Source organism: Kitasatospora sp. Xyl93, from assembly GCF_055383135.1.
The window spans coordinates 4808280-4865950 of the sequence record NZ_AP029185.1; the positions used below are offsets into that span (position 1 = coordinate 4808280).

Annotated in this window: 45 protein-coding genes, 1 tRNA gene, 1 pseudogene and 1 riboswitch; of the genes and pseudogenes, 32 read left to right on the plus strand and 15 right to left on the minus strand. The window is 73.8% G+C overall.

Features of this window, described 5'->3' with window-relative positions:
- Nucleotides 1-148 precede the first annotated feature (148 nt).
- From ACZ5GH_RS21585 to ACZ5GH_RS21600, 4 genes are all read left to right on the plus strand, one after another.
- The gene (locus ACZ5GH_RS21585; protein ID WP_387749547.1) at nt 149-1126 is read left to right on the plus strand and encodes a ribose-phosphate diphosphokinase; all 978 of its coding nucleotides are present in this window, start codon (nt 149-151) and stop codon (nt 1124-1126) included.
- A gap of 279 nt (nt 1127-1405) precedes the next feature.
- On the plus strand, nt 1406-1996 hold the full coding sequence (locus tag ACZ5GH_RS21590) for a 50S ribosomal protein L25/general stress protein Ctc (protein ID WP_387749549.1): 591 nt from the start codon (nt 1406-1408) through the stop codon (nt 1994-1996).
- Between the two features lie 109 nt (nt 1997-2105).
- Nucleotides 2106-2684: an aminoacyl-tRNA hydrolase gene (pth, locus tag ACZ5GH_RS21595; protein WP_387749552.1), complete on the plus strand. Its 579-nt coding sequence runs from the start codon at nt 2106-2108 to the stop codon at nt 2682-2684.
- Nucleotides 2685-2869: 185 nt separating this feature from the next.
- On the plus strand, nt 2870-3151 hold the full coding sequence (locus ACZ5GH_RS21600) for a hypothetical protein (protein WP_464335052.1): 282 nt from the start codon (nt 2870-2872) through the stop codon (nt 3149-3151).
- A gap of 88 nt (nt 3152-3239) precedes the next feature.
- Here the strand turns inward: ACZ5GH_RS21600 and ppc are convergent, their stop codons facing one another.
- Nucleotides 3240-6038 carry a phosphoenolpyruvate carboxylase gene (ppc, locus tag ACZ5GH_RS21605; RefSeq protein WP_387749558.1) on the minus strand — a complete coding sequence of 933 codons (2799 nt, stop codon included), beginning with the start codon at nt 6036-6038 and terminating at the stop codon, nt 3240-3242.
- Between the two features lie 259 nt (nt 6039-6297).
- Here ppc and ACZ5GH_RS21610 point away from each other — a divergent pair, with 259 nt between their 5' ends.
- Nucleotides 6298-7566, plus strand: coding sequence for a sensor histidine kinase (locus ACZ5GH_RS21610; protein ID WP_464335053.1), 1269 nt, complete (start codon nt 6298-6300; stop codon nt 7564-7566).
- A gap of 33 nt (nt 7567-7599) precedes the next feature.
- Here ACZ5GH_RS21610 and ACZ5GH_RS21615 read toward each other — a convergent pair whose 3' ends face one another.
- Together ACZ5GH_RS21615 and ACZ5GH_RS21620 are read right to left on the minus strand one after the other, a co-directional pair.
- Nucleotides 7600-8178 (minus strand): SUKH-3 domain-containing protein, encoded by a 579-nt coding sequence (locus ACZ5GH_RS21615; RefSeq protein WP_464335054.1) that lies wholly within the window; start codon nt 8176-8178, stop codon nt 7600-7602.
- A gap of 8 nt (nt 8179-8186) precedes the next feature.
- The gene (locus ACZ5GH_RS21620) at nt 8187-8648 is read right to left on the minus strand and encodes a YwqJ-related putative deaminase (protein ID WP_387749567.1); all 462 of its coding nucleotides are present in this window, start codon (nt 8646-8648) and stop codon (nt 8187-8189) included.
- Between the two features lie 376 nt (nt 8649-9024).
- Between ACZ5GH_RS21620 and ACZ5GH_RS21625 the strand changes: the two genes are divergently transcribed.
- The 4 genes from ACZ5GH_RS21625 to mfd all read left to right on the plus strand — a co-directional run bounded on the left by ACZ5GH_RS21625 (nt 9025) and on the right by mfd (nt 18999).
- Nucleotides 9025-10026 (plus strand): SMI1/KNR4 family protein, encoded by a 1002-nt coding sequence (locus ACZ5GH_RS21625; protein ID WP_387749569.1) that lies wholly within the window; start codon nt 9025-9027, stop codon nt 10024-10026.
- 76 nt (nt 10027-10102) lie between these two features.
- A complete protein-coding gene (locus ACZ5GH_RS21630; protein ID WP_464335055.1) occupies nt 10103-12868 on the plus strand; it encodes an SUKH-4 family immunity protein in 2766 nt (921 codons plus the stop codon).
- 265 nt (nt 12869-13133) lie between these two features.
- A complete protein-coding gene (locus tag ACZ5GH_RS21635) occupies nt 13134-14561 on the plus strand; it encodes a coiled-coil domain-containing protein (protein WP_387749573.1) in 1428 nt (475 codons plus the stop codon).
- 808 nt (nt 14562-15369) lie between these two features.
- Nucleotides 15370-18999 (plus strand): transcription-repair coupling factor, encoded by a 3630-nt coding sequence (gene mfd, locus ACZ5GH_RS21640; RefSeq protein WP_464335056.1) that lies wholly within the window; start codon nt 15370-15372, stop codon nt 18997-18999.
- A 132-nt stretch (nt 19000-19131) separates the two neighbouring features.
- On the opposite strand, the gene ACZ5GH_RS21645 is transcribed toward mfd, so the two are convergent.
- The gene (locus tag ACZ5GH_RS21645; protein WP_464335057.1) at nt 19132-19806 is read right to left on the minus strand and encodes a DUF4352 domain-containing protein; all 675 of its coding nucleotides are present in this window, start codon (nt 19804-19806) and stop codon (nt 19132-19134) included.
- A gap of 214 nt (nt 19807-20020) precedes the next feature.
- Between ACZ5GH_RS21645 and ACZ5GH_RS21650 the strand changes: the two genes are divergently transcribed.
- From ACZ5GH_RS21650 to ACZ5GH_RS21665, 4 genes are all read left to right on the plus strand, one after another.
- The gene (locus ACZ5GH_RS21650) at nt 20021-22222 is read left to right on the plus strand and encodes an N-6 DNA methylase (RefSeq protein ID WP_464335058.1); all 2202 of its coding nucleotides are present in this window, start codon (nt 20021-20023) and stop codon (nt 22220-22222) included.
- Nucleotides 22223-22379: 157 nt separating this feature from the next.
- On the plus strand, nt 22380-23090 hold the full coding sequence (locus ACZ5GH_RS21655; protein ID WP_464335059.1) for a hypothetical protein: 711 nt from the start codon (nt 22380-22382) through the stop codon (nt 23088-23090).
- On the plus strand, nt 23087-24715 hold the full coding sequence (locus ACZ5GH_RS21660) for a serine/threonine-protein kinase (RefSeq protein ID WP_387749586.1): 1629 nt from the start codon (nt 23087-23089) through the stop codon (nt 24713-24715). The genes ACZ5GH_RS21655 and ACZ5GH_RS21660 overlap by 4 nt, the downstream gene beginning before the upstream one ends.
- Before the next feature lie 109 nt (nt 24716-24824).
- Nucleotides 24825-25880, plus strand: coding sequence for a nucleoside triphosphate pyrophosphohydrolase (locus ACZ5GH_RS21665; protein WP_464335060.1), 1056 nt, complete (start codon nt 24825-24827; stop codon nt 25878-25880).
- Between the two features lie 4 nt (nt 25881-25884).
- Here the strand turns inward: ACZ5GH_RS21665 and ACZ5GH_RS21670 are convergent, their stop codons facing one another.
- The gene (locus tag ACZ5GH_RS21670) at nt 25885-26307 is read right to left on the minus strand and encodes an SDR family NAD(P)-dependent oxidoreductase (protein WP_387749591.1); all 423 of its coding nucleotides are present in this window, start codon (nt 26305-26307) and stop codon (nt 25885-25887) included.
- Between the two features lie 322 nt (nt 26308-26629).
- Between ACZ5GH_RS21670 and ACZ5GH_RS21675 the strand changes: the two genes are divergently transcribed.
- From ACZ5GH_RS21675 to ACZ5GH_RS21705, 7 genes and pseudogenes are all read left to right on the plus strand, one after another.
- Nucleotides 26630-27982, plus strand: coding sequence for a cytochrome P450 family protein (locus ACZ5GH_RS21675; RefSeq protein WP_464335061.1), 1353 nt, complete (start codon nt 26630-26632; stop codon nt 27980-27982).
- Nucleotides 27983-28201: 219 nt separating this feature from the next.
- A riboswitch (cyclic di-AMP (ydaO/yuaA leader) is annotated at nt 28202-28368 on the plus strand.
- Nucleotides 28369-28373: 5 nt separating this feature from the next.
- Nucleotides 28374-29285 carry a transglycosylase family protein gene (locus tag ACZ5GH_RS21680; protein ID WP_464335062.1) on the plus strand — a complete coding sequence of 304 codons (912 nt, stop codon included), beginning with the start codon at nt 28374-28376 and terminating at the stop codon, nt 29283-29285.
- Between the two features lie 297 nt (nt 29286-29582).
- The gene (gene eno / locus ACZ5GH_RS21685; RefSeq protein WP_387749599.1) at nt 29583-30869 is read left to right on the plus strand and encodes a phosphopyruvate hydratase; all 1287 of its coding nucleotides are present in this window, start codon (nt 29583-29585) and stop codon (nt 30867-30869) included.
- Between the two features lie 119 nt (nt 30870-30988).
- On the plus strand, nt 30989-31480 hold the full coding sequence (locus tag ACZ5GH_RS21690; protein WP_464335063.1) for an FtsB family cell division protein: 492 nt from the start codon (nt 30989-30991) through the stop codon (nt 31478-31480).
- Nucleotides 31452-31991: pseudogene (locus ACZ5GH_RS21695) on the plus strand (DUF501 domain-containing protein); the annotation flags it as partial. The gene ACZ5GH_RS21690 and the pseudogene ACZ5GH_RS21695, both read left to right, overlap by 29 nt.
- A gap of 128 nt (nt 31992-32119) precedes the next feature.
- A complete protein-coding gene (locus ACZ5GH_RS21700) occupies nt 32120-33061 on the plus strand; it encodes a Ppx/GppA phosphatase family protein (protein WP_464335064.1) in 942 nt (313 codons plus the stop codon).
- A gap of 428 nt (nt 33062-33489) precedes the next feature.
- Nucleotides 33490-34857, plus strand: a complete 1368-nt coding sequence (locus ACZ5GH_RS21705) for an NAD(P)/FAD-dependent oxidoreductase (RefSeq protein WP_387749608.1) — start codon at nt 33490-33492, stop codon at nt 34855-34857.
- Nucleotides 34858-35035: 178 nt separating this feature from the next.
- Here ACZ5GH_RS21705 and ACZ5GH_RS21710 read toward each other — a convergent pair whose 3' ends face one another.
- The gene (locus ACZ5GH_RS21710) at nt 35036-37594 is read right to left on the minus strand and encodes an ABC transporter permease (protein WP_387749611.1); all 2559 of its coding nucleotides are present in this window, start codon (nt 37592-37594) and stop codon (nt 35036-35038) included.
- Nucleotides 37595-37643: 49 nt separating this feature from the next.
- Nucleotides 37644-38417, minus strand: a complete 774-nt coding sequence (locus ACZ5GH_RS21715; RefSeq protein WP_387749613.1) for an ABC transporter ATP-binding protein — start codon at nt 38415-38417, stop codon at nt 37644-37646.
- A 291-nt stretch (nt 38418-38708) separates the two neighbouring features.
- Here ACZ5GH_RS21715 and ACZ5GH_RS21720 point away from each other — a divergent pair.
- The 3 genes from ACZ5GH_RS21720 (at nt 38709) to ACZ5GH_RS21730 (ending at nt 40258) form a co-directional block, all read left to right on the plus strand.
- Nucleotides 38709-38790 (plus strand) — tRNA-Leu (locus ACZ5GH_RS21720).
- 143 nt (nt 38791-38933) lie between these two features.
- Nucleotides 38934-39803 carry a Bax inhibitor-1/YccA family protein gene (locus tag ACZ5GH_RS21725; RefSeq protein WP_387749616.1) on the plus strand — a complete coding sequence of 290 codons (870 nt, stop codon included), beginning with the start codon at nt 38934-38936 and terminating at the stop codon, nt 39801-39803.
- Nucleotides 39804-39889: 86 nt separating this feature from the next.
- Nucleotides 39890-40258, plus strand: a complete 369-nt coding sequence (locus ACZ5GH_RS21730) for a hypothetical protein (RefSeq protein WP_464335065.1) — start codon at nt 39890-39892, stop codon at nt 40256-40258.
- 116 nt (nt 40259-40374) lie between these two features.
- Here ACZ5GH_RS21730 and ACZ5GH_RS21735 read toward each other — a convergent pair whose 3' ends face one another.
- From ACZ5GH_RS21735 to ACZ5GH_RS21745, 3 genes are all read right to left on the minus strand, one after another.
- Nucleotides 40375-41313 (minus strand): hypothetical protein, encoded by a 939-nt coding sequence (locus ACZ5GH_RS21735; RefSeq protein ID WP_387749621.1) that lies wholly within the window; start codon nt 41311-41313, stop codon nt 40375-40377.
- Between the two features lie 290 nt (nt 41314-41603).
- A complete protein-coding gene (locus tag ACZ5GH_RS21740; protein ID WP_387749624.1) occupies nt 41604-42824 on the minus strand; it encodes an acetyl-CoA C-acetyltransferase in 1221 nt (406 codons plus the stop codon).
- A 63-nt stretch (nt 42825-42887) separates the two neighbouring features.
- On the minus strand, nt 42888-43958 hold the full coding sequence (locus ACZ5GH_RS21745) for an SGNH/GDSL hydrolase family protein (protein ID WP_464335066.1): 1071 nt from the start codon (nt 43956-43958) through the stop codon (nt 42888-42890).
- 216 nt (nt 43959-44174) lie between these two features.
- Here ACZ5GH_RS21745 and ACZ5GH_RS21750 point away from each other — a divergent pair, with 216 nt between their 5' ends.
- From ACZ5GH_RS21750 to ACZ5GH_RS21770, 5 genes are all read left to right on the plus strand, one after another.
- A complete protein-coding gene (locus ACZ5GH_RS21750) occupies nt 44175-45575 on the plus strand; it encodes a cystathionine beta-synthase (protein WP_387749629.1) in 1401 nt (466 codons plus the stop codon).
- A gap of 642 nt (nt 45576-46217) precedes the next feature.
- The gene (locus ACZ5GH_RS21755; RefSeq protein ID WP_387749632.1) at nt 46218-46556 is read left to right on the plus strand and encodes a hypothetical protein; all 339 of its coding nucleotides are present in this window, start codon (nt 46218-46220) and stop codon (nt 46554-46556) included.
- Nucleotides 46557-46756: 200 nt separating this feature from the next.
- The gene (locus ACZ5GH_RS21760; protein WP_387749634.1) at nt 46757-48040 is read left to right on the plus strand and encodes a L,D-transpeptidase; all 1284 of its coding nucleotides are present in this window, start codon (nt 46757-46759) and stop codon (nt 48038-48040) included.
- Between the two features lie 76 nt (nt 48041-48116).
- Nucleotides 48117-48668 (plus strand): SigE family RNA polymerase sigma factor, encoded by a 552-nt coding sequence (locus ACZ5GH_RS21765; protein WP_387749637.1) that lies wholly within the window; start codon nt 48117-48119, stop codon nt 48666-48668.
- Complete coding sequence (locus tag ACZ5GH_RS21770) at nt 48665-49471, plus strand: hypothetical protein (protein WP_464335067.1); 807 nt, start codon at nt 48665-48667, stop codon at nt 49469-49471. Before ACZ5GH_RS21765 ends, ACZ5GH_RS21770 begins: the two co-directional genes overlap by 4 nt.
- Before the next feature lie 55 nt (nt 49472-49526).
- On the opposite strand, the gene ACZ5GH_RS21775 is transcribed toward ACZ5GH_RS21770, so the two are convergent.
- Both ACZ5GH_RS21775 and msrA read right to left on the minus strand, forming a co-directional pair.
- Entirely contained in the window at nt 49527-49889 is a 363-nt protein-coding gene (locus ACZ5GH_RS21775) for a cupin domain-containing protein (RefSeq protein WP_387749643.1), read from the minus strand.
- A gap of 137 nt (nt 49890-50026) precedes the next feature.
- Nucleotides 50027-50692: a peptide-methionine (S)-S-oxide reductase MsrA gene (gene msrA / locus ACZ5GH_RS21780; RefSeq protein WP_464335068.1), complete on the minus strand. Its 666-nt coding sequence runs from the start codon at nt 50690-50692 to the stop codon at nt 50027-50029.
- A gap of 189 nt (nt 50693-50881) precedes the next feature.
- On the opposite strand from msrA, the gene ACZ5GH_RS21785 reads away from it, so the two are divergent.
- Nucleotides 50882-52036, plus strand: coding sequence for a cystathionine gamma-synthase (locus tag ACZ5GH_RS21785; protein ID WP_387749648.1), 1155 nt, complete (start codon nt 50882-50884; stop codon nt 52034-52036).
- On the opposite strand, the gene ACZ5GH_RS21790 is transcribed toward ACZ5GH_RS21785, so the two are convergent.
- On the minus strand, nt 52033-52542 hold the full coding sequence (locus ACZ5GH_RS21790; protein ID WP_464335069.1) for a MarR family winged helix-turn-helix transcriptional regulator: 510 nt from the start codon (nt 52540-52542) through the stop codon (nt 52033-52035). The two genes, ACZ5GH_RS21785 and ACZ5GH_RS21790, sit on opposite strands and share 4 nt — an antisense overlap.
- 121 nt (nt 52543-52663) lie before the next feature.
- Here ACZ5GH_RS21790 and ilvA point away from each other — a divergent pair, with 121 nt between their 5' ends.
- From ilvA to ACZ5GH_RS21805, 3 genes are all read left to right on the plus strand, one after another.
- A complete protein-coding gene (gene ilvA / locus ACZ5GH_RS21795; RefSeq protein WP_464335070.1) occupies nt 52664-53875 on the plus strand; it encodes a threonine ammonia-lyase in 1212 nt (403 codons plus the stop codon).
- 216 nt (nt 53876-54091) lie between these two features.
- Nucleotides 54092-55147 carry an ATP-binding cassette domain-containing protein gene (locus tag ACZ5GH_RS21800; RefSeq protein WP_464335071.1) on the plus strand — a complete coding sequence of 352 codons (1056 nt, stop codon included), beginning with the start codon at nt 54092-54094 and terminating at the stop codon, nt 55145-55147.
- Nucleotide 55148: 1 nt separating this feature from the next.
- Nucleotides 55149-56006 (plus strand): ABC transporter permease, encoded by an 858-nt coding sequence (locus ACZ5GH_RS21805; protein WP_387749659.1) that lies wholly within the window; start codon nt 55149-55151, stop codon nt 56004-56006.
- Between the two features lie 103 nt (nt 56007-56109).
- Here ACZ5GH_RS21805 and greA read toward each other — a convergent pair whose 3' ends face one another.
- Both greA and ACZ5GH_RS21815 read right to left on the minus strand, forming a co-directional pair.
- On the minus strand, nt 56110-56610 hold the full coding sequence (gene greA, locus ACZ5GH_RS21810; protein ID WP_387749662.1) for a transcription elongation factor GreA: 501 nt from the start codon (nt 56608-56610) through the stop codon (nt 56110-56112).
- Between the two features lie 433 nt (nt 56611-57043).
- Nucleotides 57044-57457, minus strand: coding sequence for a DUF4307 domain-containing protein (locus tag ACZ5GH_RS21815; protein WP_387749665.1), 414 nt, complete (start codon nt 57455-57457; stop codon nt 57044-57046).
- Nucleotides 57458-57671: the final 214 nt, after the last annotated feature.

Below are 57671 nucleotides of genomic sequence, written 5' to 3' on the forward strand. Positions count from 1 at the left end.
CGCGTAACCTTGGGGACATACGTGCGCCACTGGGCTTACCGCCCGTGTCCAGGCGTACCGACATTCCCCCGACCCCGTACCGCGCGTGGGCCTCGCCTGCCCGCACCGGGTCGAGGGTTCAGCGTCCGCAACGCGAGGAGACGGTGCAGTGAGCGGGATCACGACGTCGGGTGAGAAGAAGCTGAAGCTCTTCTCCGGCCGTGCCCACCCGGAGCTGGCGAAGGAGGTGGCCGAGGCGCTCGGGACCGAGCTGGTCCCCACCAAGGCCCTGGACTTCGCCAACGGCGAGATCTACGTCCGCTTCCTGGAGTCCGCGCGCGGTGCGGACTGCTTCGTGATGCAGAGCCACACGGCTCCCATCAACCAGTGGATCATGGAGCAGCTGATCATGATCGATGCTCTGAAGCGGGCCTCCGCCAAGAGCATCACCGCGATCCTGCCGTTCTACGGCTACGCCCGTCAGGACAAGAAGCACCTCGGCCGCGAGCCCATCTCGGCCCGCCTGATCGCCGACCTGCTGCGCCAGGCCGGTGCCGACCGCCTGATGGCCGTGGACCTGCACACCGCGCAGATCCAGGGCTTCTTCGACGGCCCGGTGGACCACCTGTTCGCGCTGCCGCTGCTGGCCGACTACATCGGCGGGAAGGTCGACCGCTCGAAGCTGACCGTCGTCTCGCCGGACGCCGGCCGCGTGAAGGTCGCCGACCAGTGGTGCGACCGGCTGGACGCCCCGCTGGCGATCATCCACAAGCGCCGCGACATCACCCAGGCCAACACCATCCTGTCGGCCGACGTCGTCGGTGACGTCAAGGGCCGGGTCTGCGTGCTGGTCGACGACATGATCGACACCGCCGGCACGATCTGCGCCGCGGCCGACGCGCTGTTCGACAACGGCGCCGCGGACGTCGTGGTGGCGGCCACCCACGGTGTGCTCTCCGGCCCGGCCGCGGACCGGCTGAAGAACTCGCGGGTCAGCGAGTTCGTGTTCACCAACACGCTGCCCACCCCGGCCTCGCTCCAGCTGGACAAGATCACCACGCTGTCCATCGCCCCGTCGATCGCCGCCGCGATCCGCGAGGTCTTCGAGGAGGGCTCGGTGACCAGCCTCTTCGAGGGCGTGCACTGACGAAGCCCGCGCAGGCGGCCCCGGTCCGGACGGACCGGGGCCGCCGCCGATTTCGCGAGAGGCCGCCCGTGCGGTTAGACTCGTGAAACTGCTCGGCGAGGGATGCCGTGCGCCCGCTCGCCGGGTGCCCGCTCCGTGATCGACGCGCTGCCGGTGCCGGATCAACGTCCGCCCGGCAGGCCGTTGCCGCCGAGTGACCCCCGAACGTACTGAGGGTGTGGTCCCGGCGGTTTTTCGCGTTGCCTGCACCCCCGCGCCATTTCCACGAGGAGTGCAGTCGTGTCCGAGATCCGTCTTGCCGCTGAGACCCGTACCGAGTTCGGCAAGGGTGCCGCCCGTCGCGCCCGCCGCGCCGGCTTCGTCCCCGGTGTCGTCTACGGCCACGGCCACGCCCCGGTTCACCTGAACCTGCCCGGCCACGACCTGATGATGGCCCTGAAGACCCCGAACGCCCTGCTGGTCGTTCCGATCGAGGGCAAGGACGAGTACGTCCTGCCGAAGGCCGTCCAGCGCGAGGCCATCAAGCGCACCATCGAGCACGTCGACCTGCTGCTGGTCAAGCGCGGCGAGACCGTCACCGTCGAGATCCCGGTCCACACCGAGGGCGAGCTCGCCCCGGGCGGCAACCTGCTGGAGCACGTCCTGCAGGCCCTGCCGGTCGAGGCCGAGGCCACCCACCTGCCCGAGGCCGTCACCGTCTCGGTCGAGGGCCTGGAGGCCGGTGCCTCGATCACCGCCGGCGACATCGAGCTGCCCAAGGGCACCTCGCTGGCCGTCACGGCCGACACCGTCGTGCTGCAGGTCATCGGCGCCCAGGCCTCGCAGGCCGACGCCGACGCCGAGGCCGCCGAGGCCGCCGCCGAGGCCTGAGCCTCGCACCGCTAGTTGAGGCCGCTGCCCCGGTCGCTCCCGTCGGAGCGCCCGGGGCAGCGGTGTGTCCGGGATGATGACGACAAGCGCGAAGGCGAGGAGCTGAGGAATGGCTGAGGACTACGACGGCCCCTGGCTGGTGGTGGGCCTGGGCAACCCGGGGGAGCAGTACGCCCGGAACCGGCACAACATCGGCTTCATGGTGGTGGACCTGCTGGCGCAGCGGATGGGCGCCAGGTTCAAGGCGCACAAGAGCCGGGCGCAGGTGGCCGAGGGGCGGCTGGCGGGCAGGCGGGTGGTGCTGGCCAAGCCGATGTCCTTCATGAACCTCTCCGGCGGGCCGGTGACGGCGCTGCGGGACTTCTACAAGGCGCCGACCTCGGCGCTGGTCGCGGTCCACGACGAGCTGGACATCGACTACGCGGCGCTGCGGCTGAAGCTGGGCGGCGGGGACAACGGCCACAACGGGCTGAAGTCGATCACCAAGTCGCTCGGCCCGGACTACTACCGGGTGCGCTGCGGGATCGGCCGTCCGCCGGGCCGGATGGAGGTCGCGGACTTCGTGCTGAAGGACTTCTCCTCGGCCGAGCGCAAGGAGCTGGAGTGGTTCGTGGACCGCTCGGCGGACGCGGTGGAGGCGCTGCTGTCCGAGGGGCTGGAGCGGGCTCAGGGGACGTACAACTCCTGACCGGCTGACCGCTCGTCAGGACCGGGCACGGGTACGCAACGGTCGTACAACGCTTGCCCGTCCGCACCTGAATCGGTGTGAGAACCCCGTGCCGGATCGGATAGCGTCGGCCTGGTACGCGAACCAGTCCTGGGGAGTTCTCGATGCGGGGATTGCGTCCGGTCCGCCGAGTGCGGCGGAGCCGGGTGGTCGAGCTGAAGCGGCTCGGACGGCGGGTCGGTACGGCCGGTGCGCTGGGAGCGGCCGGGGTGCTGCTGTCGAGCGGTGCGATGGCGCACGCGGAGCCGGTCGCCGAGTCGGACCCGGCGGTCGCCCCGGAGCCGGCGGCGGCGCAGTTCGGGCCGGTGCTCGGCGACTCGATGGGCCCCGACGCGGGGCTGCTGGCGGTCGGCGGCGGCCTGGTGGTGGCGGCCGGCGGAGCGGCGCTGTGGCTGAAGCGCAGGCGCGCGGGCGACGGCGCGGAGTAGGAACCCGACGGCGAGGGGCCGGTGTCCCGGACACCGGCCCCTCGGTCGTTCCCGGGCCCCGGCCGAGGAGTTCGGCCGGGGGCGGGCGTCAGCCGGTGTTGCGCAGGCCGGCGGCGATGCCGTTGACGGTCAGCAGCAGTGCGCGGGCGCGCAGCGGGTCGTCCTGGCGCCCGGCCGAGAGCTCCTCGCGCTGGCGGCGCAGCAGCGCGACCTGGAGGTAGGAGATCGGGTCGAGGTAGGCGTCGCGGACGGCGAAGGTCTGCTTCAACACCGGGTTGTGCTCCAGCAGTTCGCTCTCGCCGGTGAGCCGGAGCACCTCGCGCAGGGTGAGCGCGTGCTCGGCCTTGATCTGGTCGAAGACGTGGTGCAGCTCGCCGGGCACCAGCTGCTCGACGTAGTGGGCGGCGATCCGCAGGTCGGTCTTGGCCAGCGTCATGGCGACGTTGGACAGGAAGTTGCGGAAGAAGTGCCACTCGCCGTACATCTCGTCCAGCACGCCGCCCAGGCCCGCCGCGCGGGCGGCGGCGAGGCCGGAGCCGACGCCGTACCAACCGGGGACGATCTGCCGGGACTGGGTCCAGCCGAACACCCACGGGATGGCCCGCAGGCCGTCCAGGCCGGCGCCGGAGTCGGGGCGGCGGGACGGGCGGGAGCCCAGGTGCAGCGAGGCGAGCTGGTCGACCGGCGTGGAGGCGAAGAAGTACTTCGGCAGGTCCTCCTGCTCGACCAGGGCGCGGTAGGAGGTGTGGGCGGCCTCGGAGACCTGGTCCATCGCGGCGTCCCAGCGGGCCAGCGACTCGGGGGCCTGGCGCGGGGCGGTGTGCAGCGCGGAGGCGGAGAGCGTGGCGGAGAGGGTCAGCTCCAGGTTCTCCCGGGCCAGCGAGGGGAGCAGGTACTTGTCGGAGATGACCTCGCCCTGCTCGGTGACCTTGATCTCGCCCTCCAGGGTGCCCCAGGGCTGGGCCAGGATGGCCTCGTGCGAGGGGCCGCCGCCGCGGCCGACGGTGCCGCCGCGGCCGTGGAACAGGCGCAGCCGGATGCCGTAGCGGTGGGCGACGTCGCGCAGTCGGCGCTGGGCGCGGTGGATCTCCCACTGGGAGGTGGTGATGCCGCCGAACTTGGAGGAGTCGGAGTAGCCGAGCATGACCTCCTGGACGTCGCCGCGCAGCGAGACGAGCAGGCGGTAGGACGGATCGGAGAGCATCTCGTCGAGGATGCGGTCGGCCTGCTGGAGCTCGTCGGTGGTCTCCAGCAGCGGCACGATGCCGATCTTGGCGATGCCGGCGTGCAGGTCGATCAGGCCGGCCTCGCGGGCCAGCACGGTGGCGGCGAAGACGTCGTCGGCGCCCTGGCACATGGAGATGATGTAGCTCTCGACGATCTCGTCGCCGAAGCGCTCGAAGCCCCCGCGGATGGTGTTGAACACGCCGAGGGTCTTGGTGCCGGCCTCGTCCAGCGGGGCCGGGGTGGGGGCGAGCGGGCGGCGCGAGCGGAGTTCCTTGGCGAGCAGCTTCTGCCGGTACTCGCGGGGCATGTCGGCGTAGCGCCAGGCCTCCTCGCCGAGCCGGTCGAAGAGCTGGCCGAGGGCGTGGTGGTGGGCCTCGGCGTGCTCGCGCACGTCCATGGTGGCGAGCTGCAGCCCGAAGGCCTCGACGGTGCGGATGGCGCGGGCGAGGCGGCCGTCGGCGATCAGCTCGCCGCGGTGGGCGCGCAGCGAGTCCTGGATCAGCCGCAGGTCGGCGATCAGCTCGCGGGTGCCGAGGTAGTCGCGGCCCGCGACGTGCGGGGTGCCGCCGGCCAGCCGCTCGCGGGTGTTCTCCAGCTTGAGCCGGATGCAGGTGGCCTTGAGGCGGTAGGGCTCCTCGGCGTTCATCCGCTTGTAGCGCGGGCTGAGTTCGGGGAGCAGGTGCAGGTCGGTGTTGAGCGAGGCGAGCAGCTCGACCGAGGCGCCGGCCAGCCGCTCGGAGGTGGAGAGCGTGTTGCGCAGGTCGTCGATCGCGGCGAGCGCGTCCTTGATGCCGTACTCGTGCTGGAGGTTGAGGACGTCCCAGGTGACCTGCGGGGTGACGTTGGGGTTGCCGTCGCGGTCGCCGCCGATCCAGGTGCCGAAGGTGAGCGGCCGTACGCCGTCGGGCAGGTTCAGGCCGACCCGGGCGAGCTCCTCGTGCAGCTCCTCCAGGACCTCGGGGACGGCCTCGCGGTAGAGCTCGTCCAGGTAGTAGACGGCGTTGCGGGCCTCGTCGGTGGGCTCGGGGCGGGCGATGCGCAGCTCGTCGGTCTGCCAGAGCAGGTCGATGACCTCGGCCAGGCGGCGGTCGGCGGAGCGCTTGGCGCTGCTGGTGCGGGCCTGGTCGGCGGCGGCCAGGCCGGAGGTGACCTCGTCGCGGTGGATGCGGTCGAGGAGTTCGCCGATCCGGCGCAGCTTGTTGAGGACGCTGCGGCGGGCGGCCTCGGTGGGGTGCGCGGTGAAGACCGGGCGGACCGCGAGGTGGGCCAGGGTGTCCCGGAGGTGCTTGGGGTCGGCCTCGGCGAGCTGGTCGGCGGTCTGCGCGAGCAGCGAGCCCTCCCGGGCGCGGCGGGTGGCGAACTCGCGGCCGCGGTGCACCTGCTCGGTGACGTTGGCGAGGTGGAAGTAGGTGGAGAACGCCCGGACCAGCTTGGCGGCGGTGTCCAGGTCGATGTCGGAGAGGAGTTCGGCGGTGGCCTCGCCGTCGGTGCGGCTCAGCAGGCGGACCTGTTCGACCAGGCCCAGCAGCTGGGGGCCCTCCTGGCGGACCAGCGTCTCGCCGAGCAGGTCGCCGAGACGGCGGATGTCCGCACGCAGGGCGGCGTTGTCGGCGGTGACGGGCGTGGGGTTGTCCGCCGGGGTGGGGACCGGAGCGGTCACGGCTGGCTCCCTGTGGTGGTGGGGTTCGGCAACGGCTCATCGTCACAGGTCCACACGCGTGTGGCGGGTGTGACGCGTGCGGACCGCGCTGTCCGACGCGACCAGCATAGGTGTCGGGGCGGGCGGTGTCCGAGAGGTGGCCGGATGGCGGACAGGCCTGCCGAAAACCACCTGTGGTCTGGACCACTTGGCGGCTTCGGGGGGTGTACCGGGCAATCCCGGTGGGGAGGGGAGCGGGTTGCCGCTTACGCTGTGGGGCATGAGCAAGTCGCCTGGGGAGCGCGTGCCGGTCCGGTCGTTCTGGTGGTGGAAGCGGCCGCGCAGCGCTTTCCTGGACATCGGGCTGGGCCTGCTCGCCGCGGTGGAGTGCGCGACCAGCACGATCGCCTTCCTCTCCGCCCGGATCCACGTCACCACCGCGGGAGCGGTCGGCATAGCCGTGCTCGGCACGCTGGCCGGCGGCTCGCTGGTGGTGCGCCGGCGCTGGCCGGCCGTCCCCGTGCTGGTGACGCTGCTGGTGATGCCCGGAATGCTGGGCGTGGTGCTGCTGGTGGTGGCGCTGTACACGCTGGCCTCGACCTGGGAGTGGCCCTCGCGCCGCCGCCGGGTGGTGGCGCTGTCCGCGCTGGCCTTCGCCGAGGCGGCCGCCGTGATGGCGGTGTCGCTGATGACGCCCGAGGACTCGCCGGTGGACCCGCCGCCGCTGTGGGGTCAGATCCTGCTGTCGCTGCTGGTGTCGGTCGGGCTGACCGTCGCCCCGGTGGTGACCGGGCTGTACGTCGGCGCGCGGCGGCGGCTGATCGACTCGCTCAAGGACCGCGCGCACGGCCTGGAGACCGAGCTGGACCTGCTGGCCGAGCAGGCGCAGGAGCGCGCCCGCCGGGCCCGGCTGGAGGAGCGCACCCGGATCGCCCGGGAGATGCACGACGTGGTGGCGCACCGGGTGTCGCTGATGGTGGTGCACGCGGGGGCGCTGGAGCGGATAGCCGGCAAGGACCCGGCCAAGGCGGCGCAGAGCGCCAAGCTGATGGGCGAGGTGGGCCGGCAGGCGCTGAACGAACTGCGCGAGATCCTCGGGGTGCTGCGGATGGACGACGAGCGGCAGCCGGAGCCGGACTCGCTGGCCGGGCTGCCGCGGCTGGTGGACCAGTCCAGGGCGGCCGGGATGGCGGTCACCCTGACCGTCAGCGGCAGCCGGCAGGAGTTCAGCGGCGAGGCCGAGCAGACCGCCTACCGGGTCGTCCAGGAGGGCCTGACCAACGCGCACAAGCACGCCGGGGGCGCCCAGGTGTCCGTCCTGCTCTCGTACGCGCCCAACGGGGTGCGGGTGGCCGTGGTGAACGCCTGCCCGGGCGGCGAGGACGGCGCGGCGAAGCTGCCCAGCGGGGGCAACGGGCTGGTCGGGATGCGGGAGCGGGTGATCGCGCTGGGCGGCACCTTCTCCTCCGGACCGGAGGCGGACGGGGGCTTCCGGGTCGAGGCAGTGCTGCCGTCCCGGCTGGCGGTGCGGGCCGAGCGGCTGCGCTGAGCCGTCCTCAGCGCCCTTCCCCGGCGCCCCGCGTCACTCCTCGGCGGTGCGCAGCCGTTCCGGGACGGTGCCCAGCACCAGGGTGGAGATCGCCTGGTCGATGCCGTGGCCGAGGAACCACTCGCCGGTGTGGTCCAGGCTGTAGACCCGGCCCTCCTCGTCGACGGCCAGCAGCGCCTGCCCGTACGCCTCCTCGCCGAGCGGGGCCAGCCGGGTGCCCAGCGCCCGGCCCAGGTCGAGCAGGGTGCGCGGCTGGTGCAGGCCGCACAGCGGGTCGATCAGGAACGGCGTGCGGGCCAGCTGGCGGCCCGGGCCGGACAGGTCGAAGGCGAGGCCGCCGAACTCGGCCCACGCCTCCACCGCCGCCGGGAAGACCACGTGCCCCGCGCCGGTGGGAGCGCCGTACCCGACCAGGGTGTCGGCCCACTCCTCGGCCTGCCGGATCTGCCAGCGGCCGGGGTGCCAGCCGGCCGCCTTGAGCTCGGCGGCGACGTCGGCGGGGAAGCGCGGGCGGGTCCGGGCGCCGGCGGGGGAGAGGGTGGCCGGTGCGGGCGGGACGGGCGGGTTCAGGGCGGACTCCAGGGCTGGGGGACGGGGGGAACGGGCCGACACGCGGCCGGTCAGTGCGCGGGCGGCCCGACGGCGACGCTGCGCACGGTGAAGTGCTCCAGCATCGGGTCGCAGGAACGGCACGGCGGGGCGTGGCTGCCGTGCGCCGGGTCGCCCTCCTCGCGGATGCGAACGGTCGTCATCCGGGAGCCCTTGAGCGCCTTGCGGGCCTCGTGCAGGGTCATCGGCTTGCGGGCGGCCCGCTTGGAGCGCCGGCCGTCGACCCCGGTCAGGTACTGGGAGAGCAGGACGGCCTCCGGGCAGCGGCCGGTGAAGCGCTCGCGGGCCTCCGACGGCAGGGTGGCCAGGAAGTCGGCGACCAGGTGGTGCAGCACCGGGCGGCGCGGGTCCTTGTCGCCCGCCAGGGTGTGCACCTCGCCGCCCTTGAGCGACAGCGCGGCGGCGACGGCGGGCAGCAGGCTGTCGCGGTGGTGGCGCAGCACGGGCGGGCCCGCCGGCTCACCGGTGGTCATCCGTCGTCCTCCTCCTCGTGATCCGGCGTCGGCCGGAGCGACCGGGCCGGTCCTGGGCAAGCCTGTCAAACGGCACCGACAACCGCACAACCGGGGTGCGGCGGCGGCCGGTGCCGCGACGGACCGGGCGGGCGGCCACCCGGTCCTGGCCGAACGCGCGTGCGTCCGTCACGACTTGTCCGCTGATCCACCGACACCGGCCCCGGGCCCCCGGGGGGAGGTGCCGGTGGCGAGCCGAGGGGGCCGGGCGCGGACCGGCCCCGCGGCCCGCGGCCGGGGCCCCGGCCGTCCGCCTGGCAGACGGGGGGTTGAAGGCAGGCCCTAGGCTGGTGCCCAGCAAGCACCGTATTTTGCAGCAGCCAGTGGGGGCTCCCAGATGACGACAGGTCGGCCCGGCGTCGCCGCCGCACCGAACGCGGCGTACGCAGGTCAGGTGGTGCAGTTCCCGGACCCGGTCCGCGCGGAGCGGCACCCCGCCGGGGTCAGGGTGGACGAGTACGGCTTCCCGGACTTCGGCCCGTACGCCGCCGCGGCGGCCGAGGTCGCCGACCCGCCGGAGGGCTTCGGCGTGGACGAGCTGCGGCTGACCGACTACGTCTCGGCCAACGCCGCGCTCTACACCCAGGGCCACCCGCTCTGGGCCGACCTGCCCACCGCCGTCGCCACCCCGCCCGGCTGGACCTGGCACCACGCGGTCGGCCGGGCCGCCCCCGGCTGGCGGCGGATGGAGCTCGTCCCGGTCGAGGTCAAGGCGCTGCTGCGGCACCACGCCGGCCTGGCCACCTCGGCCGCCGACCACACCCGCCGCGGCACCCGCCCGCTGCAGGAGCGCCGGCCGGTGCACTTCGCGCTGGCCATGGACGGCGGCGACCCGATCGGCGTCCCCGAGGACCTGGTGCAGCGCGCCGAGCAGCGCCTCGGCTACCGGCTGCCCGACGCCTACCGGACCTTCCTCAAGCTGGGCGGCGGCCGCGCCCCGGTCGGCGTGGCGCTGGACACCGAGCTCGGGCTGCTGCTCGACCAGCCGTTCCTGACCCTCACCGAGGAGTACGGCACCGAGGACCTCGTGTACGCCAACAAGTGCCTGCGCGACCACCTCACCAAGGACTACCTGGGCATCGCCTACGCGCAGGGCGGCCTGGTCGCGCTCAAGGTGCGCGGCGAGCGGGCCGGCTCGGTCTGGTTCCACCTGTACGACGACGCCCGCGACAACGGCGCCCCGGAGGCCCCGGAGGACCGCTGCGCCCGGCTGCTGCTGCCCTGCGGCGAGGACTTCGACGCCTTCCTGCTGCGGTTGGCGGGCAGCCCGCCGGAGCTGGAGACGGTCGCGGAGCTGATGGTGGACGGCGGGTTCGCCCGGGCCGTCCCGGTGGGCTGAGGCGCGTGGTCTCGGTGGTCGCGGTGGTGTCGGTGGAACGGGGGACGAAGAGGATGCGGACAGGGGTGAACCGGGCGTGGTGACGTACGCGCAGGCGCAGGAGCTCGCCGAGGAGTGGATCAACGGCGGGGTGCCGCGCTCGCAGCAGCGCGAGGTGCGGGTCCGGGAGTTCGACCTGGGCTTCGTCTGCTGGGCGGTGGCGCCCGCGGACGACGGCTCCGGCGGTACGGGCGGGAGCGGCGGCTCGGGGGAGGCGCGGCTGGTGATCGCCCGGGACTCGGGCGCCAGCACGCTCTGGCCCGCGCTGCCCGTCAACGAGGTGGTCCGGCAGTACGAGGAGGTCTACGGGCGGCCGGTGGCGGCCAACCCGGCCGGGGCGGCGAAGCCCGCGCCCGGGCCGGTGGAGGCGACCTCCTTCCTGCTCAGCCCGCCGCAGTGGCTCCAGGAGGCGGGGGCCGCGGCGATCGCGGCGGAGGCGGAGCGGCTCGGGACGGCTCCGGCCGGCCCGCAGGGGGAGGCCGCGGATGCTCCGGCCGCTGCTGCTGCCGCTGTCGCGCCGGTCGAGGAGCCGCCTGCTCCGGCGCCGGCTCCGGCTCCGGTCCCCGCTCCGGCTCCGGCGCCGCGGCCCGCCCCTGCCGTGCTGACCGAGCCGCCGGTCTCCGACCGGCCCGCCGGGGACGCGCCGACCATGCTCGCGCCGCCCCCGCACGACGAGCCGGTGCCGCCGCCCGCGGCGCCGCCCGCGCCCGTCGCACCTGTCGCTCCCGCGCCCGTCCCGCCCGCCGCTCCCGTGGCGCCCGCCGGGCCGGGGCAGCCGTCGGCCGGGGACGAGGCCGCGACCGTCCTGATGCCCGAGGGGCTGCGGATCACCGGCTCGGACCGGCCCGAGCCCGCCGCGCCGGCCGGTGCGGAGGCCGCGACCATGCTGATGCCGCCGGCGAGCGGCGGCTACGGCATGCCCCCGGTCCCCCCGCCCGCCGCCGAACCGCCCGCCGCCCCGCCGGCCCCGGTGCCCGCCCCGGCCGCCGAGCCGCCGGACGCCGTGCCCGGGCTGATGGGCCTGCCGGGTGCCCCGGCCGGGCCGCCCGCCGGCGGTGCGCCGGTGGAGCAGGCGCCGACGATGCTGGCCCCGCCCGGCGGTGTGCCCGGCCCCGGTGGTCCGCCCGGTGCCCCGGCCGCGCCGCCCGCCGCCGGCCCGCAGGTCGAGCACGCGCCGACGATGCTGGCCCCGCCCGGCGGTCTGCCCGGCCTGGCCGGTCTGCCGGGTGCCCCGGGCCCCGGCACTCCGGCTCCCGGCACCCCTGTCCCCGGTGCCCCGGAGGGCACCGCGGCGCAGGGCGGACTCGGCCGGGGCGCGGCTTCGGCCCCGCCGCCGCCCCCGCCGGCCGCGCTGCGCGGTGGCCCCGCCGGTGCCCCCGGTGCGGGCGCCGCTCCCGCCGGGCTGGGGCGCAACGCGGCTTCGGTCCCGCCGCCGCCCCCGCCCGCCGGGCTGAAGCACACCCCGGGCTCCGGCACGCCCGCCGCCGCCCCCGGCGGCCGCGGCGCCGCGTCCACCCCGCCGCCTCCGCCCCCGGCGGGTCTGCGCGGCGGGGAGGCCACGGCGGCCCCGCAGGGCGGTCCGTCCGCTTCCGGGACGGCCTACGAGGCGACCCAGCTGGCGGGCGCGATCGACCCGGCGCTGCTGAGCGGCCCGGTGGACCCGGGCACCCCGCCGTCCGGCGGCCCCGCCGTCCCGCCGCCGCCCGGCGGCCCGGCGGCCCCGGCCGCGCCCGCGGCCGGCTACGGCTACCCGAACGCGGGCGGTGCCGCCGGGGTCGTCCCGCCGGCGGCGGCGCCCGGCTCGCCGCCGTCCGCGCAGGTGCCCCCGGGCGTGCCCGCGGTCGGCCCGGGGTACTTCGCCGCGCTCAGCTACCGGGGCCCGGACGGCTCGGAGCAGAAGCTGCTGCACCGCAGCGAGCCCGGCACCCCGCACCCGGAGTGGAAGATCCTCCAGGACCTGCGCCGGCTCAACGTGCCGCCGGAGCAGGTGCTGGAGCTCTACACCGAGCTGGAGTCGTGCGACCTGCCGGGCGGCTACTGCAACCGCATGATCGCCGCGTCCTGGCCGAACGTCCGCCTGACCCACACCGCCCCGTACGGCCGTGACCACGCCTCCCGGCAGGCCGGGATGGCCGAGCTGCTGGACCACCTGGACGAGCTGCACCAGCTGGCCTCCGGCGCCCAGCGGGTCCGCCCGTTCCGGGTGCCGCTGCCCGCGCCGGGGACGGTCCAGGCGCTGCCGCCGCTCCCGCCGCAGCAGCTGGCCCAGGAGGCGGGCGCCGCCTTCGGGCAGAACCTGTTCCGCTACGAGCAGCGCGCCGTCTCCCGCCAGGGGGTGCCCGAGCCGGTGTCCCAGTCCCTGATGTGGGCCGGGCTGCCGCGCGATTTCGGGCCGTTCTTCTGGGCGCAGGCGCAGGAGGGCCGTCCGATCCCGACGCTCGCCGAGCTGGCCGCCGAGCGCGGCCTCGGCGCGGGCCCGGACTTCGGCGGCTACCTGGTGCTGGGCAACGACTACGGCCGCCAGCTGTGCGTCCAGTACGGCACCGCGCACGTGGTGGCCGTGGACATCGATGGAACCGGCCAGCCGCCCCGGTTCGTCAACAGCGGTGTACCGGAGTTCGTCCGCTCGCTGGCCCTGCTGGGCCGGATGTGGCGGCTGCGGTACGGGCTGACGCCGGACCAGGCCGGTCGCTGGACGACCGACTTCCAGGCCCAGCTCGCCGCGATCGACCCGGCGGCCCTGCAGAACGCGGACACGTGGTGGGCCGTGCTGCTGGAGCAGTTCTGGGACGGCCTGCTGTAGCGGACCGTCGCTGATCCTCGCAGGTGGGAGGGGTCGTTCCGGTGTCCGGAACGACCCCTTCAGCATGCCGCCGCAGCTGTGCCTCGTTGGGGTTTCGCCCGGATCTGCGCAAAATAGGTCAAGAGGATGGGTCTATTCGTCCGGTCCTCGACACATTCCGGTCCGTACGGCGACGGAATCCGGCCCCGGGCTCCGAACCGGTTCCGGATCCGTCCGTTCCGTCCGATCATGGGCTCCGCAGCCCGCGAAACGAGGGGAAGAGCCCATGAGCGACGCCGTCCCCCAGTACGGCTTCACCCAGGCCCGCCGTGGCTACGCGCCCGAGCAGGTCGAACGAGCCCTCGCCGCTCTCACCGCGCAGCGGGACGAGGCGTGGGAGCGGCTGAGCGTCCTGGGTGCAGGCATCCGGCAGATGGAGGCCCGGCTGGCCGACATCCGCCGGACCGCCGAGGAGGCCCCGGACCCCGACTACCACGTGCTCAGCGAGCAGGCCGCCGGACTGGCCGCGATGGCCGAGAACGAGGCGCGCGCCGTCCGGGAGAAGGCCGAGCGCTTCGCCGAGGACCTCCGGGACGAGGTCTACGAGGCCGGGCAGGCGGCCGCCAGTGCCGCCAAGGAGTACGCCGCCACGACCCGGGCCGACGCGGACGCGGCCGCCCGCCGCACCGAGGAGCGGACCCGGGCCGAGGCCGAGAGCATCCGGTCCGACGCCGACCGGGAGAGCCGCGCCGTCCGGGACGCCGCCACCGCCTACGCCGCCAAGGTGCGGGTGGCCGCCGCCGAGGCCGGCGAGCAGGCCGAGGCCGAGCTGGCCGCCCGGCGCCGCAAGGCCGACGAGACCTTCGCCGCCGCCCAGGCCAAGGCCGACGCCGAGGACGCGGAGGTGTCGGCGACCGCCGAGCGCCGGGTCAAGGAGGCGGAGCAGCAGCGGGAGACCGTGCTGAACCGGATCAAGCAGCTGGAGACGGACGCCCAGGCCAAGGCCGACCAGTTGATCGAGCGGGCCCGCCGGGAGGCCGAGGAGATCAACGCGGCGAGCGAGCGCGAGCAGCGCGAGTACGACGCCCGGCTGGACACGGTGCAGCAGCACCTGGACCACATCAAGGCCACACTGGCCTCGCTCACCGGGGCGGCGGTCGGCCAGATCGAGCCCGAGGCGGTGGCCGCGGCGGCCCGGGCCTCCAGGGACTCCGCCGAGGCGGCCGTGCCGGCGCCGCCGGCCCCGCGGGACGCGGTCGCGGACGCCGCCGTCGCCGATGCCGTCGTCGACGCCGGGCCGGTGGACGACGCCGCGCCGGTGGACTCGGAGGCGGACACCGGGGAGATCCCGGTGGCGAACCTGCGCAAGGCCCTGGCCTCCGAGGCCCCGGCCGCGGGCAAGGCGCCCGCCCAGGAGCAGTCCGCGACCGTGCTGCGGACCCCGGTGGTCGGCAGCAGCGCCACCAAGGCCATCGGCGGGCGGGTGGCGACCGGCCCGGTGCCGCCGAAGCCGGCCGCGCCGCCGGCCGGGGAGACGGTGGACGGGAGGGTGGGCGACGGCCCGGCGGCCGGAGCCGCCGACGGGAAGACCGCCGCCGGGGACGGCGCCGGGAAGCCCTCGGAGGACGAGACCCGGATCGTACCGAAGATCATCATCGTGGACGACGGCAGCGACTACGCGACCCCGCACACGGTGAGCTACCGCCGCCGCTGACCGGCCGCCGGCCAAGCGTCGCGAAGGCCCCGACTGCCCCCCGCCTTGGGTGGTCGGGGCCTTCGCCGTGCCGGGAGCCGGGCGGACCGGTGGCCGGGCGGCGGGGCGGCGGGGCGGTGGCCGGGCGGCGGGGCGGTGGCCGGGCGGCGGGGTTGGACCGGGAGAAGGGGTGGCGGCTACGGGATGGGCGGCCGGCCGGCGGGGTGGGCCCCGGAACGAAAGGGGCCGAGACCCGTGGCGCCCTCCAGGAAAGGGCGCCACGGTTCCCGGCGCTTGGGCGGGCGCCCCCACCCAGGGCCGCCCGGCCTCGCACCTCCGACCCCCATCGGTGGTGCGACAGTGCCCCCACAGCCATCCCCCACGGTTGGGTGCGGCGGGCACGTTCACCATGGTGCGCGATCTCCATGGACGGGCAGTGACAGGAGTATGTCCAGTTCGTGGCGGATAGCCGAGCCCGGTCCGGTGCGGCTCCCGGTTGGTTCGTCCACCGGGCGGTCCGGTGTTCCGTCCTGTCGTTCGTCCCCGGACGTGCTCCTGACAAGACTGTGCGGGGAGGGCGCCGGGACGGCCGGCGGTTCGGCTCCCGACCCGGCCCGGAGCCGGCCCCGACCAGGCCGCCGTCGGCCCCGGTCCGGCCCCGGTCCGGCCCCGGTCCGGCCCCGCCGAAGGCGTGCACCGCGTGTGTGTCGGTGCCTCGGCGTAGGCTGGAGACCCCCGGCCGCTCGGCGTGCCGGGCCGTTCGCGTTGCCCCGGCGGGCCTTCGCCGCCCGGGGGCAGCACCAGCCACGGGACGAAGAAGAGACCCTAGATGAGTCTGACCGGACTGCTCGATGTCGTCGCGCGGGACGCGGCGCTCGCCGAGGCGATCGAGGCGGCCACCGCCCCCGGAGCCGCGGCCGGCGGACGCCGCCACCTGGACCTGGTGGGCCCGCCCGCCGCCCGGCCGTTCGCCGTCGCCGCACTGGCCCGCGCGCTCGCCGGGCAGGCCGCCGGGGACCACGGCCGCCCGGTGCTCGCCGTCACCGCGACCGGCCGCGAGGCCGAGGACCTCGCGGCGTCGCTGCGCTCGCTGCTGTCCGCCGACGCCGTCGCCGAGTTCCCGGCCTGGGAGACCCTGCCGCACGAGCGGCTGTCGCCCCGCTCGGACACCGTCGGACGCCGGCTGGCCGTGCTGCGCCGGATCGTGCACCCGCGGGCGGACGACCCGGCGGCCGGGCCGGTCCAGGTGATCGTCGCCCCGGTCCGCTCGGTGCTCCAGCCGCAGGTCAAGGGGCTGGCCGAGCTGGAGCCGGTGGCCGTGCGGCGCGGCGAGTCGTACGACCTGGAGGAGGTGGCCCGCCGGCTCTCCGCCGCCGCCTACGCGCGCGTCGAACTGGTCGAGAAGCGCGGCGAGTTCGCCGTACGCGGCGGCATCCTGGACGTCTTCCCGCCGACCGAGGAGCACCCGCTGCGGGTGGAGTTCTGGGGCGACGAGGTCGAGGAGATCCGGTACTTCAAGGTCGCCGACCAGCGCTCGCTGGAGATCGCCGAGCACGGCCTGTGGGCGCCGCCCTGCCGGGAGCTGCTGCTCACCGACGAGGTGCGGGCCCGGGCCGCCGAGCTGTCCGCCGAGCACCCCGGGCTGGCCGAGATCCTGGACAAGATCGCCGAGGGCATCGCGGTCGAGGGCATGGAGTCGCTGGCGCCGGTGCTGGTGGACGACATGGAGCTGCTGCTGGACGTGCTGCCGCTCGGCTCCGTCGCGGTGGTCTGCGACCCGGAGCGGGTCCGCACTCGGGCCGCCGACCTGGTGGCGACCAGCCAGGAGTTCCTGCACGCCTCCTGGGTCGCGGCCGCGTCCGGCGGGGACCGTCCGATCGACCTGGAGGCCATCGACGTCTCCGCCGCCTCGCTGCGCTCGCTCGCCGAGGTGCGCGAGCACGCCGACCGGATCGGGCTGGCCTGGTGGTCCGTCAGCCCGTTCGCGACCAGCGAGTCGACCGTCGACGGCATCCTGGAGTTCGACGCCAACACGCTGACCCTCGGCATGCACGCCGTCGAGGCCTACCGCGGCGACACCGCCCGGGCGATCGCCGACGCCAAGGAGCGGCTGGCCGCCGACTGGCGGGTCGTCATGGTGACCGAGGGCCACGGCCCGGCCTCCCGGCTCGCCGAGGTGCTGGGCAACGAGGGCATCCCGGCCCGGCTGGTCGCCGACCTCGCGGAGGCGCCCACCCGGGACGTCGTCCACGTCTCCTGCGGCTCCATCGAGCACGGCTTCGTCGACGAGAACCTCAAGCTCACGGTCATCACCGAGACCGACCTGTCCGGCCAGAGGTCCTCCACCAAGGACATGCGCCGGATGCCCTCGCGCCGCCGCAACGCGATCGACCCGCTGGCGCTGGTGGCCGGCGACTACGTCGTCCACGAGGCGCACGGCGTCGGCAAGTACGTCGAGATGGTGCAGCGCACCGTCCAGGGCGCCACCCGCGAGTACCTGGTGCTGGAGTACGCCCCGGCCAAGCGCGGCCACCCCGGCGACCGGCTGTTCGTGCCGACCGACCAGCTCGACCAGGTCACCAAGTACGTCGGCGGCGAGGCCCCGACGCTGCACCGGCTCGGCGGCGCGGACTGGGCGAAGACCAAGCAGCGGGCCAAGAAGGCGGTCAAGGAGATCGCCGCCGACCTGATCAGGCTGTACTCGGCCCGGATGGCCGCCCCCGGCCACACCTTCGGCCCGGACACCCCCTGGCAGCGGGAGCTGGAGGACGCCTTCCCGTACGCGGAGACGCCGGACCAGCTGACCACCATCGCCGAGGTCAAGTCGGACATGGAGAAGTCCGTCCCGATGGACCGGCTGATCTGCGGCGACGTCGGCTACGGCAAGACCGAGATCGCGGTGCGGGCCGCGTTCAAGGCCGTGCAGGACGGCAAGCAGGTGGCGGTGCTGGTGCCGACCACGCTGCTGGTGCAGCAGCACTTCTCGACCTTCGCCGAGCGGTACGCCAACTTCCCGGTGACGGTGAAGGCGCTGTCCCGCTTCCAGACCGACAGCGAGGCCAAGGCCGTCCTGGAGGGGCTGTTCGAGGGCTCGGTGGACGTCGTCATCGGCACCCACCGGCTGTTCTCCTCCGAGACCAGGTTCAAGGACCTCGGCCTGGTCATCGTCGACGAGGAGCAGCGCTTCGGCGTCGAGCACAAGGAGCAGCTGAAGAAGCTGCGCGCCAACGTGGACGTGCTCACCATGTCCGCGACCCCGATCCCGCGCACCCTGGAGATGGCGGTCACCGGCATCCGCGAGATGTCCACCATCACCACCCCGCCGGAGGAGCGGCACCCGGTGCTGACCTTCGTCGGGCCGTACGACGAGAAGCAGATCTCGGCCGCGATCCGGCGTGAACTCCTGCGCGAGGGCCAGGTGTTCTACATCCACAACCGGGTGGAGTCGATCGACAAGGCGGCCGCCCGGCTGAAGGACCTGGTGCCCGAGGCGCGGATCGCCACCGCGCACGGGCAGATGGGGGAGACCCAGCTGGAGAAGGTCGTCGTCGACTTCTGGGAGAAGGAGTTCGACGTCCTGGTGTCGACCACGATCGTGGAGTCCGGCATCGACATCTCCAACGCCAACACCCTGATCGTGGAGCGCGGCGACACCTTCGGCCTCTCCCAGCTGCACCAGCTGCGCGGCCGGGTCGGGCGCGGCCGGGAGCGCGGCTACGCGTACATGCTCTACCCGCCGGAGAAGCCGCTCACCGAGACCGCGCACGAGCGGCTGGCCACCATCGCCCAGCACACCGAGATGGGCGCCGGCATGTACGTTGCGATGAAGGACCTGGAGATCCGCGGCGCGGGCAACCTGCTCGGCGGCGAGCAGTCCGGGCACATCGCGGGCGTCGGGTTCGACCTCTACATGCGGATGGTCGGCGAGGCGGTGGCGGAGTTCCGCGAGTCGCTGGCCAACGGCGGGCAGCCGGAGGAGGAGCCGCTGGAGGTGAAGATCGAGCTGCCGGTCGACGCCCACGTGCCGCACGACTACGCGCCCGGCGAGCGGCTGCGGCTGCAGGCGTACCGCTCGATCGCGGCGGTCAACTCCGAGGAGGACATCACGCAGGTCCGGGACGAGCTGGTGGACCGCTACGGCAAGCTGCCCGAGCCGGTGGAGAACCTGCTGATGGTCGCGGCGCTGCGGCTGTACGCCCGGCGGTGCGGGATCTCGGACATCACCCTCCAAGGCTCCAACGTCCGCTTCGGGCCGGTGGAGCTGCGGGAGTCCCAGCAGCTGCGGCTGAACCGGCTCTACCCGCGCAGCCAGGTGAAGTCGGCGGCCCGGCAACTGCTGGTGCCGCGCCCGAGCACCGGGCGAATCGGCGGCAAGCCGCTGGTCGGGCGGGAACTGCTGGGCTGGTGCACCGAGTTCCTGTCGGCCATGTTCGACGACCTGGCGGGGGCGAAGAAGTAGCGCCCGTCCTCGGGGTGGTCCACGGCGGTCTCGGGTTCTGCCCCGGGGCCGCCGTTTCGTGTGAACGGGCGCCGACCGTCGTTGACGGGACGCGACCCGCGGGCCGGACCGTGAACCGGGTGAACCGACGCGTCAGCCGAGCTTCCACTGACCGGTCTGCGGGGCGAAGCCGCTGTCGAGGCCGAACTGGGCCTTGTCGAGCTTGGCGTCCTTCGGGACCTCGAAGGTGACGAAGCCGAGGGCGCTCTCGCCGGGGGCGATGTTGGCGGGGACCTGGAAGCTCGGGCCGGCCTTGGTGTCCGCGATCGTGGTGCCGAAGGCCTGGCCCTGGGTGTCGACCACCTTGGCGCTGTTGCCCGGGACGTCGCTGTAGGCCTTCTTGCCGCTCGCCTTGATCCGGAACTGGACCGCGACGAAGCGGTTGCCCTCGGCCGGGTGGGTGAACTCGTCCCCGCCCTCGGCGTTGTCGACCACCTTCACCACCGTCACGTCGGCGGTGTCGGCCGGATCGTTGCCCTTCAGCGCGATGGTGTCGCCGACCTTGGCGGCGGCCTTGCCGGTGTCCGCGGGCTTGTTCTCGGCCGGCTTGCCGTCGGCCGGCTTGCCGTCGGCGGGCTTGGCGGCCTCGGAGCCGGTGGCGGCCGCCGTCCGCTTCGGCTCCGTCGAGACGGAGGGGCCGCTGGTGGAGCTGCACGCCGTCGCGCTCAGGGTGACCAGCGCGGCGCCCAGCAGCAGGGCGGTGCGGCGGGTGGCGCTGCGACGGACGGTGGTGCGGTGGACGGCGGTACGGCGGGCGTTCGCGGACATGGGTGTCTCCCGGCGGATCGGTGGTGTTCCCCTGCGTCGCCTCCGTTCGGCGGCGACGGGGAGATCACACCACCGGGACGTGAACCGCGTCAATGGGATTTCACAAAACAGCTCTGTTCACATGTGAACTCCGCTGACGAGGGGCGTCGCTATGCTGTGTGGTCACAGCCCCCGCCCCTGCTGTGCGGTCGCAGCCCCCACCGAAGGAGCCCCCGTGCCGGACCGTTCCGAAGTGACCGCCGCCGAGATCGCTCGGCTGGCCGGCGTCGGCCGGGCCGCGGTCAGCAACTGGCGCCGCCGCCACCCCGACTTCCCGCGCCCGGTCGGCGGCACCGACGCCAGCCCGGCCTTCGCGCTCCCGGAGGTCGAGTCCTGGCTGCGCGCCCAGGGCAAGATCGCCGAGCTCCCGCTGCTGGAGCGGGTCTGGCAGCTCGTCGACACCCTCCGCGACCCGGCCGGCCACCCCGCCGCCCCGCTGGTCGAGGCGGGCGCCCTGCTCCTGCTGCTGCACCGCGAGCCCGGTCGGTGGACCGAACTCGCCGACCGGCCGGACACCCGGCTCGCCGTCGCACTGCCCCGGGCCGTCACCGGCACCGCCGTGCACGCCTTCGGCCCGGACGGCGCCCGCACCCTCGGACTTCCGGGCCTGCTCGGCAGCACCCAGCTGGACCTCGCCCGGCTGCTCGCCGAACTCGCCGCCCGGAGCGGCCCGGTCGGCGCGTACGAGCAACTGCTCACCCGGTACGCCGAGGCCAACACCCGGCAGCTCAGCCCCACCCCGCCGGAGGCCGCCGAACTGCTCGCCGCCGTCGCCGGCGTTCCCGCCACCGTGCTCGACCCGGCCGTCGGCCTCGGCGCCGTCCTGCTCGTCCACCCGCCGACCACCGGCCGCTACGGCCAGGACGCCGACCCGGTGACCGCCGCCCTCGCCCGGCTCCGGCTCGCCCTGCACACCCCCGCCGACGAACCCGGCCCGCTCCCGCTCGACCTGCGGGCCGGCGACGCCCTGCGCGCCGACGGCTTCCCCGGCGACACCTTCGAGGCCGTGCTCTGCCAGCCCCCGTACAACGAACGCGACTGGGGCCACGACGAGCTGCAGTTCGACACCCGCTGGCCCGGCGGGCTCGTCCCGCCGCGCGGCGAGTCCGAACTCGCCTGGGTGCTGCACTGCCTCGCGCACACCCGCCCCGGCGGCCTCGCCGCGCTGCTGCTCCCGCCGACCGTCGCCGCCCGCAGGGCAGGCCGCCGCATCCGGGCCGAACTGCTGCGCTCCGGCGCGCTGCGGGCCGTCATCGCGCTGCCGGCCGGCGCCGCCCCGCCGTACGGCGTCCCGCTGCACCTGTGGGTGCTGCGCGCGCCCCGGCCGGGGGACGACTTCCGCCAGGTGCTGCTGCTCGACGCGGGGGCGGCGCCCTCCGGTCCGGCCGGGGCCGCCGGGGCGCCGACCGCCGAGGGCGGACGGGACAAGGTCGACTGGACCGAGCTGCGGCGCACCGTCCTGGAGGCCTGGCGCGGCTTCGACCTCGCCGCGCGCGAGGGCCTGCCGGTCCCCGACGACCGCCCCGGCGTCCACCGGGCGATGGCCGCCATCGACCTGCTGGACGACGAGACCGACCTCTCCCCGGCCCGGCACGTGCCGCCCGCGGCCCCGCTCGGTGGCGCGGCCGAACTCGGCCACCTCGGCGGGCGGCTGGCCGAGCTGCTGGCCGGCCTGCCCGACCCGGCCACCCTGCTGCCGCGGCCGGCGGCCGCGCCCGACGGGGCGTCCGGCGGGGCGTCCGGCGGAGCCGGCGGCGGAGCGTCCGGGGCGTCCGGGGCGGCTCCGGTCGGGACGGTCACCATCGGCGAGCTGGTCCGCGGCGGCGCGCTGGAGGTGTTCTCCTCCGGCACCGGCGCCGCCACCCGCCCGATCGGGACGGGTCCGGGCGGCACCCCCGTCGTCACCGACCAGGACCTCGCCACCGGCGCCGCGCCCAGCGCCGTCCTGGCCGACTGCCCCGGCCCGGCCGGAGACGTCCGCACCCGCCCCGGCGACGTCCTGGTCCCCGCCCTCGGCGGCGGCACCGCCCGGGTCGTCCCCGCCGACGGCCCGCTGGTCGGCGTCGCACTCGGCCGCCAGCTCCACCTCCTGCGGCCCGACCAGGGCGCCCTCGACCCCGAGTTCCTGGCCGGCCAGTTCCGCTCCACCGCCGGCACCCGGCGCGCCGCCAGCCACGCCACCACCACCGCCCGCCTCGACATCCGCCGGGTCGAGCTCCCCCGCCTCCCGCTCCCCGCCCAGCAGCGCCTCGGCGCCGCCTTCGCCCGCCTCGCCGCCTTCGACACCGCCCTCGCCCAAGCCGCCGCCCTCGGCCGCAGCCTCACCCAGGCGGCGACCGATGCCCTGGCGACCGGCACCCTGGAGCCGCCGGCCTGAGGGCCGCCGTGGAGGTGACTCGGACTCAGTGCCGGTGTCCTCCGGTGTCGCTGCGGTCGGGCGGAAGGGCCTCCGGGGCGGGCGGGTCGGGCGGTACGGTGTGGCGGAACCGTTCGCACCGCCCTCGGTGACGGTCCTCACCAGCTCAGGAGTGCGCATGTCAGGGCAGTACCCCGGGCAGTTCGGGCCGCCGCCCGGCGGCACGCCGTACGGGCCGGGGCAGCCGCCGGGCACCGTGCCGGGGGTGCAGCCCGGGGCGGCGGCGATGGGCGTGCAGGCCGCGATTCCCGGGCGGTTCGGGGTGACCGCGCGGGTGCTGTGCACGGTGGCCCCGCTGCTCACCTTCGGCCTGCTCGGGGCCGTCCCCTCGCTGCTGCTGGCGGTCCGGCGCCGGCGGGCGTACGACATCGCCGGTGCGGTGGTGTTCTGCGCGCTGCTGCTCGCCATGATCGTCTCAGCCGGGGTCGCCGGCACTCTGAAGAACCCGACCGCCGACACCACCGGTTCGGTCACGCTGGCCGTGCTCTGGCTCCTGCCGCCCGCGCACTTCCTGCTGATGGACAGCCGCGCGGTCTGGCTGGCCGGGCCGCCGGCGCCGTCGGCCGCGCCACGGGCCGTCCCGCCGTACACGGCGCCGAACGTGCCGTCGTACACGGCGCCGAACGTGCCGTCGTACACGGCGCCGAACGTGCCGCCGTACGCGGCGACCGTGCCCGGCTACGGGGCGCCCGCCCCCACGGCGCCGACCGCGCCCGTAGCCCCGATCCCCACGGCGCCGCCCCCCGCGCCCCCGGCCCACGAGACCGACCACGACCTGCGCGAACTGGGCGAGTTGCTGCGCCGCCAGGCCCGCGAGGACCGCCCGTGACCGCCGCCCGGCTGATCGCGGGCCGTTACCGGCTCACCGAGAAGATCGGCCACGGCGGCATGGGCCAGGTCTGGGCCGGGCAGGACGAACGGCTGCACCGCCCGGTCGCGGTCAAGCTGCTCCGCCCCGAGCACCTGCTCCCCGGAGGGAGCGGCTCCGGCGGCGAACGGGCCCGCCACAGCGACGAGTTGCGTCGACGCTTCCTGCGCGAGTGCCGGGTCACGGCCGCGCTCGACCACCCCGGGCTGGTCACCGTCTTCGACGCGGGCGAGGACGAGGGCGAGCTCTACCTCGTCATGCAGCGCGTCCCCGGGGTCAGTCTGGCCGACCTCATCGCCGAGGACGCGCCCTTCCCGATCGAGCGCGCGGCGGCCGTCGCCGCGCAGCTGTGCACCGCGCTGGCCGCCGTCCACGCCATCCCGGTGGTCCACCGCGACCTCAAGCCGAGCAACGTCATGGTCCGCGAGGACGGCCGCACCGTCCTGCTCGACCTCGGCATCGCCACCGCCCTGGACACCGAGACCACCCGGCTCACCCTCACCGGCGTGCCGGTCGGCAGCCCCTCCTACATGGCGCCCGAACAGGCCCTCGCCGCCACCACCGACCCGCGCAGCGACCTCTACGCGCTCGGCTGCCTGCTGCACGAGATGCTCGCCGGCGAGGAACCGTTCCGGGCCCCCACCGCGCTCGGTGTCCTACGCCGCCACGTCGACGAGCCGCCCGTCCCGCTGCGGGAGTTGCGCCCCGAGGTGCCGCAGCCGCTGGAACGGCTGGTGCTCGACCTGCTCGCCAAGCAGCCCGCCGACCGCCCCGCCGACGCCCGGGCCGTGTACGCGCGGCTGCTCCCGCTGCTGCCCGCGGCCGAGGCGGCCCCGCAGCCCCGCTACACCCCGCTGCCGGACCCGGCCCGCCCCTTCCGCTACCCGCACCAGCCGCAGCCGCCGGTCGCGGCGGCCGTACCGGCACCGCCGGTCCGCTCCGAGCCGCGGCCCTTCCTGATGCCGCCCGCCCCGCCGACACCCCCGCCCGTCCCGGCCGGCCCGGACCTCGGCGCCGAGTGCGCCCGGCTCTCCGACCTGGTCGACGCCGGCCGGCACGCCGAGGTGCTCGGCCTCGCCGCCCGCCTGCTGCCCCGGGCCGAGGCCGAACTCGGCGACGCCGCGCCCCTGGTGCGCACCATCCGCACCATCTACGCCCGCACTCTGTTGCACGAGGGCCACCCTCAGCAGGCCCTCCCCGAGTACCGCCGCCTCGCGGCGACCGCCGACGGCGGCCCGCACGGCCCCCAGGGCCTGGACCACCGCTACCGCGCCGCCCTCTGCCTCGACCGGCTCGGCCACGGCGCCGAGGCCCTCGCCGAGTACCAGGCGCTCCTCTCCGCCCACACCGCCCGCCTGGAGTCCGGCCTCGACACCGACCCCGAGCGCGGCTACGACCTGCGCGAACGCATCGGCCTCCAGCTCGCCGCCACCGGCGACGCCCACAACGCCTGGCAGTGGCTGCTCCCGCTGCTCCTCGACCGCGAACGCCGCGACGGCCCCCACCACCCCGCCGTCCGCCGCCTCCGCCAGTCCCTCGCCACCCTCACCCCCGCCACCACGCCGTGGCCCCCGGCCCCGCGCTGACCCCCACAGCGGACACCGTCCGCCGCCGCACCTCCCCACCGGCCCACCTCCGCACCTCCCCACCTCCGCACCTCCGCACCACCGGAGGGCGGCAGAGTAGGTTCGGGGTGTGACGACGAATGCTGTGCCGACGAACGCCCCGGGCGCGAAGCTCATCCTGCTGACCACCACCCACCGGGTGGCTCCCGGCCTGCTGGCGTGGCCGGCGTGGGAGGCGTTGCGGTCGGCGGGGCGGGTGCTGGTGGGGGACGAGGGGCATCCACAGGTGGCGGCGGTGCGGCAGGCCGGGGTGGCGGTGGAGGTCGTGCCGCCCCGGTCGGCGCCCGCGCTGGCGCGGCTGCTGACCGGGCAGCCGGCCGGGGCCGGGCCGACGGTGTGGCTGGGGAGCCCGGACGGGGACCCGGGGCTGACGGACGCGCTGGCGCGGCTCGCGGTGGAGCACGCCGGGGAGGTGCCGGAGATCGAGGTGCTGCCCGGCTCGTACGACCTGCCGGGGTCGCGGCTGCTGGACCTGGTGACGGTGATGGACCGGCTGCGCTCCCCGGGCGGCTGCCCCTGGGACGCCGAGCAGACGCACGAGAGCCTGGTTAAGTACCTGGTCGAGGAGGCGTACGAACTGGTCGAGGCGATCGAGGAGGGGGACCGCGGGACGCTGCGCGAGGAGCTGGGCGACGTCCTGCTGCAGGTGTTCTTCCACTCCCGGATCGCCGAGGAGCACCCGACCGAGCCGTTCACCGTCGACGACGTGGCCGGGGACATCGTCGAGAAGCTGATGTACCGGCACCCGCACGTGTTCGGGGACGCCGAGGCCGGCGGCGCCGCCGAGGTGGAGGCGAACTGGGAGCAGCTGAAGGCGGCCGAGAAGGCGGACCGCGAGTCGGTGCTGGACGGCGTGCCGGCCGGGCTGCCCGCGCTGGCGTACGCGGCGAAGCTGGTGTCCCGGGTGCGCCGGGCGGGCTTCACCGGGGTGCCGGACGAGCCGTACGAGCTGCCCGCCGAGCTGACCGCCGACTCGGCGGGCCGGCTGCTGCTCGCGGTGGCGCAGCGGGCGCACGACGCCGGGGTGGACGTGGACGCGGCGCTGCGGTCGGCCGCGCGCGGTTACCGGGACGAGGTGCGCGCGGCCGAGGGCCTCGGGCCGGCCGGGGAGCCGGACGGGGAGTAGCGGTTCAGGCCGCCGTGGCGGCGGGCTCGGGCCGCCGCTGCGGCGGGACGAGCTCGCCGATGGCCTCGCCGACGAGGACGACCAGTTCGGCGAGCCGCTCCAGGTCGAGGTGGGCGGGCAGTTCGGCCAGCGAGATGATCCGCTCGCCGCCCGGGCCGGCCACGGCGAACAGGTCGATCGGTCCGAGGTGCTTCTCGGCGGTGTCCACGAGGGCGGCGACGTCGCTGGGGCGGCGGATGTCGCCGCAGACGCCGACGACGGGGCAGCCCGGCCGGTCGAGTTCGGCGGCGAGGTCCTCGGCGATGCCGACGTGCTGGTCGGCGATCAGCATGCCGACGGTGCCGGCCGCGGCGAACCGGCGGGCGAGGCCCGCGCCCGACCCGCCGTCGAGGACCGCGACGACGACGACTGACCCGCTGACCCGCATGGCCTGCTCCTCCCTGTGGGCAACACCGCACCGCGCCCACGCGTACTGCGGAGGATCGTAGGCACGTCCCGATCCCCCGCAACAGGGATTACCCCTCAGGTGACCAGGCTCACGCCCGCCCCGCGGCCAAGAGTCGGCCAAGAGCTGTCCACGGACCGGCCACGGACCGGCCACGGACCGGCCACGGACCGGCCACGGACCGGCCACGGACCGGCCGGGAACCGGCAACGCGGCGGCAACCGACCGGCCACCGGCCGTCGGGCGCGCCGGAGGCGGTCCGTCGGAGGGAGGGCGGTCCCGTCGCACCGGATACGGTCGATCCATGCCAGCTCAGCCCCACCCCGCCCGGCCCGCCGCCGCGCCGTCCGACGCCCCCGCCCCGCAGCTGTTCACCTGGGAGTTCGCCGCCGACCCGTACCCCGCCTACGCCTGGCTGCGCGAGCACGCCCCGGTGCACCGCACCACGCTGCCGAGCGGCGTCGAGGCCTGGCTGGTGACCCGGTACGCGGACGCCCGGCAGGCGCTCGCGGACAGCCGGCTGTCGAAGAACCCGGCGCACCACAGCGAGCAGGCGCACCGCACCGGACGGGTGGGCATCCCCGGGGAGCGGCAGGCGGACCTGATGACCCACCTGCTGAACATCGACCCGCCGGACCACACCCGGCTGCGCCGGCTGGTGTCGAAGGCGTTCACCCCGCGCCGGGTGGCCGAGTTCGAGCCGCGGGTGCAGCAGCTCACCGACCGGCTGATCGACGGCTTCGCGCAGCGCGGTTCGGCGGACCTGATCCACGAGTTCGCCTTCCCGCTCCCCATCTACGCGATCTGCGACATGCTCGGGGTGCCGTCCGAGGACCAGGACGACTTCCGCGACTGGGCCGGCATGATGATGCGACACACGAAGCCGGGCCAGGGCGGCAGCCAGCGCGGCGGCGTGGGGCGGGCGGTGAAGCGGATGCGGGCGTACCTGCTGGAGCTGATCCACCGCAAGCGGGCGGACCTCGGGGACGACCTGATCTCCGGTCTGATCCGGGCCAGTGACCACGGCGAGCACCTGACCGAGAACGAGGCCGCGGCGATGGCCTTCATCCTCCTGTTCGCGGGCTTCGAGACCACCGTGAACCTGATCGGCAACGGCACGTACGCGCTGCTGCGCAACCCGGAGCAGCGCCGGCTGCTGCAGGAGTCGGTGGCGCGCGGGGAGAGCGCGCTGCTGGAGACCGGGATCGAGGAACTCCTGCGCTACGACGGGCCGGTGGAGCTGGCGACCTGGCGGTTCGCGACCCGCCCGCTGACCATCGGCGGGGTGGACATCCCGGTCGGCGACCCGGTGCTGGTGGTGCTGGCGGCGGCGGACCGCGACCCGGCCCGGTTCGCGGCCGAGAACACCCTGGACCTGGCCCGGACGGACAACCCCCACCTGGGCTTCGGGCACGGCATCCACTACTGCATCGGCGCCCCGCTCGCCCGGCTGGAGGGGCGTGCCGCGCTGGCCACGCTGCTCTCCCGGCTGCCGGACCTGCGGCTCGCGCAAAGCCCGGAGGACCTGCGCTGGCGCGGCGGTCTGATCATGCGTGGGCTGCGCGAACTGCCGGTGGAATTCAGCCCGGAGAGCCGCTCCCCGCACATCCCTCCGCACACCCCTCCGCAGGCCCCGTCCGGGCCTGCGACAGGCTGAGACCGCGCTGATAGAGGTCGCCGACCGCCCGCCGATAGGGTGTGAACACCCATCAATCCGGACATAACGCCGCCGTTGGTAGGCGATCGGATACGGGCCGTAATTGTCGTGTGATATCTGCGATATGAGCTTGTGATCGGTCTGATGATCTGTCTACTCTCCCTGGAGTTCGCAGCTGCGGACCTCGTGCGCGGAACGCCGAATCCTGCCCGCCGCGCCACGGGAAACCGACCAGACCCTGGGCAGGGGCGGGGGAACCAGGTTTGTTGCCGTCTCCCACGGCTTGGGGTGAAGCCGCCTGAGCGGAATCGTTTCCGCGTACGGCGGCCGGGCCACCTCCCGGTCCGAACCCGACAGCTCACCTCGCAGGCGTGCGGAGAGGGACCTCTTCATGCTGTTCGTTGGAACTGGCCGCCACCGTCGTCGCACCCAGACCGAGAAGGCCATCGCCGTCGCCGGTGTGGCCGGCGTCGGACTCGCGATGCCGCTCCTCACCGCCACCGGCGCCTCCGCCGCCCCGGCCTCCACCTGGGACTCCGTCGCCCAGTGCGAGAGCGGTGGCAACTGGAGCATCAACACCGGCAACGGCTTCTACGGCGGCCTCCAGTTCACCTCCAGCACCTGGAAGGCGTACGGCGGCACCGCCTACGCGGCGCAGGCCAACCAGGCCAGCAAGGCCCAGCAGATCTCGGTCGCCGAGAAGGTCCTGGCCTCGCAGGGCCCGGGCGCCTGGCCGGTCTGCTCCCAGAAGGCCGGTCTGACCAAGGGCGGCGCCCCGGCCGTGGTCGACACCTCCTCGGACGCCAAGCCGCAGTCCGCCGCCAAGCAGCAGGCGCCGAAGCAGCAGGCCCCGAAGCCCGCCGCCAAGCCGGCCGAGAAGCCGGTCGCGCAGCAGCCCGTCGCCCAGAAGCCGGTGCAGAGGCCCGCCGCGCAGCCGGTCCAGCAGGCCGCCCCGCAGCAGCAGGCGCAGGCTCCGGGCTTCTCCGGTCACGCCGGCTGGGACGCCGACGCCAAGGTGTACTGGTACCAGAACAACGGCGCCTGGTACTGGACCAGCCACCAGAGCGTCTACCAGCAGTACGCCGGCCAGGCCGCCCAGCCGCAGTACGCCCCGCAGGCCGCGCAGTCGGCCCCGCAGGCCACCGGCCACGACTACACCGTGCGCGCCGGTGACACCCTGTCGACCATCGCCGCCGCCCAGGGCGTGTCCGGCGGGTGGCACGCGCTGTACGACCAGAACCACGCCACCGTCGGCGGCGACCCGAACCTGATCATGCCCGGCCAGGTGCTGCACCTCGGCTGAGCCGTCGGGCCCGGTGCTGACGCCCGTCGGCGCCCGACGCCGACACCGTTCCACCCCGCCGTCCGAAGGGGACCGGTCCTACCGGTCCCCTTCGTCCGCATTCGCCCGCTCCGGTGGGACAAGCTGGGGCAAGCAGGTGAACTACCGGTGCGTAGCGGGGCCACACGTTGAGACGGGACCGAGGCGGACGTGGCCCCGGGAGCCCGGGCGGTTAGGCTCTGGTCGTAACGACTCCGCAATCGTCCTGCTGACAGCACCACCGTCAGACCGGACCCTGCTTCCGCAAGGAGATGCCTCGTGCCGTCCATCGATGTCGTCGTAGCCCGTGAGATCCTCGACTCCCGCGGCAACCCCACGGTCGAGGTCGAGGTCGGCCTCGACGACGGCAGCACGGGTCGTGCCGCTGTCCCGTCGGGTGCCTCCACCGGTGCCTTCGAGGCCCTGGAGCTGCGCGACGGCGACAAGAACCGCTACTTCGGCAAGGGCGTCGAGAAGGCCGTCCTGGCCGTCATCGAGCAGATCGGCCCGGAGCTGGTCGGCTACGACGCCACCGAGCAGCGCCTGATCGACCAGGCCATGCTGGACCTGGACGCCACCCCGGACAAGTCCTCGCTCGGCGCCAACGCCATCCTGGGCGTCTCGCTGGCCGTCGCGCACGCCGCCTCCGAGGCCAGCGACCTGCCGCTGTTCCGCTACCTGGGCGGCCCGAACGCGCACGTCCTGCCGGTCCCGATGATGAACATCCTCAACGGCGGCTCGCACGCGGACTCCAACGTCGACATCCAGGAGTTCATGATCGCCCCGATCGGCGCGGAGTCCTTCTCCGAGGCCGTCCGCTGGGGCGTCGAGGTCTACCACACGCTCAAGGGCGTGCTGAAGGAGCGCGGCCTGTCCACCGGCCTGGGCGACGAGGGCGGCTTCGCCCCGAACCTGGACTCCAACCGCGAGGCCCTGGACCTCATCGTCGAGGCCATCCAGAAGGCCGGCTACGTGCCCGGCCGTGACGTCGCGCTGGCCCTGGACGTCGCCTCCTCCGAGTTCTACGAGGACGGCGCCTACCAGTTCGAGGGCAAGGAGCTCACCTCCGCCGAGCTCATCGAGTACTACGCCGAGCTGGTCGCCGCGTACCCGCTGGTCTCCATCGAGGACCCGCTGGACGAGTCGGACTGGGACGGCTGGAAGGCCATGACCGACAAGCTGGGCGACAAGGTCCAGCTGGTCGGCGACGACCTGTTCGTCACCAACCCGGCCCGCCTGGCCCGCGGCATCGAGACCGGCACCGCCAACGCGCTGCTGGTGAAGGTGAACCAGATCGGCTCGTTGACCGAGACCCTGGACGCCGTCGAGCTGGCCCAGCGCAACGGCTACCGCTGCATGATGTCGCACCGCTCCGGCGAGACCGAGGACGTCACCATCGCCGACCTGGCCGTCGCCACCAACTGCGGCCAGATCAAGACCGGTGCCCCGGCCCGCTCCGAGCGCGTCGCCAAGTACAACCAGCTGCTGCGCATCGAGGAGATCCTCGACGACGCCGCCGAGTACGCCGGCCGCGGCGCCTTCCCGCGCTTCAAGCACGAGGGCTGACGCGCACGGCCCGCACGAGGGCCGGGCGCTCCCGGTAGCGCACGCCTGACCGGTGCCCCGCCGTTCACCCCGTAGGGTGGACGGCGGGGCACCGTCGCGACCAGGAGGGGATACGGGAGATGGCTGGCTGGAGGATCCCGGGCTTTTCCGCCCGGCCCCGGTTCACGAGCCGGGCGACCGTCCTCGTCCTGGTGCTCTGCTCACTGGTGGCGATCCTCGCCTACCCGACGCGGCAGTTCATCTCGCAGCGCGCCGAGATCTCCGCCCAGCGGGCGAAGGCCGACCACGCGCGCCAGCAGGTCGAGCAGCTGCGCCGGGAGAAGGCCCGCTGGCAGGACCCGGAGTACGTCAAGGCGCAGGCCCGCGCCCGGCTGCACTACGCGGTGCCGGGGGAGACCCCGTACATCGCGGTGGACCCGGCCGGCCAGGGCGCCCGATCCTCCGTGCCCGCCGCGCCCGCCTCCTCCGGCGGTACGGCGCAGGCCGCCAAGCCCTGGTACGCCAGCATCTGGGACTCGGTGGACGCCGCCGACACCGCCGCGGCGGCCCCCGCCACCCCCCTTCCCCTCCCACCGTCCCCCGTTGGAGACACCTCCCCCCATGACCACTGAGAACCACCCCACCGTCTCCGACGCCGACGTCGCGGCCATCGCCGCCCAGCTCGGCCGGGTGCCGCGCGGCCTGCGCGGCGTGGCGCACCGCTGCCCCTGCGGCAACCCGGACGTCGTGGAGACGGCGCCCCGGCTGCCGGACGGCACGCCGTTCCCCACGCTCTACTACCTGACCTGCCCCAAGGCCGCCTCGCTGATCGGCACCCTGGAGGCGGAGGGCGTGATGAAGGACCAGAGCGCCCGGCTCGCCGAGGACCCGGAGCTGGCCGCCGCCTACCAGAGGGCGCACGAGGACTACATCGCCCGGCGCGACGCGATCGAGGTGCTGGAGGGCTTCCCGAGCGCCGGCGGCATGCCGGACCGGGTGAAGTGCCTGCACGTGCTGGTCGGCCACTCGCTGGCGGCCGGCGAGGGCGTCAACCCGCTCGGCGACGAGGCGATCGGCATGCTGGAGGACTGGTGGGCCAAGGGCCCGTGCGTCTCCCCGGCCGAGGTCGAGGCCGCCGGTGAGCGGGTCGCCCGCAACCGCGCCAAGGAGCAGGACCACGAGGCCGTGATCGCGGCCAAGGAGCAGAAGACCGCCGAGCGCGCCGCGAGGAAGCGGGCCGCCGAGGAGGCCGCGGCGGAGCAGGAGTCCGAGTGAGCACGACCCGCGTGGCCGCGATCGACTGCGGCACCAACTCGATCCGCCTGCTGGTCGCCGACCTCGACCCCGAGACCGGCGCGATCACCGACCTGGACCGCCGGATGATCGTCAACCGGCTGGGCCAGGGCGTGGACCGGACCGGTCGGCTGCACCCGGACGCGCTGGCCCGCACCTTCGCGGCCTGCCGGGAGTACCAGGAGATCATCTCCGGTTTCGGCGTGGGCCCCGAGCGGGTCCGCTTCGTCGCCACCAGCGCCTCGCGGGACGCCGAGAACAGCGACGAGTACGTCAAGGGCGTGCGCGACATCCTGGGCGTCGAGCCCGAGGTGGTGAGCGGCGAGGAGGAGGCGCACCTCTCCTTCGTGGGCGCCACCAAGGAGCTGACCGGCGGTCAGTTCCCGGGCCCGTACCTGGTGTTCGACCTGGGCGGCGGCTCCACCGAGTTCGTGCTCGGGACGGACGACGTGCAGGCGGCGCGCTCGGTGGACATCGGCTGCGTGCGGCTCACCGAGCGGTACTTCGGCGACGCCGAGCTGCCCTCCGAGGAGCAGGTCGCGGCCGCCCGGGCGCACGTCCGCGCCGAGCTGGACCGGGCCGAGGAGGTGGTCCCGCTGACCGGCGCGGCCACCCTGGTGGGCCTGGCCGGGACGGTCACCACGGTGGCCGCGATCGCCCAGGACCTGCCCGGCTACGACTCCGAGGCGATCCACCACTCGCGGATCGGCCGGGACCGGGTCGCCGAGATCACCCGGTGGCTGCTGGCCGCCACCCACGCCGAGCGGGCGGCGATCCCGTCGATGCACCCGGGCCGGGTGGACGTGATCGCGGCCGGGGCGCTGGAGCTGCTGGAGATCATGGAGCGCACCGGCGCCGCCGAGGTGGTCGTCAGCGAGCACGACATCCTCGACGGCATCGCCTGGGGTATTGCCCGCTGACCCAGTGCGGGACTTACCCGAACCGGCCCCGGCACCCCTTTCGGGGGGTCGGGGCCGGAGCGCGCCCGGCCCGGCCGGAAAAGTTCGTGAATTTCTTCACATGGCGATCCGGCCATTCGCCGCACCGGCTCGCCCGCTACGTCCGAAATGTGGGACCGAAGGCCCGTCGGCGGGATGGCCCATGGGATCGCAGGCCAGGCCTCGGTTGAGGTTTGAAAATCGAAATCACGCGCGGGAACCCCGGCCCTGTGCGGATCGTTGCTGCTCAGGCCGGTGGTGCTCCGGCGCGCGTCCGCGCGGGGCCGTCCAGGGGTGGAGGCCGCCGTGCCGGGCCCGTTTTTGCGGCCGCGCAGTGTAGCACGGGGGGTCCGTCAACTTGTGACCGGCCTCACGAAGGCTGCTCCGGACGGTGCTGGATACTTTCGGATATGAGCACCACGGAGCGTCCTCGCATCCTCATTGTCGGCGGTGGTTACGTCGGCCTGTATGCCGCGATGCGCATCCTCAAGAAGATGCGTTACGGCGAAGCGACCGTCACGGTCGTGGACCCGCGGTCGTACATGACGTACCTGCCCTTCCTCCCCGAGGCGGCCGGCGGCAACGTCGCGCCCCGCAACCTCGTCGCGCCGCTGCGCAGCGCCCTCAAGCAGGCGGAGGTGCTGACCGGGTCCGTCACCGGCATCGACCACGCCCGCAAGGTCGCCACCATCCAGCCGGCGGCCGGCGACAGCTACGAGCTGCCCTTCGAGTACCTGGTCGTCGCGACCGGCTCGGTCTCCCGCACCTTCCCGATCCCGGGTCTGGCGGAGAACGGCATCGGCATGAAGACGGTCGAGGAGGCCATCGGCCTCCGCAACCACGTCATGGCCCAGCTCGACAAGGCCGAGTCCACCACGGACCCGGAGGTCCGCCGCAAGGCGCTGACCTTCGTCGTGATCGGTGGCGGCTTCGCCGGCATCGAGACGGTCGCCGAGATCGAGGACATGGCCCGCGACGCGGCCAAGCTGTACAAGACCGTCAGCCGTGACGACATGCGCTTCGTCGTGGTCGAGGCGGCCAACCGCATCCTCCCCGAGATGGGCCCGGACCTCGGTCTGTGGACCAAGGAGAAGCTCGAGGAGCGCAACATCGAGGTCTACATCGAGACCTCCATGGACTCCTGCGTCGACGGCCACGTCATGCTGAAGAACGGCATGGAGATGGACGCCTCCACCATCGTGTGGACGGCCGGCGTGAAGCCGAACCCGGTGCTGTCCGAGTTCGGCCTGCCGCTGGGCCCGCGCGGCCACGTCGACACCGCGCCGACCCTCCAGGTCCAGGGCTTCGACTACGTCTGGGCCGCCGGCGACAACGCCCAGGTGCCGGACCTCGCCGCGGGCGAGGGCGCCTGGTGCCCGCCGAACGCGCAGCACGCCTGCCGCCAGGCCGTCGTCCTCGGCGACAACGTGATCTCCGGCATGCGCGGCTTCCCGCAGAAGGAGTACAAGCACAAGAACCTGGGTGCGGTCGCCGGTCTCGGCCTGCACAAGGGCGTGGCGATCCTCTTCGGCAAGTACAAGCTGAAGGGCCGTCCGGCCTGGTGGTTCCACCGCCTGTACCACGGCGCGATGGTGCCGACCTTCAACCGCAAGGTCCGCGTCTTCACCGACTGGACGCTCGCGATGTTCCTCAAGCGCGAGATGGTCGGCCTCTCCCAGATGGAGCGGCCGCAGCTGCCGATCCAGGAGGTCACTCCGCCCACCAAGCCCGTCGAGGCCGCCAAGCCGGCCGCCGACAAGGAACTCGCGAGCAAGTAGGCGACTGAGACCCCGGTGTGGGAGCACCGGGGTATGAGTCGGAGGCCCTCCGCCCGGCAGCGTTGCCGGACCACGACCTCCGTGGTGCTCAGCCGGCCGTGCGACCGGGCGGAGTACAGAAGTAGAAGGTCCCCTGCCGAAACCCTCCGGCAGGGGACCTTTCTCGTCGCGGGACCGGTCAGTCGGTCTTGATGCTCGACAGGATGTCCAGCTTGGACGCCCGGCGGGCCGGCCAGATCGCGGCCACCAGGCCGACCACCCCGGCCAGCGCCAGGAACAGCGCCAGCTGGCCGTACGGCAGGACCGTGGTCAGCCCGGAGAGGCTGGACTTCAGGGTGCCGTTGATCGCCCAGGCGATGAAGCAGCCGAGCAGCAGGCCGATGCCGGCGCCGAACAGCGAGATCACGACGGACTCCAGACGGACCATCCGCTTGATGCCCGAGCGGTCCAGGCCGATCGCCCGCAGCATCCCGATCTCGCGCTTGCGCTCGAAGACCGACATCGCCAGCGTGTTGACCACGCCCAGGATCGCGATCAGGACCGCCATCCCCAGCAGGCCGTACATCAGGTTCAGCGCGAAGGTGATGGTCTGGCTGAACTCGTCCCGGACGTCCTGCTTGGACTTCACGTCGATCACCGGGTTGGCGCCGGTGGCGTCCTTGAGCGACTGCTTGAGGCCGTCGGTGGCGCCGTCCCGGCCCTTGACCAGGACGTCGGAGATGTACGGCTTCGGCTCGTGCTCGGCGATCTCGCTGTTGGCCAGCATGACCGGGCCGAGCATGCCGCCCGACTTGTAGACGCCGCCGACGGTGAGCCGGCCGGTGGTCTCGTCCGGGAAGGCCACGTCCAGCACCGAGCCGGTGGTGGCGTTCAGCTTCTTGGCGGCGTCCTCGTCGAGCAGCAGCTGGCCCTTGCCGAAGCCGGCGGTCGAACCGCTGGTCAGCTCGACGTCGGCGAGCTGGTCCAGGACGGCGGCGTCCAGGCCGCTGACCGCCTTGGTGGTGCCGTTGAGCTCCCAGTACGCGGTCGTCATCGCGGAGGAGGCGGCGACCCCGGGAGCCTTGGCGATCTGGGCGGGCACCTGCTCGGACAGGCTCATGCCGTTGGCGGCCCCGATGATGAAGTCGGCCTTCATCGAGCTGGTGACGGCCCGGTCGACGGTGTCGTTGACCGAGGCGCCGATCACCGTGAGGCCGGTGACCAGGGTCAGACCGATGGTCAGCGCGGCGGCGGTGGCCGCGGTGCGGCGCGGGTTGCGCACCGCGTTCTGCTGGGCGAGCTTGCCCGGGGTGCCGCCGAGGCCGCGCAGCAGCGGGCCGACCAGCGCGACCACCGGACGGGAGAGCAGCGGCAGCAGGACGAACACGCCGATCAGGGCCAGGAAGGCGCCCAGGCCGACCGGCAGCCGGCCGTCGGAGTTGCCCAGCGAGGCCCCGTAGCCGATCAGCGCGAGGCCGCCGCCGGCGAGCACCGAGCCGATCGTGTTGCGGACCACCAGACTCTTCTGGGAGACCGGCTGGTCGCCGCTGCTCATCGCGGCCACCGGGGCGATCCGGGAGGCGCGCATGGCGGGCAGCAGGGCCGACATGACCGTCACCACGACGCCGACCACGACCGTCACCACCACGGTGAGCGGCTTGATCACCAGCGAGCCGTTCGGCATGTTCTCGTTCAGCGAGCCGATCAGCGACTGCATCCCGGCGCCGATCCCGATGCCGGCGAGCAGGCCGGCCACGGCGGAGACGGTGCCGATCAGCAGGGCCTCGATCAGCACCGACCGGGTGACCTGCTTGCGGCTGGCGCCGATGGCGCGCAGCAGGGCCAGCTCCTTGGTGCGCTGGGCGACCAGCATGGTGAAGGTGTTGGCGATGATGAAGATGCCGACGAAGAGCGAGATGAAGGCGAAGACCAGGAGCATCGTGCGCATGCTGCTGGTGCCCTGGGTGATCAGCTCCTGCTCGTCGGCCTTGAGCTTGGCGCCGGTCTCGACGTCGAACTGGTGGCCGGACGGCACCTTGGGCTGGACCTCGGCGAGCAGCGCGTCCTGGCTGGTGCCGGCCTTGGCGGTGAGCACGATGCTGCTGAAGCGGCCCGGCTCCAGCAGGGTCTGCTGGGCGGTGGCCTTGTCGAACAGGGTGAGCGTGCCGCCGGTGTTCACGACCGGGTCGTCGGTGGTGAAGACGCCGGTGAGCTTCGCCTCGACGACCGGGCCGTTGGCGGCGACCCGGACGGTGTCGCCGACCTTGTAGCCGCCCTTGTCGGCGGTCCTGCGGTCGAGCGCGACCTCCTTGGCGGCCTTCGGGCCCTGGCCCTCGACCATCGGGTAGCGCGGGTCCTTGCCGTCCTGGCCCGGCGCGAAGTTGGCGCCCTTGGCGGCCCAGACCTGGCCGATCAGGTCGCCCTTCTTGTCGGCGACGCCGGTGAAGCCGCTGACCACGCCGCGGGCGCCGGCGGTGCCGGGCAGGGCGGCCAGCTGCTGGACGGTGGCGTCGGTGAGGGTGGCCGAGCCGCTCTCGCTCTTCTGCCGGGCGGAGGCGGTGGAGCCGGCCGCGCGGTCCACCACCTGGACCGAGACGTCGGAGTAGCTCTTGGAGTTGCTGTCCCGCATGGCCTTGCCGAAGGTGTCGGAGAAGACCATGGTGCCGGCCACGAAGGCGGTGCCGAGCATGACGGCCAGCGCCGTCATCAGCAGTCGGCCCTTGTGGGCCAGCACGTTGCGCAGTGCGGTGCGATACATGGGGTGTCCTGGGAAGGGGGTCGGTGAGCGGGCTACGGCTGCGGCGGGGTCAGCTGGTGCGGCCCTTGGCGTCGAAGCGGCGCATGCGGTCCAGGACGGTGTCGGCGGTGGGGTTGTGGAGTTCGTCGACGATCCGGCCGTCGGCGAGGAAGACGACGCGGTCGGCGTAGGAGGCGGCGACCGGGTCGTGGGTCACCATGACGACGGTCTGGCCGAGTTCGCGCACGGAGTTGCGCAGGAAGGAGAGGATCTCGGCGCCGGAGCGGGAGTCGAGGTTCCCGGTGGGCTCGTCGGCGAAGATGATGTCGGGCTTGCCGGCCAGGGCGCGGGCGCAGGCGACGCGCTGCTGCTGGCCGCCGGAGAGCTGCGAGGGGCGGTGGCTGAGGCGGCCGGAGAGGCCGACGGTGTCGACGACGCGGTCCAGCCAGGGCTTGTCGACCTTGCGGCCGGCGATGTCCATCGGGAGCGTGATGTTCTCCAGGGCCGTCAGGGTGGGGAGCAGGTTGAAGGCCTGGAAGATGAAGCCGATGTGGTCGCGGCGCAGCTGGGTGAGCTGCTTGTCCTTGAGGCCGACGAGCTCGGTGTCGCCGATGGTGGAGGAGCCGGAGGTGACGGTGTCGAGGCCGGCCATGCAGTGCATCAGGGTGGACTTGCCGGAGCCGGAGGGGCCCATGATGGCGGTGAACTCGCCCTGGGGGAAGACCACGCTGACGTTGTCGAGGGCGACGACGCGGGTCTCCCCCTCCCCGTAGACCTTGTTCAGGCCGGTGGCTCGGGCGGCCGCCAGGCCGGTGCGGACGGCGGTTGCGGTCGACGTGGTCACGGGGGGCTCCTTGTGCTCGCGGACTTGTACCTCCATGTTCCGTGACCTGATCATGGTCCTGCGTCGCTCCGCCGGACGGTTGGCCCTACCACCGCTGGGCGTACGGCGGGGGTGGGCCCCTCCTCCTGCGGTATGACGTGAACCCTGAGGCGACGGGATGGCCGGAACGGATATCCTTCGTGGCCGAATCCCGGACAGTTCGTCAGATGGCAAGGAAACATGACAACTTCCGGGGCTGGGAACATGCGAAAGGGTGAGCCGGGCGACTAGGCTCAGGGGGGTCTCGCAGACGCCCGGATGGTGGAACGCAGACACGGGCAGCTTAAAACTGCTTGGCCGCGAGGCCGTGCCGGTTCGAGTCCGGCTCCGGGCACCGATTCACCCGGCGGGGGCGCCGACGGCGTCCCCGCCGGACGTTGTTCACCGGATCCTCCTCGCGGCGTATCCCGGAATTTTTGCCAAGCCATTACCCTTGTGCAAGGAGCGGTGCAGTGCCGCCACGGAGGGAATGAGCACATGAGAAGCAGCAACCCGGTCTTCTCGCGGGAGGGGTCCTTCACCCGCGACACCGGCTACGCGGGGTTCGGCACCACCGCGCAGGCCGGGAGCCCGTACGGCAACAACCCCTACGCGGGGACGCCCTACGCCCAGCAGCCGGGCCAGGCCCCGATGACCGACGAGCAGCTCTACGAGCTGTACAACGGCCCGTCGGCCGGTCCGGCCGCCACCGGGCGGATGACGCTGGACGACGTGGTCGCCCGCACCGCCATGACGCTGCTGACCCTCGTCGTCGCCGGCGCGGTGGCCTGGTTCGCGCTGCCGTTCGAGAACTTCGGCTTCGCCATCGCCGCGAGCCTGGTGGCCATGGTCGTCGGCCTGGTGGTCTCCTTCAAGCGCAGCGTCAGCCCGCCGCTGATCCTGACCTACGCGGCCCTCCAGGGCTTCGCGATGGGCGCCGTCTCGCACGCCTTCAACACCATGCTGAACGGCATCGTGATCCAGGCCGTGCTGGGCACCGCGGCGGTCTTCGCGGCGATGCTGTTCGCCTACAAGAGCGGCCGGATCCGGGTCACCGCGCGCTACCAGCGGATCGGCATCGCGATCGCCATGGGCTTCGTGCTGCTGATGCTGGTCAACGTGGTCGCCTCGGCCTTCGGCGCCGACATGGGGCTGCGCTCCGGCCCGCTGGGCATCGTGGTCGGCCTGGTCGGCATCGGCCTGGGCGCCTTCTTCCTGTCGCTGGACTTCGCGGAGATCGAGACGGCCATCGCCCAGGGCGCCCCGCAGCGGGAGTCGTGGCGGGCCGCCTTCGGGCTGACCCTGTCGCTGGTCTGGATCTACATGGAGATGCTGCGCCTGATCGCGATCCTGCGCGGCGACGACTGACGGTCCCTCCCGCCGTGAACCACTGCCGCCGGGCCCCGGAGCACTCGCTCCGGGGCCCGGCGGCTTTCTCGCCTAGGCTCGCTGTCATGCATGACGTAGAGCCCCTGGTCGAAGCCGTCGAGAAACTGGCGGATCGTTTCCGCTCGCTGCCGCAGAGCAAGCTGCTGGGCGCCGTGCCCGGGCACCCCTCGCGGGCGGCGGCCGGGCTGGAACTGGCCCGGTGGCTGGCCGGGGCGGCGCTGGCGGCCGAGGGCGGCCCGCGGCGGGAGCTACCGGACGCCGGGGCCTTCGCGGTGGGGGACCAGCTGGCCGTCGCCGGGCACGACCTGGCGGCCGCGCTCGCGGCGCTGCCGGAGGACGCGGAGGTGGCGCTGCCGGACGGCCCGGCGGCGGCGGCCGAGGTGCTCGCCGGGGCGGTGGCCGCGGTGCGGGAGACGGCGGCGCTCTGCGGCTGAGCGCGGACGGGCGCGCGGCGGACGGAGCCGGACAGGCGGAAGGCCGGCCCGGGTCGTAACCCCCTGACCCGGGCCGGCCTTCGGCACGCCGTGAGCCGCGCGCCGGTGAGCCTGCGTCAGATGCTGGCGACCACCCGGTCGGCCAGCACGTACACGGCCTCCTCGTCGGTGGAGAAGGTCAGCGAGTACGAGCCGGAGAAGCGCGAGCCGCCGAGCAGCCGGACGTGCTCACCGGCGCGGACCGCGTCGATCAGCCGGTAGGCGGCCTCACGGTCGCCCGGGGCCACGCAGAGCGTGGTGCCGTCGGCGAAGGCGTACACGTCCAGGGTGCCCAGCGGGCCCGGGCGGACGTCGACCAGGGCGACGGCCTCCTCGGCGAGGGTGGCCAGCCGGGTGTCGGTCCACTCCCGGGACGGCGCCTGGCTGGGCACGAAGTCGGGGTGCGAGGGGTGGCGGCGCGGATCGGGCGCGGCGACGGCGGCCTCCTCGACGGCCGGGTCGGTGTCCAGCAGCCCGGCCTCCAGGCCGGTGGCCAGCAGGTCGGCCTCGCGGCGGGCCCGGGCCTCCTTGGTCTCGCCGACCGGGTGGCCGGGGCGCAGCGGCACGCCGCCGTCGGTGCCGGGCGCGGCCGGGGCGGAGCCGCCCTCGCCGATCAGGTCCTCCAGCGCGGAGCGCAGCGCCTCGCCGAACTCCGGGTCCATCGTCCCGGCGTTGTCGACGGCGTCCTGCGGGCTGGTGGGGCGGGGGAAGAAGAGCGGCCACTCGTCGGTGCCGGAGAACGCACCGGAGAACGGAGAGTCGAACAGCGGCGCGTCCTCGGCCGCGCGGGCCTCCTGCTCGGCCCAGAACGCCCGGGCCTCGGTGATCTCCCGCTCGCGGTCGGCGGCGAGCGCCTCGGCGACGGCCCGGCGTATCGCGGCCTCGTCCACCGGGGCGGGCACGGCCGGGGCCGCGGTCCGCGCGTCCAGTCGGCGGGAGAGTCCGCGGAGGTGGAGCAGCACGGCGGTCGACACGGTGATCAGGATCAGCAGCAGGATGGTGTAGACGGCGCTCACGGAACGTACTCCTAGCGAGGAGCGGAACGGGGTTACGTGTCCACACTGCCGCATCCGGGGGTGTTACCGCAGGGGCGAATGCCCGATTGGTCCGTGACTTTCGCTCTTGTCCCCAAATTGTTAGGTAACACCGTTCTACGCAGTGGAGTTGATCCGCTCCGCAGTGTCGATTTCCGGGCCGGAAACGAAAGAAAAGAGGGCCGGATCGACCTCGCGGTGTGATCCGGCCCTCAATTACGGTGCGTCACTCCAAATGGGTGGTCCAGACCCTTCGGAGTGCGTTCGAAGGGTCAGCTGAGGCGCTCCAGCACCATCGCCATGCCCTGGCCGCCGCCGACGCACATGGTCTCCAGGCCGAACTGCTTGTCGTGCCACTGCAGGGAGTTGATCAGGGTGGTGGTGATCCGGGCGCCGGTCATGCCGAACGGGTGGCCGACCGCGATCGCGCCGCCGTTGACGTTCAGCTTGTCCAGGTCGACGCCGAGGTCGCGGTAGGACGGGATGACCTGGGCGGCGAAGGCCTCGTTGATCTCGACCAGGTCGATGTCGCCGATGGTCAGGCCGGCCCGCCGGAGCGCCTGCTTGGAAGCCTCGACCGGCCCGTAGCCCATGATCTCGGGGGAGAGCGCGCTGACGCCGGTGGAGACCACCCGGGCGAGCGGGGTGATGCCGAGCTCGCGGGCCTTGGTGTCGGACATGATGACCAGCGCGGCCGCACCGTCGTTCAGCGGGCAGCAGTTACCGGCGGTCACGGTGCCGTCCGGGCGGAACACCGGCTTCAGGCCCGAGACGCCCTCCAGGGTGACGCCGGCGCGCGGGCCGTCGTCGGTGCTGACCACGGTGCCGTCCGGCGTGGTGACCGGGGTGATCTCGCGCTCCCAGAAGCCGGCCTTGATGGCGGCCTCGGCGAGGTTCTGCGAGCGGACGCCGAACTCGTCCTGCTCGGCGCGGGTGACGCCCTTGAGCGCGGCCAGGTTCTCGGCGGTCTGGCCCATCGCGATGTAGGCGTCCGGCACCAGGCCGTCCTCGCGCGGGTCGTGCCACTCGCCGCCGCCCTCCTCCGCCCGCTTCTTGGTGCGGGCCTGGGCCTCGTCGAAGAGCGGGTTCATGGTGCCCGGCAGGCCGTCGGAGGTGCCGTTCACGCTGCGCGAGACGGTCTCCACACCGGCCGAGACGAAGACGTCGCCCTCGCCCGCCCGGATCGCGTGCAGTGCCATCCGCGTGGTCTGCAGCGAGGAGGAGCAGTAGCGGGTGATGGTGGCGCCGGGCAGGTAGTCCATGCCCATCTGGACGGCCACGATGCGGGCCAGGTTGTGGCCCTGCTCGCCGCCGGGCAGGCCGCAGCCCAGCATCAGGTCGTCGATCTGGCGCGGGTCGAGCTCCGGTACCTTGGCCAGCGCGGCCTGGATGATGTGGGCGGTCAGGTCGTCCGGCCGGACGTCCTTGAGCGAGCCCTTGAACGCCCGGCCGATCGGCGAACGGGCGGCGCTGACGATGACGGCTTCGGGCATGGTGGGCTCCTCGCTGAGTGACGGCGGACCTGACGTCCGGGAGGAAAGTTACCGTCTGGTAGATCAGGCGTCACCCGCGCCGGTGTGTGAGCTGGCCGACGTGTTCCCGGGGGCCGCACCGGCTTCCTTCCCGTCCTCCTGGGCGGCCGGGTGGATCCGCAGCCGGTGCCTCAGCTGGGCCCAGCGGCGGCCCGTGCCCTCCGCCGGCACGGCCGCCACCTCGGTGCCCTCCCGACCGGCCGCCGCGGCGGCGGCCACCGCGACCGGCAGCACGGTGCCGCCCGGGACGGCCGCGGCCGGGCGCTCCTCCTCCGGCCAGAGCCCGAGCACGGCGCAGACCGAGGGCAGCACGGCCATCGCGGCGGTCGCGTAGCCCTGGGCGGAGGGGTGGTAGCGGTCGGCGGCGAACATCTCCGGGCGCGCGGCGAACTCCGGGCCCAGCAGCGAGCCCAGCGAGACCGTCCGGCCGCCCGCCTCCACCACCGCGATGGTCTGCGCGGCGGCCAGCTGCCGGCTCAGCCGGCGGGCCACCCAGCGCAGCGGCGGCCGCACCGGCTTGATCGTGCCGAGGTCCGGGCAGGTGCCCACGACCACCTCGCAGCCGTTGGCGCGCAGCGCGGCGACGGCCTCGCCCAGCTGGCGGACGGCCAGCTGGGCCGGGCTGTGCCGGGTCACGTCGTTGGCGCCGATCATGATCACGGCGATGTCCGGACGGTGCGGCAGCGCCTGCTCCAGCTGGCCGGAGAGATCGGCGGAGCGTCCGCCGGAGCGGGCCACGTTGACCAGCCGGACCGGGCGCTCGGCCACCGAGGCGAGGCCGGCGGCCAGCAGCGCGCCCGGGGTCTCACCGGAGCGGGCCACCCCGAGGCCGGCGCCGGTGGAGTCGCCGAGGACGGCCAGGACCAGCGGGGCCTGCGGGGCGGCGGCGCGGTCGGCGAAGGCCTCCCCGTAGACGCCGTCGGCCCTGGGCGGGTGGGTCTCCAGGACGCCGATGGCCTGGACGGCGAGTTTGCTCTCGGTCACCAGCAGGCCGACCAGGCCCACCCCGAGCAGCCCGAGTCCGCCACCGCCGTAGGCCGCCGCGGTGGCGATCCGACGGGCCACCCGGGCCCGCGAGTCCTGTGCCCCTGGCATCCGGTGCCCCCTTCCCGTGCTCCCTGCCGGCCCCTCCGGGCCACGGCAACGCCTGCACAGCGCTCTTACCCGCACGCGGGCCGGGAGTACCGGGGGCGTCGGCGGAGGTGGGCCATTGGTGGCCGCGAGCCGGAGGGGAGCCACGGGGCGGTTGCCACGCCCTAGGCTTTGCAGTACCGAGAAGCACTCGCACGCCCAGAGACCGGGAGGACCCCCGTGCGGTACCACAATTCGATCATCGATCTGGTCGGCAACACGCCGCTGGTCAAGCTGAACAAGGTCACCGAGGGCATCAGCGCGACAGTGCTGGCGAAGGTCGAGTACTTCAACCCCGGCGGTTCGGTCAAGGACCGCATCGCGATGCGCATGATCGAGGCCGCGGAGGCCTCGGGCGCCCTCAAGCCCGGCGGCACCATCGTCGAGCCGACCTCCGGCAACACCGGCGTCGGCCTGGCGATCGTGGCCCAGCAGAAGGGCTACAAGTGCATCTTCGTCTGTCCCGACAAGGTCTCGACGGACAAGATCAACACCCTGCGGGCGTACGGCGCCGAGGTGGTCGTCTGCCCGACCGCCGTCGCCCCGGAGCACCCGGACTCGTACTACAACGTCTCCGACCGCCTGGTCCGGGAGACCCCGAACGCCTGGAAGCCGGACCAGTACTCCAACCCGGACAACCCGGCCTCGCACTACCACTCCACCGGCCCGGAGCTGTGGGAGCAGACCGACGGGAGGATCACCCACTTCGTGGCGGGCGTCGGCACCGGCGGCACCATCTCCGGCACCGGCAACTACCTGAAGGAGGTCTCCGGCGGCAAGGTCAAGGTGATCGGCGCCGACCCGGAGGGCTCGGTCTACTCCGGCGGCACCGGCCGTCCGTACCTGGTCGAGGGCGTCGGTGAGGACTTCTGGCCGACCGCCTACGACCGCTCCGTCGCGGACGGGATCGTCGCCGTCTCCGACAAGGACTCGTTCCAGATGACCCGCCGCCTGGCCAAGGAGGAGGGCCTGCTGGTCGGCGGCTCCTGCGGCATGGCCGTGGTGGCCGCGCTGGAGGTCGCCAGGAAGCTCGGCCCGGACGACGTCGTGGTGGTGCTGCTGCCGGACGGCGGCCGCGGCTACCTGTCGAAGATCTTCAACGACGACTGGATGGCCGACTACGGCTTCCTGCCCTCCTCCACGGACGAGGCGCACATCGGCGAGGTGCTGGCCCGCAAGGAGTCCATCGAGCAGGGCGGCGTCCCGCAGTTCGTCCACATGCACCCGAACGAGACGGTCGCCGAGGCGGTCCGGGTGCTGCGCGAGTACGGCGTCTCGCAGATGCCGGTGGTCTCCCCGGGCGCCGGGCACCCGGACATCATGGCCGGCGAGGTGATCGGCTCGGTGGTGGAGAAGCTGCTGCTGGAGGGCATCTTCGCCAAGGAGATCGAGCTCACCGACACGCTGGACAAGGTGATGTCCAAGCCGCTGCCGGTGGTCGGCTCGGGCGAGACCGTCACCAACCTGATGACCGTGCTGGAGAAGGCCGACGCGGCCGTCGTGCTGGTCGAGGGCAAGCCGCAGGGCATCGTCACCCGTCAGGACCTGCTGGGCTTCCTGACCGGGCGCGCCCAGCACTGACCCGCGGCCGGTGCGACCGCGGCGGCACCGACCGGCGCCGCCGACAGTCCGTCACCGGCCCGGCCCGGCCCGGCCCGGCCCGGCCCGGCCCGGCCCGGCCCGGCGCGGCGAGACGGCCGGCCACCGACGGCCCGTCACCGCCACGCCGTCGTACCGCCCTTCCGCGGATGGATGCGGAGGATTCGTCCACGGGGGAAGTGGTACACCGGCGTCACCTGTCCGCAGCATGTGGTTAACACGGCTCGGGCATCGTGGTGGTCAACGGCAGGACGCCGAACGAGGCGACGGCAACCGTCCGGGAGCGGCTCCCCGGCGGGCGCGGTCGGCTCCGGACACGTCGGGCGGCCCTGACCCGGCCGCCGTGTCCTCCCGTCGCGGGAGGCGCCGTCGTCCCGCCCCTGCCCGGCTCCGGCCGGCTGACAGGGTGCGGCGGCTCCCGCGGCGGAACCGCGCCGCACGGCGCGTGTCCCCGTGGCTCCCGGGTGGGGGAGCCCGTGCGGGGAACGGTGGGGCCGGTCCTTCTCCGAGGGACCGGCCCTTCCGTTCGCGCCGTCCGTGCCGTTCGCGCCGGGCGCGCGGGGTGTGCTCCGGGCGGCCGCCCGTGCCGCACGCCGGGCGTGGCCGTCCCGTACGCTCGCACGCATGACCAGCACTGAAACGACCGACCAGGACGCCCCGCGCTACGTCCGGGTGAAGATCGAGCTCATCGCGGAGATCACCGACGAGGGCGCCCTCAAGGCGGCCGCCCTGGAGGCGGTCACCGCCGACGAGTACCTCGACGACGAGGAGCGCGCCCAGTCCGTCGAGGCCATCGAGGTGGACCCGTCGGGTTCGCTCGCCCACTTCATCGACCCCGTCGCCCTGCTGGGCGAGGTGCCCGGCGTGGAGCTCGCCTCGGCGACCTGGGAGTCGGCGCAGACCGAGTTCGACCCGGACAACGAGGAGTGGGACGAGTACCAGGTGGACGAGTCCGCCGAGTAGGACGCGGACGCCGGTCGACGGCGCCCGCCGTCACCACCCCCGAACGCCCGGTCCACCTCGCGGGCCGGGCGTTTCGTCCCTGTTCGTTGGCAAGTTGGGTCATCTCATACGATCGCTTACTCTTCGGTGATGGAACCGTGAACGGGCGGATTGCGTTTCTGTATCCGTAATGCCCGGGATGATCAGCAGGGAGACGCGACGTGACGGCACGGGACGGTCAGGGACGGGCGGCCGCAAGCAGCTGGAGCCGGCGCGGGGTCCTCGCCGGACTGATCGGCGCCCCCGTCCTGCTGCTGGCGGCCTGCAACGACGACACCGGCGGCAGCGGTAGCGGCGGTGGCAGCGGCTCCGGCTCCGGCGGAGCGAGCGGCACCCCGGGCTCCGGCGGTGCGAGCAGCACCCCGAAGACCTCGGCCGCGGTCATCACCGTCATCCCGGCCGACGGCGCCGCCTCCGCGAGCTTCAGCGAGCCGGTCAAGGTCACCGTCGCCAACGGCACCCTGAGCAGCGTCAAGGTCACCGACACCACCGGCAAGGAGCTGGCCGGCCAGCTCTCGGCCGACAGCACCAGCTGGACGTCCGCCGCCGCCCCCGCCAGCGGCACCAAGTACACCGTCGCCGCGACCGCCTTCGACAAGGACAAGCTGGAGGCGGACTCCAACGCCGTCTTCACCACGGCGACCCCCGCCAACACCTTCGTCGGCTACTTCACCCCCGAGGACGGCTCGACGGTCGGCGTCGGCATGCCGGTCTCGATCAACTTCAGCAAGCCGATCACCGACCGCAAGGCCGTCCAGCAGGCGATCACGGTGATAGCCGAGCCGGGGGTCGAGATCGTCGGCCACTGGTTCTCCAGCACCCGCCTCGACTTCCGGCCGCAGGAGTACTGGGCCAAGGGCACCAAGGTCACCCTCAAGCTCCGGCTCAAGGACGTCGAGGGCGCCAAGGGCGTGTACGGCACCCAGTCCAAGGACGTGAGCTTCACCATCGGCCGCGCCCAGACCAGCGTCGCCGACCTCGCCACCAAGAAGCTCACCGTCACCACCGACGGCCAGGTCAGCGCGGTGTACAAGATCTCCGGCGGCTCGCCCGAGCACACCACCTGGGGCGGCAAGATGGTGATCTCCGAGCAGTACACCCAGACCCGGATGAACTCGCAGACCGTCAACCTGGGCAGCGAGTACGACATCGCGGACGTGCCGCACGCCCAGCGCCTCAGCACCTCGGGCACCTTCATCCACGGCAACTACTGGTCCTCGCCGTCGATCTTCGGCGGCCAGAACACCAGCCACGGCTGCATCGGCCTCCAGGACGCCAAGGGCGCCCAGGACACCGGCACGGACGGCTACAAGTTCTACAAGTCCTCGATGATCGGCGACGTGGTCGAGGTCGTGAACTCCGGCGACAAGACGGTCGCCCCGGACAACGGCCTGAACGGCTGGAACATGGGCTGGGCCGCCTGGAAGGCCGGCAGCGCCGTCTGACCCGGCTCCCCGATCCGGTCGGAAGAACTCCTCGGGAGGACCGAACCCCACGGCCCGCCCGAGGAGTCGAAGAGGTGTGAAACGCGAGCGGAGACAGCGCCAGGACGACGAGTTCAGCGCGTTCGTGGCCGGCTACGGCCACCGGCTGCTGCGGCTGGCCGAACTGCTGACCGGGGACCCGGACCGGGCGAAGGACATCGTGCAGTCCGCGCTGGAACGCGCCTACCTGAACTGGCACCGGATCACCTCGGACGACCCGAGCGCCTACGTCCGCCGGATCGTGGTCAACCAGCACCGCGACTGGTGGCGCCGGCTGCGCAACCACGAACTGCCCACCGAGCAGACCCCCGACCAGCCGTTCCCCGAGGACCTCGCCGAACGGCTGGCCGAGCGGGCCCTGCTGCACGAGGCGCTGGGCACCCTCACCCGCCGGGAACGGACGGTCGTGGTGCTGCGGTACTACGGGGACCTCGCCGAGGCCGACATCGCGGCCGAACTGGGCATCGCCCCGGGCACCGTGAAGAGCACGCTGCACCGGGCGATGGCCAAGCTGCGCGCCCTGCCCCAACTCGCCGACCGCTCCGGCGGGGCGGCGGACCCCACGACGCGCATCGAGGTGACGGTATGAGCTTCGAGGACCGGCTCGGCGAACTGCTCAAGGACGAGGACCCGTACGTGATCGGGCCGGACCCGGTGCCGATCATCGCCGCCGCCCGACGCCGCCGGGCCAGGCGCAGAGCCGGGACCGGGGCGGCCGCCGTGGCGGTGGCCCTGGTCTGCGGGATCACCGCGGTGACGGCCGGAGGCGCCCGGCCCGCCGGGCAGGTCGCGGGCGGGGCGGCGCCGGCCGCGGCCGCGCCGGCGGGGGCGGCGTCCCCGCCGCCCGTCACCGCGACGCCCACCGCCACGGCCGCCACTCCCACCCCGCAGGCGACCCCGAGCAGGCCGCCGCTCTCGCCGGTGTGGAAGGTCGCCGCCGGACAGGAGGTCGAGCCGGTCGACGGGCTCCGGCTGTCGGTGACCGCGACCAAGAACTGCCAGGACGCCGTCGACCGGACGACCGACGGCTACCAGGGCGTGTCGTGCGTCGACCTGAGCGACCCCGAGCTGCCGGTCGAACGGCCCGGCATCCTGACGGACCTCAGCCGGACGTCCGACCGCCTCCTCGTGCACGGCTTCTACCTGGGCCCGACCCCGGCCAGGATCATGGTCTTCGAGGGCGGCCGGGTCACCGTCGCCACCCTGCTCGTCACCGCGGGCATGAAGGACTGGGTCGGGTACTACGCCGTGCTGCCGGTGGTCGAACCGGAACCGCAGCCGGGCTGGAAGGCGCCCGCCGTCGGGGCCTACGACACCGACGGCAGGCTGCTGGCCGGTCGCGCCGGCCACACGGTGGACGGTGCCGAGGAGCAGCCGCCGACCGTGCTCTGAGCCGCCCGGCTCGCCGTCGACCGGCTCGCCGTCGACCGGCTCGCCGTCGACCGGCTCACCGCTTCGCGTAGTCCGCGAAGCCCTGCCAGTCGACGATCACGCAGGGCTCCGGGCCCACCGTCCAGGCGTCGTGGCCGGGCGCGCAGGTCATGAAGTCCCCGGGGCCGATCTCGGACTCCTGGCCGTCGTCCATGACGATCCTCATCCGGCCGGAGACCACGTAGCCGGCGTGGGAGGCCTGGCAGCTGTCGGTCCCGGCGATCGGCTTCACGTGCTTGGACCACTGCCAACCCGGCTCGAACACGGCCCGGCCCACCGGGCCGCCGTCCAGGTTGACCAGCCGCAGCTCCCCCTTGCCCTCCTCGAAGGGGCGGACCTCCTCGGGATCGTCGAAGTTCCGCTGGTAGAGACCGGACATGGCGCACTCCTCTCCCACGAGGACGGCCCGGCCACCAGCGGGTGGCCGGGCCGTCCCTGCTGGCCCTTCCAGTCTGCGCCCCGATCGGGGACGGGTCACGTTGAGTGGCCGCTCCCCGGGGCGGGCCGGGGCGGGGGTCAGCCCCGGGTGCGGGCCACGCCGATCGGGCAGGAGGCCCCCGTGCCGCCGAGACCGCAGTAGCCGTTGGGGTTCTTGGCCTCCGACAGGTACTGCTGGTGGTACGGCTCGGCCGGGTAGAACGGCCCGGCCGGGGCGATCTCGGTGGTGATCGGGCCGTAACCGAGCGCGGTCAGCGACGGCTGGAACGCGTCCCGGGTGGCCGCCGCGGCCTCGGCCTGGGCGGGGGAGTGGGTGTAGACGGCGGAGCGGTACTGGGTGCCCACGTCGTTGCCCTGGCGGTTGCCCTGGGTCGGGTCGTGGGCCTCCCAGAAGGTCTTCAGCAGGCGCTCGTAGGAGATCACCGCCGGGTCGTACACCACCCGGACCGCCTCGGTGTGCCCGGTCAGCCCGCTGCACACCTCCTCGTACGTCGGGTTGGGGGTGTGGCCGCCCTGGTAGCCGACCAGCGTCGTCCAGACGCCGGGGAGCCGCCAGAAGGCGCGCTCGGCGCCCCAGAAGCAGCCGAGACCGAAGTCGGCCACCTCCAGGCCCTCCGGGTACGGGCCGGACAGCGGGTGCCCGAGCACGGTGTGCGGCTCGGTCAGGGTGAAGGCCGGGGTCGCCCGGCCGGGCAGCGCCTGGTCGGCGGGGACGAGCGAGGTCTTGTGGCGGTTGAACAGCACGGCCTGCTCCAGCGGGTCGGGAATCCTGGCGCAGGGTCCAACGCGGACGGCGGCCGCCGGATTCCGGCGGCGGCCCCGGGCCCCGGGCGGCGCGGCCGCGGCCCGCCGCACCCCCGCTCCCACCTGCGGGTTCCTCCCGGTTGCCGGTTCGTGCGGGCACGGCGGCGTTCGCACACTAGGCTCGGACCCATGACCGAGCACCAGCTTCCTCAGGGCTTCGAGACTCTCGCCATCCACGCGGGTCAGGAAGCAGATCCCCAGACCGGGGCCGTCGTCACGCCGATCTACCAGGTGTCCACGTACAAGCAGGACGGGGTGGGCGGCCTGCGGGGCGGCTACGAGTACAGCCGCAGCGCCAACCCGACCCGCACCGCGCTGGAGGAGTGCCTCGCGGCGCTGGAGGGCGGCGCCCGCGGCCTCGCCTTCGCCTCCGGCCTCGCCGCCGAGGACACCCTGCTGCGCACCGTCCTCAAGCCGGGCGACCACATCGTCATCCCCAACGACGCCTACGGCGGCACCTTCCGGCTGTTCGCCAAGGTGCTGACCCGCTGGGGCGTCGAGTTCTCGGTGGCCAACACCCAGGACCTGGCCACCGTCCGCGCGGCGCTGCGCCCCAACACCCGCGCGGTGTGGGTGGAGACCCCGTCCAACCCGCTGCTGGGCATCACCGACCTGACCGCGCTGGCCGAGATCGCGCACGGTGCCGGCGCACTCCTGGTGGTCGACAACACCTTCGCCAGCCCGTACCTCCAGCAGCCGATCTCGCTCGGCGCGGACGCGGTCGTGCACTCCACCACCAAGTACATGGGCGGCCACTCGGACGTGGTCGGCGGTGCGCTGGTGCTGGCCGACGCGGCCCTCGGCGAGGAGGTCGCGTACCACCAGAACGCGATGGGCGCCGTGTCCGGCCCGTTCGACGCCTGGCTGGTGCTGCGCGGCATCAAGACGCTGGGCGTCCGGATGGACAGGCACAGCGCCAACGCGGAGAAGGTCGCCGAGCTGCTGGCGAGCCACCCGAAGGTCAGCCAGGTGCTCTACCCGGGCCTGCCCGAGCACCCCGGCCACGACATCGCGGCCAAGCAGATGAAGGCCTTCGGCGGCATGGTCTCGTTCCGGGTCGCCGGCGGCGAGGAGGCGGCCGTCGAGGTCTGCAACCGCGCGCAGCTGTTCACCCTCGGCGAGTCGCTCGGCGGCGTCGAGTCGCTGATCGAGCACCCGGGCCGGATGACCCACGCCTCGGTGGCGGGCTCGGCCCTGGAGGTGCCGTCCGACCTGGTGCGCGTCTCGGTCGGCATCGAGTCGATCGACGACCTGCTGGCCGACCTCAAGCAGGCGCTCGGCTAAGGCCGTTGGGGCCCAGCGGCCCCGAACTGCCCCTGCTGGTCCGCCGTGTACGACTCCATCGCGAGGTTGAAGCGGGCCAGCAGGGCGCAGAACGCGCGCTGTTCCTCCGGCGGCCAGCCGGACACCAGGCGGCGGGTCAACTCGGCCCGGCCGTCCCGGACTTCGGCGAGCCGGCCGGCGCCGTGCGAGGTCAGCGCGAGCCGTACGGCGCGGCGGTCGGCCGGGTCCTGTACCCGGCCGACCAGCCCGGCCGCGACCAGCGGGGCGACCTGGCGGGTCACCGTCGAGGAGTCCACGCCCAGCGCCTCGGCCAGCGCCTTGACGTTGGCCGGCCCGTGCCGGTCCAACCGGTCGAGCAGCAGGTAGGCGGCCCGGTCCAGCGCTCCGACCCCGCCGCCGGAGGTCCGGACCTGCTCCATGCGGCGCGCGAACACCGCCAGCTGGTACTGGAGTTGGGTGTGCACGGGGTCGGTGCGGTCGGTGGCCTGGGGCGAGGTCGTCGTCATCGCGGCTCACGATCGTCGTGCGGTGAGGGAGGCTCAGAACCAGCAGGGTACGCGGGCCGGGCGGGCCCGGGAACAGGCCCGGCATCCCGGATTGCCGCCACCCCGCCCGTAGGCTGACGCCATGCGCAACTGGCCGATCACCCTCGACGACGTCCGCGGTGCCCAGAAGATGCTCGCCGGGGTCGCCCGGGTGACCCCGATGGAGGGCAGCCGGCACCTCTCCGGGCTGATCGGCGCACCGGTCCACCTGAAGTGCGAGAACCTCCAGCGCACCGGGTCCTTCAAGCTGCGCGGGGCGTACGTGCGGATCGCGGGACTCTCGCCGGTGCAGCGGGCCGGCGGGGTGGTGGCGGCGAGCGCCGGGAACCACGCCCAGGGGGTGGCGCTGGCGGCCGCGCTGCTGGGCGTGCGCTCCACGGTGTTCATGCCGGTCGCGGCGCCGCTGCCGAAGGTCGCGGCCACCCGGGAGTACGGCGCCGACGTACGGCTGCACGGCGCCACCGTGGACGAGGCGCTGCAGGCCGCGCAGCAGTACGCGGAGGCGACCGGCGCGGTGTTCATCCACCCCTTCGACCACTGGGACGTGGTCACCGGCCAGGCGACCGTCGGCCTGGAGATCCTGGAGCAGTGCCCGGAGGTGCGGACCGTCCTGGTCGGGGTGGGCGGCGGCGGGCTGCTGGCCGGGATCGCGGCGGCGGTCAAGCCGCTGCGGCCGGACGTCCGGGTGGTCGGGGTGCAGGCGGCCGGCGCGGCGGCGTACCCGCCCTCGCTGGCGGCCGGGCGGCCGGTGTCGCTGGAGCACTTCGCCACCATGGCGGACGGGATCATGGTCGGACGCCCCGGCGACATCCCGTTCGAGGTGGTCGACACGCTGGCGGACGGCATCCGCACGGTCTCCGAGGACGCGCTCTCGCGGGCGCTGCTGCTCGGGCTGGAGCGGCTGAAGCTGGTGGTCGAGCCGGCCGGGGCGGCCCCGATCGCGGCGCTGCTGGAGCGGCCGGACTCCTTCGAGGGCCCGGTGGTGGCGGTGCTGTCCGGCGGCAACATCGATCCGCAGCTGATGCAGCGGGTGCTGCGGCACGGGCTGGCGGCGGCCGGCCGCTACCTGTCGCTGCGGGTGCGGCTGGCGGACAAGCCGGGTGCGCTGGCGGACCTGCTGGGGGTGCTGACCAGGGTGGACGCCAACGTGCTGGACGTGGCGCACGTGCGGACCGACCCGCGGCTCGGGCTGACCGAGGTCGAGGTGGACCTGCACCTGGAGACCAAGGGGCCGGAGCACTGCGCGCTGGTGGTGGGGGAGCTGCGGGACGCGGGGTACGTGGTCTCCGACTGAGCCCGGTCCGTCGCCGGCCGGCCCTGATCCGTCTCGGACCGGCCCTGAACCGTCGCCGACCGAGCCGGATCCCTTGACGCGATATATCGCGTACTGGGAGACTCGCGATACATCGCGTTCTGGTCCCACGGGTCGGGAATCGAGTCGCCCGCGTGCCCGGAAACAGGGCAGAGTGGGACAGATCGCCCCATACGTTCGAGGAGATGAGGCAAGGCCATGGCGCCAGCCATCCAAGCCGAGAACCTGGTGAAGACCTTCGGCGACGTACGAGCCCTGGACGGCGTCAGCCTCGACGTCCCCGAGGGCACGGTGCTCGGGCTGCTCGGCCCGAACGGCGCCGGGAAGACCACCACCGTGCGGGTCCTCACCACCCTGCTCCGTCCCGACTCCGGCCGCGCGGTGGTCGCCGGGGTCGACGTGCTCAAGCACCCCAACCGGGTCCGCAGCCTGATCGGCCTGTCCGGCCAGTACGCGGCGGTCGACGAGTACCTGACCGGTTTCGAGAACCTCACCATGGTCGGCGAGCTCTACCAGATGAGCAACCGCGCCGCGAAGGCCCGCGCGCTGGAGCTGCTGGAGTGGTTCAACCTCACCGGGGCCAAGGACCGCACCGCCAAGACCTACTCCGGCGGCATGCGCCGGCGCCTGGACCTCGCCGCCGCGCTGGTCGTCCGGCCGCCGGTGATGTTCCTGGACGAGCCGACCACCGGCCTCGACCCGCGCAACCGGCTCGCGCTCTGGGAGGTCATCGAGACGCTGGTCGAGCAGGGCACCACGCTGCTGCTCACCACCCAGTACCTGGAGGAGGCCGACCGGCTCGCCCACGACATCGCGGTGGTCGACCACGGCCGGGTGATCGCCCGCGGCACGGCCGACCAGCTCAAGGCGCAGATCGGCGGCGAGCGGATCGAGGTCGTGGTGCACGAGCCCGGCCGGATGTCCGACGCCGTCGCCGCGCTCTCCGGCTACGCGCTGGGCGAGCCGACGGTGGAGAAGAACACCCGCCGGATCACCGTGCCGATCAGCGGCGGCGCCCGGGTGCTCGCCGACGCGATCCGCGAACTGGACTCCCGCAGGATCGAGATGGACGACATCGGGCTGCGCCGGCCGACCCTGGACGACGTCTTCCTCACCCTCACCGGCCACGTCGCCGAGGAGCGGGCCGAGGACGAGGGCGCCCCCGGCCCCGACGGACGCGGCCGGGGCAGGGGCGGCGCGAACGGGTCGGGTCCGGACGAGCAGGCGGCCGTCGCGGCCGGGAAGGAGAGCTGAGATGGGCACCGCCACCGAGCACGCCATCGGCCCGGCGATGCCCCGGCAGCGCCGGGGGGCCGCCGCCGCCCTGCACGACTCCTGGGTGGTCGCCAAGCGCAACCTGCGCCGGATGACCCGCATCCCGGAGATCGTGGTCTTCGGGCTGATGCAGCCGGTCATGTTCGTGCTGCTGTTCTCGTACGTGATGGGCGGGGCGATCAAGATCCCCGGTGCGAGCTCCAGCTCGGACACGTACATCCAGTTCCTGATGGCCGGCATCTTCGCCCAGACCGTCACCTTCGCCGTGGCCGGTGCCTCGGCGGGCATCGCGGAGGACATGAGCAAGGGGCTGGTGGACCGGTTCCGCTCGCTGCCGATGGCCCGGTCGGCGGTGCTGGTCGGCCGCACCCTCGCGGACCTGTGCCAGACCGCGTTCATCCTGGTCGTGCTGGCGCTGGTCGCGCTGCTGGTCGGCTGGCGGATCCACGAGGGCGCGTTCAAGGCGCTCGGCGCGTTCGGGCTGCTGCTGCTGCTCGGCTACGCCTTCTCCTGGATCGGCGCGCTGATCGGCCTGTCGGTGCGCAGCCCCGAGGCGGCCACCTCGGCCGGGCTGATCTGGCTGTTCCCGCTGACCTTCGTGTCCAACGCCTTCGTGCCGGTCACCTCGATGCCGGGCTGGCTGCAGGGGGTCGCGTACTGGAACCCGTTCAGCGCCACCGTGCAGGCCTGCCGGGTGCTGTTCGGCAACCAGGTCGGGCCGGTGGACGACGCCTGGCCGATGCAGCACGCGGCGCTGGTGTCGGTGCTCTGGTCGGTCGTGATCACCGCGGTGTTCTCCTGGCTGGCGGTGCGCAAGTACCGCTCGTCCACCGCCTGACGGGCACCGCGTCTTGGCCGGCCGACGGGCGCGGGCCGGAACGTGCGAGGGCGGCCGCGGAAGTCCCGGACTTCCGCGGCCGCCCTCGTGCCGTGCGGCCGGATCAGCCGGCGTGCGGCACGACCTTGACGATCTTCACCATGGCCGGCTTGCCGTTCGGCAGCTCGTAGGTGGCCTCGTCGCCGATCTTCTTGCCGTCGATCGCGCGGCCCAGCGGCGACTGCGGGGAGTAGACGTCCAGCGTGTCGGAGCCCGCCACCTCGCGCGAGGCGAGCAGGAACTCCATGAGGTCGTCCTCGTCGCCGTCGAAGGCGACCGTGACGACCATGCCCGGGGCCACCACGCCCGAGTCGGCCGGCGCCTCGCCGACCTTGGCGCGCTCCAGCAGCTGGGTCAGCTGGCGGATGCGCAGCTCGTACTTGCCCTGCTCCTCCTTCGCCGCGTGGTAGCCGGCGTTCTCCTTGAGGTCGCCCTCCTCGCGCGCCGCCTCGATCTTCTGGGCGATCTCGATGCGCCAGGGCCCGGTCAGGTGGTCCAGCTCGGCCTTGAGCTGGTCGTAGCCGGCCTGAGTGAGCCAGGTCACGTTCTCACTGGTCTGGGTCACGGGTGCTCCTCGTAGGTGCTGGGGCTGTGCTGAGGGTGTGAGTCGTCAGCAGGGTCGGTGGTGATATCGGTCTCAACTACAAAGCAACGCCCGCTCCCGTACCATCCGGTGCGGAAGGGGCGAAACCACGAGCCTAACAAGTCCTGCTGACAAGCGGGAGAGCCGTTTGCGCGCCATTGACGGCGGCATGACGCCCGGGTGTACGGCAACGGAGTGCGGGACCCTCTACGGATGCCCGCTCTCCGGATCGAATATGCGCGCTACCGGGGGTGGGCGCGCGGCCCGGGGCGCGTGTCGCCGGGGGTGCGCGCCGCTCGGCGCGGGGCGGTGGCGGGTGCGCCGCCCGGGCGCGTCGGCCGGGTGTCGCGCGGGTGTCGCCCGGGCGCGTCGCCCGGTGCGCGGGCCCCGGCCGCCGTGCGCCGTTCGGGGCGCGCTACTTGGCCGGGGTGCAGCCCAGCAGCTCGGCGGTGGTGCCGCGCGAGGTGGTGCGCAGGGTGACCACCGCGTCGTAGCTGGAGCCGGCCGCCGGGACCGGGAAGTCGGCCACCCCGACCACCGCGTGGTCGTCGGACTGCGAGCGGACCGTGCAGGTGCCGGCCTGCCCGTCGCCCTTGCGCACGGTGAGGTGCAGCTGGACCTCGGAGTCGGAGAGCACCTGGAAGGTCGGCACCGAGCCGTTGATCTTCGACTCGCGCAGCAGGTAGGAGCCGCCCAGCCAGGCGACCAGGCCCAGGCCGAGCACGCCGCAGACCGCGCCGACCACCTTCAGGCGGCGGTCCGGGTCGCGGTCGCCGCCGCGGCCGTAGCGCCCCTCGGGCAGACCGGTGGCGGTGGTGCCTGCACTCATCGGACTCCGTCCTCTCCTGGGGAGGGGCCGCGCGGGGTGGTGCGGGGGAATGCGACGCTCCTCCAGTCCGTCACTATAGGAGGGGCACGCCCGCGGCCGGTCCGGCGGGGGCAGGGCCCGGCCGCGCCGGAGACGTTCAGCGGCCCGGCCCCGCGGCGACGCGGTCCCGTAGTGAGCGGTTCGTACGGTGGGCGGACCCGGACTCCGCGGAACG

Coding starts and splice junctions, on each gene's coding strand:
- pth (WP_387749552.1), top strand. CDS start 2,106: ATGGCTGAGGACTACGACGGCCCCTGGCTGGTGGTGGGCCTGGGCAAC.
- ACZ5GH_RS21610 (WP_464335053.1), top strand. CDS start 6,298: ATGAGCAAGTCGCCTGGGGAGCGCGTGCCGGTCCGGTCGTTCTGGTGG.
- ACZ5GH_RS21620 (WP_387749567.1), bottom strand. CDS start 8,648: ATGACCACCGGTGAGCCGGCGGGCCCGCCCGTGCTGCGCCACCACCGC.
- ACZ5GH_RS21625 (WP_387749569.1), top strand. CDS start 9,025: ATGACGACAGGTCGGCCCGGCGTCGCCGCCGCACCGAACGCGGCGTAC.
- ACZ5GH_RS21635 (WP_387749573.1), top strand. CDS start 13,134: ATGAGCGACGCCGTCCCCCAGTACGGCTTCACCCAGGCCCGCCGTGGC.
- mfd (WP_464335056.1), top strand. CDS start 15,370: ATGAGTCTGACCGGACTGCTCGATGTCGTCGCGCGGGACGCGGCGCTC.
- ACZ5GH_RS21645 (WP_464335057.1), bottom strand. CDS start 19,806: ATGTCCGCGAACGCCCGCCGTACCGCCGTCCACCGCACCACCGTCCGT.
- ACZ5GH_RS21655 (WP_464335059.1), top strand. CDS start 22,380: ATGTCAGGGCAGTACCCCGGGCAGTTCGGGCCGCCGCCCGGCGGCACG.
- ACZ5GH_RS21670 (WP_387749591.1), bottom strand. CDS start 26,307: ATGCGGGTCAGCGGGTCAGTCGTCGTCGTCGCGGTCCTCGACGGCGGG.
- ACZ5GH_RS21675 (WP_464335061.1), top strand. CDS start 26,630: ATGCCAGCTCAGCCCCACCCCGCCCGGCCCGCCGCCGCGCCGTCCGAC.
- ACZ5GH_RS21680 (WP_464335062.1), top strand. CDS start 28,374: ATGCTGTTCGTTGGAACTGGCCGCCACCGTCGTCGCACCCAGACCGAG.
- ACZ5GH_RS21690 (WP_464335063.1), top strand. CDS start 30,989: ATGGCTGGCTGGAGGATCCCGGGCTTTTCCGCCCGGCCCCGGTTCACG.
- ACZ5GH_RS21705 (WP_387749608.1), top strand. CDS start 33,490: ATGAGCACCACGGAGCGTCCTCGCATCCTCATTGTCGGCGGTGGTTAC.
- ACZ5GH_RS21710 (WP_387749611.1), bottom strand. CDS start 37,594: ATGTATCGCACCGCACTGCGCAACGTGCTGGCCCACAAGGGCCGACTG.
- ACZ5GH_RS21725 (WP_387749616.1), top strand. CDS start 38,934: ATGAGAAGCAGCAACCCGGTCTTCTCGCGGGAGGGGTCCTTCACCCGC.
- ACZ5GH_RS21730 (WP_464335065.1), top strand. CDS start 39,890: ATGCATGACGTAGAGCCCCTGGTCGAAGCCGTCGAGAAACTGGCGGAT.
- ACZ5GH_RS21740 (WP_387749624.1), bottom strand. CDS start 42,824: ATGCCCGAAGCCGTCATCGTCAGCGCCGCCCGTTCGCCGATCGGCCGG.
- ACZ5GH_RS21745 (WP_464335066.1), bottom strand. CDS start 43,958: ATGCCAGGGGCACAGGACTCGCGGGCCCGGGTGGCCCGTCGGATCGCC.
- ACZ5GH_RS21755 (WP_387749632.1), top strand. CDS start 46,218: ATGACCAGCACTGAAACGACCGACCAGGACGCCCCGCGCTACGTCCGG.
- ACZ5GH_RS21770 (WP_464335067.1), top strand. CDS start 48,665: ATGAGCTTCGAGGACCGGCTCGGCGAACTGCTCAAGGACGAGGACCCG.
- ACZ5GH_RS21775 (WP_387749643.1), bottom strand. CDS start 49,889: ATGTCCGGTCTCTACCAGCGGAACTTCGACGATCCCGAGGAGGTCCGC.
- ACZ5GH_RS21785 (WP_387749648.1), top strand. CDS start 50,882: ATGACCGAGCACCAGCTTCCTCAGGGCTTCGAGACTCTCGCCATCCAC.
- ACZ5GH_RS21790 (WP_464335069.1), bottom strand. CDS start 52,542: ATGACGACGACCTCGCCCCAGGCCACCGACCGCACCGACCCCGTGCAC.
- ilvA (WP_464335070.1), top strand. CDS start 52,664: ATGCGCAACTGGCCGATCACCCTCGACGACGTCCGCGGTGCCCAGAAG.
- ACZ5GH_RS21800 (WP_464335071.1), top strand. CDS start 54,092: ATGGCGCCAGCCATCCAAGCCGAGAACCTGGTGAAGACCTTCGGCGAC.
- ACZ5GH_RS21805 (WP_387749659.1), top strand. CDS start 55,149: ATGGGCACCGCCACCGAGCACGCCATCGGCCCGGCGATGCCCCGGCAG.
- ACZ5GH_RS21815 (WP_387749665.1), bottom strand. CDS start 57,457: ATGAGTGCAGGCACCACCGCCACCGGTCTGCCCGAGGGGCGCTACGGC.